At 62.8% G+C, this 57293-nt stretch carries 53 protein-coding genes (2 of these 53 cut by a window edge); 35 read left to right on the top strand and 18 right to left on the bottom strand.

The annotated features are described in order from the left end of the window. From DK391_RS07600 to DK391_RS07650, 11 genes are all read left to right on the top strand, one after another. Positions 1-455, top strand: partial view of an SDR family oxidoreductase gene (locus tag DK391_RS07600; protein ID WP_109477381.1) — the 3' portion only. 310 nt of this gene lie to the left of the window's left edge; 455 of the gene's 765 nt are visible here — the last part of the coding sequence; the start codon falls outside the window, past its left edge; the stop codon is at positions 453-455. A gap of 19 nt (positions 456-474) precedes the next feature. Next, positions 475-1482 carry a galactitol-1-phosphate 5-dehydrogenase gene (locus tag DK391_RS07605; protein WP_109477382.1) on the top strand — a complete coding sequence of 336 codons (1008 nt, stop codon included), beginning with the start codon at positions 475-477 and terminating at the stop codon, positions 1480-1482. Positions 1483-1666: 184 nt separating this feature from the next. After that, positions 1667-4618, top strand: coding sequence for a molybdopterin oxidoreductase family protein (locus tag DK391_RS07610; protein WP_109477383.1), 2952 nt, complete (start codon positions 1667-1669; stop codon positions 4616-4618). A gap of 38 nt (positions 4619-4656) precedes the next feature. Continuing rightward, complete coding sequence (locus DK391_RS07615) at positions 4657-5409, top strand: 4Fe-4S dicluster domain-containing protein (RefSeq protein ID WP_109477384.1); 753 nt, start codon at positions 4657-4659, stop codon at positions 5407-5409. A gap of 39 nt (positions 5410-5448) precedes the next feature. Further along, a complete protein-coding gene (locus DK391_RS07620) occupies positions 5449-6411 on the top strand; it encodes a DmsC/YnfH family molybdoenzyme membrane anchor subunit (RefSeq protein ID WP_109477385.1) in 963 nt (320 codons plus the stop codon). Positions 6412-6551: 140 nt separating this feature from the next. Further along, positions 6552-7280, top strand: coding sequence for a succinate dehydrogenase/fumarate reductase iron-sulfur subunit (locus DK391_RS07625; RefSeq protein ID WP_109477496.1), 729 nt, complete (start codon positions 6552-6554; stop codon positions 7278-7280). Continuing rightward, the gene (locus DK391_RS07630) at positions 7277-7609 is read left to right on the top strand and encodes a succinate dehydrogenase (protein ID WP_109477386.1); all 333 of its coding nucleotides are present in this window, start codon (positions 7277-7279) and stop codon (positions 7607-7609) included. Before DK391_RS07625 ends, DK391_RS07630 begins: the two co-directional genes overlap by 4 nt. Further along, complete coding sequence (gene sdhC / locus DK391_RS07635; protein ID WP_109477387.1) at positions 7606-7986, top strand: succinate dehydrogenase, cytochrome b556 subunit; 381 nt, start codon at positions 7606-7608, stop codon at positions 7984-7986. The genes DK391_RS07630 and sdhC overlap by 4 nt, the downstream gene beginning before the upstream one ends. Before the next feature lie 36 nt (positions 7987-8022). Next, on the top strand, positions 8023-8892 hold the full coding sequence (locus DK391_RS07640; protein WP_109477388.1) for a fumarate hydratase: 870 nt from the start codon (positions 8023-8025) through the stop codon (positions 8890-8892). A 26-nt stretch (positions 8893-8918) separates the two neighbouring features. After that, on the top strand, positions 8919-9542 hold the full coding sequence (locus DK391_RS07645) for a fumarate hydratase C-terminal domain-containing protein (RefSeq protein WP_109477389.1): 624 nt from the start codon (positions 8919-8921) through the stop codon (positions 9540-9542). 19 nt (positions 9543-9561) lie between these two features. Next, positions 9562-11319 carry an FAD-binding protein gene (locus tag DK391_RS07650; protein WP_109477390.1) on the top strand — a complete coding sequence of 586 codons (1758 nt, stop codon included), beginning with the start codon at positions 9562-9564 and terminating at the stop codon, positions 11317-11319. Here DK391_RS07650 and DK391_RS07655 read toward each other — a convergent pair. The 6 genes from DK391_RS07655 to DK391_RS07680 form a co-directional block, all read right to left on the bottom strand. Further along, the gene (locus DK391_RS07655) at positions 11253-12167 is read right to left on the bottom strand and encodes a LysR substrate-binding domain-containing protein (protein ID WP_109477391.1); all 915 of its coding nucleotides are present in this window, start codon (positions 12165-12167) and stop codon (positions 11253-11255) included. The genes DK391_RS07650 and DK391_RS07655 overlap by 67 nt on opposite strands. A 15-nt stretch (positions 12168-12182) precedes the next feature. Further along, entirely contained in the window at positions 12183-12941 is a 759-nt protein-coding gene (locus tag DK391_RS07660; protein ID WP_109477392.1) for a sulfite exporter TauE/SafE family protein, read from the bottom strand. Between the two features lie 31 nt (positions 12942-12972). After that, a complete protein-coding gene (locus tag DK391_RS07665; protein WP_239482750.1) occupies positions 12973-13827 on the bottom strand; it encodes an ABC transporter permease in 855 nt (284 codons plus the stop codon). A 25-nt stretch (positions 13828-13852) separates the two neighbouring features. Beyond that, positions 13853-14662, bottom strand: a complete 810-nt coding sequence (locus DK391_RS07670) for an ABC transporter ATP-binding protein (protein WP_109477394.1) — start codon at positions 14660-14662, stop codon at positions 13853-13855. 2 nt (positions 14663-14664) lie between these two features. Next, on the bottom strand, positions 14665-15684 hold the full coding sequence (locus DK391_RS07675) for an ABC transporter substrate-binding protein (RefSeq protein ID WP_109477395.1): 1020 nt from the start codon (positions 15682-15684) through the stop codon (positions 14665-14667). A 480-nt stretch (positions 15685-16164) separates the two neighbouring features. Continuing rightward, positions 16165-16950, bottom strand: a complete 786-nt coding sequence (locus DK391_RS07680; RefSeq protein ID WP_109477396.1) for a GntR family transcriptional regulator — start codon at positions 16948-16950, stop codon at positions 16165-16167. A gap of 299 nt (positions 16951-17249) precedes the next feature. Here DK391_RS07680 and DK391_RS07685 point away from each other — a divergent pair, with 299 nt between their 5' ends. The 5 genes from DK391_RS07685 (at position 17250) to DK391_RS07705 (ending at position 22281) form a co-directional block, all read left to right on the top strand. After that, positions 17250-17516, top strand: coding sequence for a UxaA family hydrolase (locus DK391_RS07685; protein ID WP_109477497.1), 267 nt, complete (start codon positions 17250-17252; stop codon positions 17514-17516). A 70-nt stretch (positions 17517-17586) separates the two neighbouring features. Beyond that, positions 17587-18762: a UxaA family hydrolase gene (locus tag DK391_RS07690; RefSeq protein ID WP_109477397.1), complete on the top strand. Its 1176-nt coding sequence runs from the start codon at positions 17587-17589 to the stop codon at positions 18760-18762. Between the two features lie 209 nt (positions 18763-18971). Continuing rightward, a complete protein-coding gene (gene dctA / locus DK391_RS07695; protein ID WP_239482751.1) occupies positions 18972-20306 on the top strand; it encodes a C4-dicarboxylate transporter DctA in 1335 nt (444 codons plus the stop codon). Then, positions 20303-21283: a hydroxyacid dehydrogenase gene (locus tag DK391_RS07700; protein ID WP_109477399.1), complete on the top strand. Its 981-nt coding sequence runs from the start codon at positions 20303-20305 to the stop codon at positions 21281-21283. The genes dctA and DK391_RS07700 overlap by 4 nt, the downstream gene beginning before the upstream one ends. Next, on the top strand, positions 21280-22281 hold the full coding sequence (locus DK391_RS07705; protein ID WP_109477400.1) for an Ldh family oxidoreductase: 1002 nt from the start codon (positions 21280-21282) through the stop codon (positions 22279-22281). The genes DK391_RS07700 and DK391_RS07705 overlap by 4 nt, the downstream gene beginning before the upstream one ends. Before the next feature lie 8 nt (positions 22282-22289). Here DK391_RS07705 and DK391_RS07710 read toward each other — a convergent pair whose 3' ends face one another. Continuing rightward, positions 22290-23411 carry a substrate-binding domain-containing protein gene (locus DK391_RS07710; RefSeq protein WP_239482745.1) on the bottom strand — a complete coding sequence of 374 codons (1122 nt, stop codon included), beginning with the start codon at positions 23409-23411 and terminating at the stop codon, positions 22290-22292. Between the two features lie 192 nt (positions 23412-23603). Here DK391_RS07710 and DK391_RS07715 point away from each other — a divergent pair, with 192 nt between their 5' ends. From DK391_RS07715 to DK391_RS07730, 4 genes are read left to right on the top strand one after another with little or no spacing between them, the layout of a single operon-like run. Further along, positions 23604-24386 (top strand): ABC transporter permease, encoded by a 783-nt coding sequence (locus DK391_RS07715; RefSeq protein WP_109477401.1) that lies wholly within the window; start codon positions 23604-23606, stop codon positions 24384-24386. Continuing rightward, entirely contained in the window at positions 24383-25288 is a 906-nt protein-coding gene (locus DK391_RS07720) for an ABC transporter permease (protein WP_109477499.1), read from the top strand. Before DK391_RS07715 ends, DK391_RS07720 begins: the two co-directional genes overlap by 4 nt. A 43-nt stretch (positions 25289-25331) precedes the next feature. Then, positions 25332-26138, top strand: coding sequence for an ABC transporter ATP-binding protein (locus tag DK391_RS07725; RefSeq protein WP_109477402.1), 807 nt, complete (start codon positions 25332-25334; stop codon positions 26136-26138). Positions 26139-26181: 43 nt separating this feature from the next. After that, positions 26182-27240: an ABC transporter substrate-binding protein gene (locus tag DK391_RS07730; RefSeq protein WP_109477403.1), complete on the top strand. Its 1059-nt coding sequence runs from the start codon at positions 26182-26184 to the stop codon at positions 27238-27240. 183 nt (positions 27241-27423) lie between these two features. On the opposite strand, the gene DK391_RS07735 is transcribed toward DK391_RS07730, so the two are convergent. The 7 genes from DK391_RS07735 to DK391_RS07765 all read right to left on the bottom strand — a co-directional run bounded on the left by DK391_RS07735 (position 27424) and on the right by DK391_RS07765 (position 34914). Then, complete coding sequence (locus DK391_RS07735) at positions 27424-28977, bottom strand: serine hydrolase (RefSeq protein ID WP_109477404.1); 1554 nt, start codon at positions 28975-28977, stop codon at positions 27424-27426. Between the two features lie 182 nt (positions 28978-29159). Then, a complete protein-coding gene (locus DK391_RS07740; RefSeq protein WP_109477500.1) occupies positions 29160-29552 on the bottom strand; it encodes a hypothetical protein in 393 nt (130 codons plus the stop codon). A gap of 109 nt (positions 29553-29661) precedes the next feature. Further along, on the bottom strand, positions 29662-30330 hold the full coding sequence (locus DK391_RS07745) for an RraA family protein (RefSeq protein WP_109477405.1): 669 nt from the start codon (positions 30328-30330) through the stop codon (positions 29662-29664). Next, positions 30327-31367, bottom strand: coding sequence for an amidohydrolase family protein (locus tag DK391_RS07750; RefSeq protein WP_109477406.1), 1041 nt, complete (start codon positions 31365-31367; stop codon positions 30327-30329). Before DK391_RS07750 ends, DK391_RS07745 begins: the two co-directional genes overlap by 4 nt. A gap of 57 nt (positions 31368-31424) precedes the next feature. Continuing rightward, entirely contained in the window at positions 31425-32750 is a 1326-nt protein-coding gene (locus DK391_RS07755; protein ID WP_109477407.1) for an MFS transporter, read from the bottom strand. A gap of 181 nt (positions 32751-32931) precedes the next feature. Then, positions 32932-33834, bottom strand: a complete 903-nt coding sequence (locus DK391_RS07760; RefSeq protein WP_109477408.1) for a LysR family transcriptional regulator — start codon at positions 33832-33834, stop codon at positions 32932-32934. A 75-nt stretch (positions 33835-33909) separates the two neighbouring features. Further along, entirely contained in the window at positions 33910-34914 is a 1005-nt protein-coding gene (locus DK391_RS07765; protein ID WP_109477409.1) for a LacI family DNA-binding transcriptional regulator, read from the bottom strand. A 217-nt stretch (positions 34915-35131) separates the two neighbouring features. Between DK391_RS07765 and ugpC the strand changes: the two genes are divergently transcribed. The 6 genes from ugpC (at position 35132) to DK391_RS07795 (ending at position 44047) form a co-directional block, all read left to right on the top strand. Continuing rightward, positions 35132-36283, top strand: a complete 1152-nt coding sequence (ugpC, locus tag DK391_RS07770; RefSeq protein WP_109477410.1) for a sn-glycerol-3-phosphate ABC transporter ATP-binding protein UgpC — start codon at positions 35132-35134, stop codon at positions 36281-36283. A gap of 130 nt (positions 36284-36413) precedes the next feature. Beyond that, positions 36414-37697, top strand: coding sequence for an extracellular solute-binding protein (locus DK391_RS07775; protein ID WP_109477411.1), 1284 nt, complete (start codon positions 36414-36416; stop codon positions 37695-37697). A 123-nt stretch (positions 37698-37820) separates the two neighbouring features. Next, complete coding sequence (locus tag DK391_RS07780) at positions 37821-38723, top strand: sugar ABC transporter permease (protein ID WP_109477412.1); 903 nt, start codon at positions 37821-37823, stop codon at positions 38721-38723. Between the two features lie 27 nt (positions 38724-38750). Next, positions 38751-39602, top strand: coding sequence for a carbohydrate ABC transporter permease (locus DK391_RS07785; protein ID WP_109477413.1), 852 nt, complete (start codon positions 38751-38753; stop codon positions 39600-39602). Positions 39603-39653: 51 nt separating this feature from the next. Beyond that, positions 39654-41627, top strand: a complete 1974-nt coding sequence (locus DK391_RS07790) for a beta-galactosidase (RefSeq protein ID WP_109477414.1) — start codon at positions 39654-39656, stop codon at positions 41625-41627. After that, positions 41624-44047, top strand: coding sequence for a beta-galactosidase (locus DK391_RS07795; RefSeq protein ID WP_109477415.1), 2424 nt, complete (start codon positions 41624-41626; stop codon positions 44045-44047). The genes DK391_RS07790 and DK391_RS07795 overlap by 4 nt, the downstream gene beginning before the upstream one ends. A 34-nt stretch (positions 44048-44081) precedes the next feature. Here the strand turns inward: DK391_RS07795 and DK391_RS07800 are convergent, their stop codons facing one another. Then, a complete protein-coding gene (locus tag DK391_RS07800) occupies positions 44082-45038 on the bottom strand; it encodes a LysR substrate-binding domain-containing protein (protein ID WP_109477416.1) in 957 nt (318 codons plus the stop codon). Between the two features lie 140 nt (positions 45039-45178). Between DK391_RS07800 and DK391_RS07805 the strand changes: the two genes are divergently transcribed. The 6 genes from DK391_RS07805 (at position 45179) to DK391_RS07830 (ending at position 51095) form a co-directional block, all read left to right on the top strand. Then, on the top strand, positions 45179-46519 hold the full coding sequence (locus DK391_RS07805; RefSeq protein ID WP_109477417.1) for an FAD-binding oxidoreductase: 1341 nt from the start codon (positions 45179-45181) through the stop codon (positions 46517-46519). A gap of 33 nt (positions 46520-46552) precedes the next feature. Next, a complete protein-coding gene (locus DK391_RS07810) occupies positions 46553-47278 on the top strand; it encodes an amino acid ABC transporter ATP-binding protein (protein WP_109477418.1) in 726 nt (241 codons plus the stop codon). A gap of 64 nt (positions 47279-47342) precedes the next feature. Beyond that, on the top strand, positions 47343-48152 hold the full coding sequence (locus DK391_RS07815) for a transporter substrate-binding domain-containing protein (protein ID WP_109477419.1): 810 nt from the start codon (positions 47343-47345) through the stop codon (positions 48150-48152). A 46-nt stretch (positions 48153-48198) separates the two neighbouring features. Then, positions 48199-49005: an amino acid ABC transporter permease gene (locus DK391_RS07820; RefSeq protein ID WP_109477420.1), complete on the top strand. Its 807-nt coding sequence runs from the start codon at positions 48199-48201 to the stop codon at positions 49003-49005. A gap of 27 nt (positions 49006-49032) precedes the next feature. Next, entirely contained in the window at positions 49033-50370 is a 1338-nt protein-coding gene (locus tag DK391_RS07825; protein WP_109477421.1) for an FAD-binding oxidoreductase, read from the top strand. Positions 50371-50411: 41 nt separating this feature from the next. Further along, positions 50412-51095, top strand: coding sequence for an SDR family NAD(P)-dependent oxidoreductase (locus DK391_RS07830; RefSeq protein ID WP_109477422.1), 684 nt, complete (start codon positions 50412-50414; stop codon positions 51093-51095). A gap of 16 nt (positions 51096-51111) precedes the next feature. Here DK391_RS07830 and DK391_RS07835 read toward each other — a convergent pair whose 3' ends face one another. Further along, entirely contained in the window at positions 51112-52086 is a 975-nt protein-coding gene (locus DK391_RS07835; RefSeq protein ID WP_109477423.1) for a LysR family transcriptional regulator, read from the bottom strand. A gap of 322 nt (positions 52087-52408) precedes the next feature. Here DK391_RS07835 and DK391_RS07840 point away from each other — a divergent pair, with 322 nt between their 5' ends. After that, entirely contained in the window at positions 52409-53749 is a 1341-nt protein-coding gene (locus DK391_RS07840; RefSeq protein WP_109477424.1) for an LLM class flavin-dependent oxidoreductase, read from the top strand. A 3-nt stretch (positions 53750-53752) separates the two neighbouring features. Here DK391_RS07840 and DK391_RS07845 read toward each other — a convergent pair whose 3' ends face one another. Then, complete coding sequence (locus DK391_RS07845; RefSeq protein ID WP_109477425.1) at positions 53753-54601, bottom strand: LysR substrate-binding domain-containing protein; 849 nt, start codon at positions 54599-54601, stop codon at positions 53753-53755. 125 nt (positions 54602-54726) lie between these two features. On the opposite strand from DK391_RS07845, the gene DK391_RS07850 reads away from it, so the two are divergent. Then, complete coding sequence (locus DK391_RS07850; protein WP_109477426.1) at positions 54727-55431, top strand: haloacid dehalogenase type II; 705 nt, start codon at positions 54727-54729, stop codon at positions 55429-55431. A gap of 30 nt (positions 55432-55461) precedes the next feature. Next, entirely contained in the window at positions 55462-56247 is a 786-nt protein-coding gene (locus DK391_RS07855; RefSeq protein WP_109477427.1) for an aldolase, read from the top strand. A gap of 13 nt (positions 56248-56260) precedes the next feature. Here the strand turns inward: DK391_RS07855 and DK391_RS07860 are convergent, their stop codons facing one another. Continuing rightward, positions 56261-57293 carry the 3' portion of a transporter substrate-binding domain-containing protein gene (locus tag DK391_RS07860; RefSeq protein WP_109477428.1) on the bottom strand. Its footprint extends 2933 nt past the window's final position, so 1033 of the gene's 3966 nt are visible here — the last part of the coding sequence; the start codon falls outside the window, past its right edge — the gene reads right to left on this strand; the stop codon is at positions 56261-56263.

The raw sequence follows: 57293 nt of genomic DNA on the forward strand, positions 1-57293 counted from the left end.
ACGAGGTGACGCCGCAAGCCTGGCAGACGCAACTTGCCTTGCATCTGGGCGCGCCGTTCTTTCTGACGCAGACGCTCGCTCCGCAGATGAAAGCGCGCGGCTGGGGAAGAATCATCAACATCGCTTCGTTGCAGTCGTATCGCGCCTTCGCGGACAGCGCGCCCTACGGCGCGGCAAAAGGCGGCGTTGTCCAGCTGACGCGTGCCATTGCGCAGGCGTGGGGCAGACATGGCATTACCTGCAATGCAATCGGCCCCGGCTTCTTCCCGACGGCGTTGACGGCGCCCGTGTTCGCCGACGAAGCGCTCGCGGACCGGCACGCCGCGCAAACCTGCGTAGGCCGCAACGGCAGACTCGACGATCTCGACGGACTCACCGTGTTTCTCGCCAGCGATGCCTCCGCCTACATCACTGGCCAGACCATCATGATCGATGGCGGCTACACCGCGCGTTGACCAGCCAGGACGCCCAACCATGAAAGCACTCGTCTACACCCAGCCCAACGAAGTGCAGTTGCTAGATCGCGATTTCCCCGCCATTGAAGCCGGTGAAGTGATCCTGAAGATCGATGCCGTCGGCATTTGCGGCTCGGACATGCACGCATTCCACGGACATGATCCGCGCCGCAAGCCGGGACTCGTGCTCGGCCACGAATTCGCCGGCACGATCGCAGAGAGCCGCGACCCCAACTGGAAGGAAGGCGAGCGCGTGACGGGCAATCCGCTGATCACCTGCGGCATCTGTGCATACTGCGTTCAAGGTCGCGACAACCTGTGCGCAAACCGTACGATGGTCGGCATGACACGGCCCGGCGCCTTTGCCGAATACATGTCGATTCCTGCAAAAAGCCTCGTCGCAATTCCGCAGGACATGCCTGCCCGTATCGCCGCCGTCACCGAACCGGCAGCGACCGCATTGCATGCCATCAATCTGTCGATGCGCGCACTGATGCGTCCGCTACCGGAATGCAGCGTGTTCGTAATCGGCGGCGGTGCGATCGGCCTGTTGTCCGCGCTGCTGCTGCGCGCGTATGGTTGCCGCGCCGTCACCGTGGCGGAAACCAACGAGGCGCGGCGCCGCTCGGCCGCGCAACACGCAAGCTGTCACACGCTGGATCCGCTGCAAGACCCGCCTCCCGCCGATCACTACGATCTCGTCATCGACGCCGTCGGCGCGCGGGCGACACGCGTGGCGGCGCTGGCGTCGGTGAAGCCGGGCGGCGTGATGATGCACATTGGCTTACAGGACTGGGCGAGCGAAATCGATATGCGCAAGCTGACGCTGGCGGAAATCACGCTGCTCGGCACCTACACGTACACGATGGCCGATCTCCGCGCGACAGTCGCCGCCTTGCACGAAGGCGCTTTCGGCACGCTGGCGTGGCTGGATGAAAGGCCGCTCGCCGATGGCGCACAGGCGTTTGCCGATCTGCATACGGGCAAGGCTGCGTCCGCAAAAGTGCTGCTTATTCCCGTCGCATGATTTCAATCAGAAAGGTGGCGCGCGCGATCGAATGCGATTGAAAGTATCAGTCGCCACGATATTTCCAATCGGTATTCGCGACTTTTTTAATGTCGCGGCTCTGTCTACGATGGAGGCACGAAGACAGCGGCGCTGAAAAAACCGCGACGTCGCCACATGACAAGTCAGCCATCGGGAGGGCTCGATGCAGCACGACCCACGCACGCAGAACGAAAAGCTCGAAGTCAAGACGACAACCTGCTACATGTGCGCCTGCCGGTGCGGAATCCGCGTGCATCTGCGTGACGGCGAAGTGCGGTATATCGACGGCAATCCTGAGCATCCGCTGAATCATGGCGTGATCTGCGCGAAAGGATCGTCGGGCATCATGAAGCAGTACTCGCCCGCGCGCCTCACCCAGCCGCTGATGCGCAAGCCCGATGCGCCGCGCGGGCGCGCGCAGTTCGAACCCGTGTCGTGGGAAACGGCATTCGACGTACTCGAAAAACGTCTCGCCCATCTGCGCGCCACCGATCCGAAGAAGTTCGCACTCTTCACCGGACGCGATCAGATGCAGGCGCTGACGGGCCTGTTCGCGAAGCAGTTCGGTACGCCCAACTACGCGGCGCACGGCGGCTTCTGCTCTGCGAACATGGCGGCGGGCATGATCTACACGATCGGCGGGTCGTTCTGGGAATTCGGCGGGCCCGACCTTGACCGCGCGAAGCTGTTCTTCATGATCGGCACCGCGGAAGATCACCATTCGAATCCGCTCAAGATCGCGATCTCGAAGTTCAAGCGCTCGGGCGGACGCTTTATCGCGATCAACCCGGTGCGCACCGGTTATGCCGCCATTGCGGACGAATGGGTGCCCATCCGGCCCGGCACGGATGGCGCGCTGTTCATGGCGCTCACGCGCGAACTGATCGAGAACGACGCCTACGACCGCGAATTCGTGGAGCGTTATACGAATGCGGGCGAACTGCTCGACATGCGCACCGAAAGCGATACGTATGGTCTGTTCGTACGTGACGAAGCGGCCGAAGTCGGCAATCCGCTCTTTCCGCGCAATCACATGTGGTGGGATCCCGTCAGCCAGCGTGCGGTGCTGCATCATGCGCCCGGCGTGCGTCCCGCGCTGGAAGGCCGTTACACGCTGGCGGATGGCACGCCCGTGGCGCCGTCGTTCGTGCTGCTGCGCGAACGCGTCGCGTCATGCACACCCGAATGGGCTGCGGACATCACCGGCATTCCCGCCGATACGATTCGCCGCCTCGCGCGCGAAATGGCCGAGGTCGCGCGCGATCACGCCATCACGCTGCCGATTCCATGGACGGACGCGTGGGGCGTCGAACATGACAACGTGAAGGGCGCGCCCGTCGCTTTTCATGCGATGCGCGGACTCGCCGCGCATTCGAATGGCTTTCAGTCCATTCGCGCGCTGGCCGTGCTGATGTCGCTGCTGGGCACGATCGACCGGCCCGGCGGCTTTCGTCACAAGTCGCCGTATCCGCGCGCGGTGCCGCCGGCGGCGAAACCGCCCAACAGTCCCGACGACGTGAAGCCCAACACGCCGCTGGCCAACGGGCCGCTCGGCTGGCCGGGCGCACCCGAGGATCTCTTCATCCACGACGACGGCGCGCCCGTACGCATCGACAAGGCGTTCTCATGGGACTATCCGCTCGCCGTGCACGGCCTGATGCACAGCGTCATCACCAACGCATGGCGCGGCGATCCGTATCCCATCGACACGTTGCTGATCTTCATGGCCAACATGGCATGGAACTCGTCGATGAATACCGTCGAAGTGCGCAAGATGCTGGCGGACCGGCACGAGAACGGCGAGTACAGGATTCCGTTTATCGTGGTGTGCGACGCGTTCCAGTCGGAGATGACGGCGTTTGCCGATCTGATTCTGCCCGACACGACCTATCTCGAACGGCACGACGCGATGTCGATGCTCGATCGGCCCATTTCCGAATTCGACGGACCCGTCGATTCCGTGCGTGTGCCCGTCGTGCCGCCCACGGGCGAATGCAAGCCGTTCCAGGAGGTGCTGGTCGAACTCGCGAGCCGCCTGAAATTCCCGGCGTTCACCACGCCCGATGGCCAGCGCAAATATCGCGGCTACGAGGAGTTCATCATCGGCCATCAGACGGCGCCGGGTTCGGGCGTCGGCTTCCTGATGGGCTGGCGCGGCAAGGACGGCGATGCCGCACTGGTCGGCGAGCCGAACCCGAACCAGTGGGAAAAATACGCGCAGAACAACTGCGTGTATCACTACACGTTGCCTGAAACGATGCAGTACATGCGCAACTGCAATGGCCCGTATCTGAAGTTCTCGGTGGAGAAAGGTTTTCGCAAGTTCAGCGAGCCGATCATCATCGCACTGTACTCGGACGTGATGCAGAAATTCCGTCTCGCGGCGCAAGGCAAGACTCAGGGACGACAGCCGCCGGACCGGCTGCGTGCTCGCATCGACAGGTACTTCGATCCGCTGCCGTTCTGGTACGCGCCGCTCGAACACGCCACCACCGATCACACGCGTTATCCGCTCGCCGCAATCACGCAGCGGCCGATGGCGATGTATCACTCGTGGGATTCACAGAACGCCTGGTTGCGGCAGATCCACGGCGAGAACTATCTGTACGTGAATCCGCGCACGGCAGCGGAGCAGGGCATCGACGACGGCGGCTGGATCTACGTCGAATCGCAATGGGGCAAGGTGCGCTGCCTCGCGCGTTACAGCGAAGCCGTCGAGCCAGGCACGGTATGGACGTGGAACGCGATCGGCAAATCGGCGGGCGCATGGAATCTCGGACCCGATGCCAACGAATCGCAACGCGGCTTCCTGCTGAATCATCTGATCACCGACGAGATTCCCGTGACCGATGCCGGCACGTCGCCACGCGAAGCGCGCACCTCGAACTCCGATCCCATCACAGGTCAGGCTGCATGGTACGACGTGCGCGTACGCATCTATCCCGCCGAAGCCGATGCCGATCACACGCTGCCGCAATTCGCGCCGATGCCTGCCGTGCCGGGCGTCGTCGGTGCCACGTCGGGCGGCGTCGTGCAGCGCATCGTGCAGACGTATTTCGCGGGGCGTGGCGAGTTCGCGGCGCGGCTGCGCTCGCGCGGCACGACGCGCAAATGAACTGCCATTGAAACGCAAATGAAGCGGGGAGACAGGCGATGACCCAGATGGCGCTCGTGATCGATCTGAACGTGTGCGTGGGCTGCCACGCATGTGTGACGAGTTGCAAGGAATGGAACACATCGGGCGAGGCGGGCAGTCTGTCGGACTTTCGTCCCTACGACGCCGATCCTTCCGGCACGTTCTTCAACCGCGTGCAGACCTTCGAAGCCGGTGTGTTTCCGCTGGCGGAGACGATCCATTTTCCGAAGTCGTGTCTGCACTGCGAAGACCCGCCGTGCGTGCCCGTCTGTCCGACGGGCGCGAGCTACAAGCGCAAGGAAGACGGCCTTGTGCTGGTCGATTACGACCGATGTATTGGCTGCAAGTACTGTGCGTGGGCTTGCCCTTACGGCGCGCGCGAACTCGACGAAGGCCGCAAGGAGATGACCAAATGCACGCTATGCAGCGACCGCATCCATAACGAAGCGCTGCCCGAGCGCGATCGCAAGCCGGCCTGCGTGCTCGCGTGTCCGACATCGGCGCGTATCTTCGGCGACATTCACGATCCCGATTCGGACGTATCGAAGGCGATACGCGAGCGCGACGGCTACCAGTTGATGCCCGAATGGGGCACGCGTCCGTCGAATCACTATCTGCCGCGCAGGAAAGTCACCTCATGCGGCGGGGCGCAGGGCGATGCGGGCGGCGCATGTGGGTGCAGCTCGGCCACACGGAATGATGACGTCTCCGTCGAAGCGCAGCTGGAGCATGGCACGCTGCATCTCGCGTCCATCGCGACGCGGGTGTGACGCACGCCAATCGCATTGACTGAAAAAAGGAGCGGACTAATGAATCCGGCATTTTCGGTGGTGTTTCTGACGACCTTGAGCGGCGCCGGACAAGGCTTGCTGATCGCGCTGGTCGGTGTCGAGGCGGCGGCGCGCCTCGGCCTGGTGGGTATGGGCGGCATCGACAGCGTGCCGCCGATGTTCTTCGTGGTTGGCACCGCGTTCGCTTGCGTGCTCGGCGTGCTGGGTCTGATCGCGTCGTTCTTCCATCTCGGGCACCCCGAACGCGCATGGCGCGCCATTGCGATGTGGCGGACGTCGTGGCTATCGCGCGAATGTCTGTGCCTGCCCGCGTTTCTTGCCTGCACGTTTGCCTACGGCCTCGCGCATCTGTATGCGTCGCCCTATACGCTTGCGATCGGCGCCGTGGCGGTGCTGGCGAGTGCATTGTTGTTCGTCTGCACGGGCATGATCTACGCGTGTCTGCGCTTCCTGCAGGAATGGGCGACGCCGCTCACGCTCGTTAACTTTGCGCTGCTCGGCTGTGCGTCGGGCTTTACGCTGGCGGCGACGTGCGCGACCTGGCTCGCGCCTGCGCTGATCGTGCCGCTCGCAGCCAGCGCATGCGTGCTGACGCTGGCCGGCTGCGTGTCGCGCGGGGCATCGTTGCGGCGTAACGCGCGGCTGCGGCCGAAATCGACCGTGCAGAGCGCGACGGGTATCCGCGCCGAGCGTGTCGAACAGAAGTCGCGCGGTTTTACGGCAGGCGCGTTCAATCTGCGCGAGTTCTTTCATGGCAAGACGCCGCAGACGTTGAAGCACATCAAATGGACCTTCCTCATAGCAGCGTTTGCGGTGCCGTTCGTGTTGATCGCGTGTGGCGGCAGTGTGCGTCCGCTTGGTCTGTCATGCGCGCTGCTGTGCGTGGCTTCCGTGGTCCAGTATGCGGGTCTGGTTGCAGAGCGCTGGTTCTTCTTTGCGGAAGCGCGGCATCCACAAAATCTCTATTACCGGCAGGCGTAATCTCTGAGCTTGCTGCGCGCGCGAGCACAAGCGTTCCTTGTGCTCGCCGCAAGAATCTTTGGCTTTTCCCTGCTTCTGCCGGACCTTAGACTGGCTTCAGCGTTCCACCCGGATTGGGCGCGATCCATAACAAGGTCAGCATGCGAGTCCCCACTACACTCAAGGTCGACGTCTGGCGCGGTGCCGACGAAGGCAGTTTCCAGCGCTTCGACGTGCCGCGCATGGAAAGCCAGACCGTGCTCGATGTCGTGATCCATATCCAGCGTCACATCGACGCGACACTTTCCTATCGCTTTGCTTGCCGGGTCGGCATGTGCGGCTCATGCGCGATGACGGTCAATGGCCGCGCGCGCTGGACGTGCCGCACGCACGTCACCAAAGTGCTGCCCAATCCCGACGACGTGCTCGAAATCGCGCCGCTCAATCATCTGCCCGTCGTCAAGGATCTGGCCACCGACATGACGGACTTCTTCGACAAATGGCGCGACGCGAAAGGCTATTTCAAGGGCGAGCGCACGCGCGCACAATCGGTCGCGCAGGTCGATCCTGCTTCTGTCGAGCGGCGCGCAGCCGATGCGGGCATCGAATGCATCGGTTGCGGCGTCTGCTATGCAAGCTGCGACGTGGTGGCATGGAATCGCGAGTATCTCGGCCCGGCTGCGCTCAACCGCGCATGGACGCTCGTCAATGATGTGCGCGACACCCAGCAGCACGCGCGCATGCAGGCGGTATCGAACGATGCGGGCTGTCATTCGTGTCATACGCTCGGCTCGTGCACCGAGCGCTGCCCAAAGGCCTTGCAGCCGACCGCGAGCATCGCAGGACTCAAGCGCATGGGCGGCCGCGCGCCGCGGCGAGGTGGGCAATGATGGACGCATGGCGCGTGCAACGCATCTCCGCGATGATCCTGACGCTGTGCGTCGCGGTACACCTCGGAACGATGATCTACGCCGTGCATGGCGGCTTGAATTCCGCGACGATTCTCGCGCGGCTGCACGGCAACCTCGCGTGGACCGTGTTCTACGCGGTCTTCGTGCTCGCAGCGGCGGCGCATGTGCCCGTCGGGCTGCGGCGCATTGCGCAGGAATGGTTGCAATGGCGTGGACGCAGCGTGCATGTGGCGAGCGTCGTGATCGGTATTGCGCTGGCGCTGGCCGGTCTGCGCGCAGTTCATGCGCTGACGGGAGGCCCGCTATGAGCGTTGCACCGCTGCACACGCGCGGCCGCCGCGCCGATTTCCGTGCGCGCAATCATCCTGCGTGGTGGGCTTTCCTCGTGCACCGGCTGTCGGGTCTCGCGCTCGCGTTCTTTCTGCCCGCGCATTTCTGGGCGCTCGGCACGGCGTTGCAAGGTGCCGCATCGTTCGATTCGTTTCTCGCTGTCACGCGGCAGCCCGTTTTCATGTTTGCCGAATGGGGACTCGTCACGTTGCTGGCCGCGCATCTGATCGGCGGCGTGCGCATTCTGCTGATCGAATACCGGCCGTGGAGCGGTCTGCGCAAGAACCTGATCGCGGCGACAGCGGGCGGCGCGCTGGTGGTCGGGCTGGCGTTCGCGTTATCGCTCAGCCTGTAACCGTGTCGCGCCGACCGGCCATAAGGAGACACACAGATGGACATGCAGCAGGTCGAAGAAGTCGCCAAGCAGCTTTACATCCGCGCGCTGAAGCAGTTGCCGCCCGACATCAAGGAAGGCATCGCGCGACTCGAACAGAACGAGTCGGACGCGACCGCGCGCCAGGTGCTCGGCACCATGCGCACCAACATCATGGTCGCCGAAGATAACGACAATCTGCTCTGTCAGGACACGGGCCTGCCGATCTACAACGTGACGATCGGACGCGGCGTGTCGCTCGACGGCGTGGCGCTGAAGGAAGCGATCCGGCGTGGCTGCGAACGCGCGACGCGTGAACACCCGCTGCGCTCGTCGGTCGTGCATCCCCTCACGCGGCGCAACGAACACACATCGTGCGGGCCGCTGATGCCCGCCATTCACATCGACTTCGACGCAACCGCCGACACGCTCGCCATCGAAATGATCCCGAAGGGCAGCGGCTCCGAACACAAATCGTTTCTCAAGATGGCGATTCCCGCCGAAGGCATCGACGCGATCCGGCGCTTCGTTGTCGATTGCGTGGTGGAAGCGGGCGGCAAGACCTGCCCGCCGACCATCGTGGGCGTGGGCATCGGCGGCACGTCGGATCTGTGCGTGTGGCTGGCGAAGCGTGCCGCTACGCGGCCACTCGGTACGCATTCGGACGATCCCGCTGCGGCCGAACTCGAAGCGCAACTGTCGGCGGCTGTCAACCAGCTGGGCGTCGGACCGCAAGGGCTGGGCGGCGACGCCACGGCGTTCGCTGTCCATATCGAACTGGCCGCGACGCACATCACGATGAACCCGGTGGCCGTCAACATGCAATGCCATTCGGCGCGCCGCGCACGCGCGACGCTGACGGCATCAGGCGTTGAATACGGCTACTGATCACGCCTGATGGCGCGAGGAAGACCATGACACATACCACGCTCTCCATGCCCGTCGATGAAGAACAGATTCGCGCGCTGCGCATCGGCGATACCGTCACGCTGATGCAGACGCTGTTCGGGATTCGCGACGCCACGCAGATTCACATGTTCGATCGCGGCCGCACGACGCGCTTCGATCTGCGCGGTCACGCGGTCATTCACACTGCGCCGAACGTGCGCAAGGTGCCGGTATCGGACGATTATCCCGCGGGCTATGCACCCGTCTGCATCGGCACGACCACGTCCGCGCGCATGGAGCGCTTCACCGCGCCTTTGATGGAGCAATACGGCGTGCGCATCGTGATCGGCAAGGGCGGATTGGGCGCGATGTCGCGCGATGCGTTCATGCGGTTTGGCGGTGTGTATCTGGCGATTGTCGGTGGCACGGCGGCGCTGGAGACGACGTGGATCAACCGTATCGAAGACGTCGATCTCGACGATCTGAACCCTGAATCGCTATGGCGTTTCAGCATCGGCGAGTTCGGTCCGTTGCTGGTCGCGATGGACAGTCACGGCGGCAGCGTCTACGCGAAAGTGCAGCAGGAAACGCGCGAACGTCGCAATGCCGTGCTTGCATCGCTGGGTATCGGCGATACGGCGCAATCTTGATTGACGCAAAGGCACGCACATGAAGCAGATCGATACCGACATCCTGATTCTCGGCAGCGGCGGCGCGGGTCTGTTCGCCGCGCTGCACGCGCAGGCCGCCGCGCCGCAGTTGCGTATCACGATTGCCGTGAAAGGACTGCTCGGCAAATGCGGCTGTACGCGCATGGTGCAAGGCGGCTATAACGTCGCGCTGGCGCAGGGCGATTCGATCGAGCGGCACTTCATGGATACGATCGAAGGCGGCAAATGGCTGTCGAACCAGGATCTCGCATGGACGCTCGTGACGCGTGCCGTCGAGCGCATTCGTGAACTCGAAAACGAACTCGGCTGCTTCTTCGACCGCAATCCCGACGGCACGCTGAAACAGAAAGCGTTCGCCGGACAGACGTTTGATCGCACGGTGCACAAGGGCGATCAGACGGGCATCGAAATCATCAACCGGCTGGCCGAACAGGTATGGGCGCGCGGCATCGCGCGGCTGGAAGAACACCGCGCCGTCGAGTTCATCGAAACGCAGGAGGGCGGCCGGCTCGCGGGCGTACTGATGATCGACATGCGTAGCGGCGAATTCGTGTTCGTGCGCGCGCAGGCCGTGCTGCTCGCGACGGGCGGCGGCCCGACCATGTACAAGTACCACACGCCGAGCGGCGACAAGAGCTGCGACGGCATGGCGATGGCGATGCGCGCGGGTCTCACGCTGCGCGACATGGAGATGGTGCAGTTTCATCCGACGGGCCTGCTCGCGGGCACGCACTCGCGCATGACGGGGACGGTGCTCGAAGATGGCTTGCGCGGCGCAGGCGGCTATCTGCTGACAGGCGACGGCGAACGCTTCATGCATCGCTACGACGATCGCGGCGAGCGCGCGACGCGCGACATCGTCTCGCGCAGCATCTTCCGCGAACTGCGCGCGGGCAACGCAACGCCCAATGGCGGCGTCTGGCTGCGCATGGATCACCTCGGACCGGACAGCGTGCGCCAGCGCTTCAAGGGCATGGTCGAGCGCTGCGCGGATTGCGGCTTCGATCTGGCCGGCGGGCAGGTCGAAGTCGTGCCGACCGCGCATTACATGATGGGCGGCGTGATGTTCGACGGCGACTGTTCGACCACGCTGCCGGGCCTGTTCGTCGCCGGCGAGGATGCGGGCGGCGTGCACGGCGCCAACCGGTTGGGCGGCAATGGCGTGGCGAATTCGACCGTGTTCGGCGGCATTGCCGGCGATGTGCTGGCCGACTGGGTGCCGCGCTTCGGCCGGTTCGATACGCCCGACGCAGCGCAGATCGAACGCGCTATGGAGCGATGCACGAAGCCGTTCGGTTTGCCCACGGGCAATCTTGAAGCGATCCGCGAAGCGCTCTATGAACTGATGTGGAACGACGTCGGCATTCTGCGCGACGCGGCGGGCCTTCAGCGCGCGCGCGATGCGCTGATCGACATCGGCGAGCAACTGGATCGCACGGGCATCGATGGACGCGATCTGCGCTTCAATCTGTCGTGGCACGACTGGCTCAATCTGCAGAACCTGACGCTCGTGAGCCGGGCCATCACCGAGTCGGCGCTGATGCGCGAGAATTCGCGCGGCGCGCATTATCGTGAGGATTTTCCGGAAGCGGGCGATCTCGATACGTCGGAATACATGTGTCTGCGTTTGCGTGACGGTGAACTCGAAACGCGCCGTGAGCGCGTGCGGTTCACGCGCGTGCGTCCGGGTCAGTCGCTGCTCGATGCGGTGTCCGTCGATGCGCCCGCTGAAGTGTCGGCGGCGCCGATGAAATGACGCTTGACGGCATCCGTGAAGGCTTCGCGTGCATGCTCGCGCCGTTCGAGCAGGCCGACGCGGCGCGGCGCGATGCGTTCGGGCAGCGCCGTCACGCGCAAGCCCGATTCGCGGTTCCAGTTCGCGTTCGCAAGGCGCGGCACGACGGACACGCCGAAGCCGCGCTTCACCATCTCGCAGATCGATTCGAGCGAGTTCAATTCCATGATGTCGCGCACGGAGGCGTCGAGCCCGCGCAATGCGTCGTCGATCAGCGCGCCGGTCCACGTCTGCCGGTCGAAGCGGATAAACGGCTCGCGCAGCAGCGCAGCGATCTCCGTGCGCGGGTCTTCGGCGGGCGAGATGAGCACCATCGGTTCGCTGTATAGCACGGTCCATTTCAGCGTGGCAGGGAAGCCGGCGGGCGATTGCGTGACGATAGCGGCATCGAGTTCGCCGTTTTCGACGCGTGTCGTGAAGTCACTCGACAAACCTGTGAAGAGTTTCAGTTCGAGCTTCGGATAGCGCCGTTTCAGGTTGAGCATGGCGTCCGCGAACGCGCCCATCAACGACGACACCAGCGCGCCAATCCGCACGACGCCTGCGAGTTCATCGCGTTCGGCAGTGGCGAGAATGCGCCGGTAATCGGCGACTAGTGTCTCCGCGAGTGGGACGATCGCGCGCCCCTGTTCCGTCAGCGCAATCGAACGCGCGCTGCGTTCGAACAGCACGATGTCGAGATCGCGTTCCAGTGAGCGCATCTGCAGGCTGACGGCGGCCTGCGTCAGACACACTTCGTCGGCGGCAGCGGCGAACGAACCGTGGCGCGCGACGGACAGAAAGGTCACGAAATAGCGGATTGCACTCATCTGGCAGTCATCGTTTCAATGCGTGTGTAACGCGTGAGCGAGCGACGAACCGAGCAACGCGACACCCGACGCAAACAGCAGCATCAGCAGCACGCGCCTGAATGCGGTATCGGACAGCCGCACATACAGCCGCGAACCGAGCCATGCAAACAGCAGCGACGACGGCAACATCCACGCGAACAGCACCAGCGTCTGCCGACCGATCAGCCCCGTCAGCGCATACGTAACCAGCGTGAGCGATTGCATCGCGATGAAAAAGCTCTGGCAGATCGCGCGCTGCGTGTCCTTGCTATGGCCGCGCAACATGCACCACACGGTCGGCGCGGGACCGACCAGTCCGGCAATGCCGCCCAGCACGCCACCAATCACACCGATGCCGCCGTCGGCCCATGCACCGCCGATCGTCACGGCGGGTAGGTTCTTCGCAGCCAGCATCAGGCCGCAATACACAATCAGCAGCACGCCCACGCCGATCCGGAACCCTTCGGGATCGATGATGGGCAACAGCGCTGCACCGATCGGCACGCCGATGAAACCGCCCGCGATAAACGGACCGATCAGCTTCGGGCGAATCTGCGCGCGCACCGTATGTACCGTAAGCGCCTGTCCCACCAGCGAGCCGACCCCCAGCATCGGCCCGATGGCTTGCGGCGGTAGCGTCCACGCCCAGAACACCATCGCGACGAGGCCGAAGGCGAAGCCCGCCAGCCCCGACACGAAGCCGGCGACGGCGCTGCCGCCGATCACCAGCAGCGCGACATCGGCGCTCAGCAACCGGCCTCCGTGGCATCAGCCCTGGCGTGCGTCACGACTGCATGCCCCAGCGTTGCACCGTATGCCGTTCGAGCACGCGGAAAATAAGGTTCTCGACCGCGAGCCCGATCAGGATCACCGTAAAGAGTCCCGCGAACACGTTGGCAATATCGAGCAGATTCTTGTTCTCGTAGATAAACCAGCCGAGGCCGCCCGAACCCGAGCTGACGCCGAACACCAGTTCCGCGGCGATCAGCGTGCGCCACGCGAAAGCCCAGCCGATCTTCAGACCCGTCAGGATGCTCGGAAACGCAGCAGGCACGAGAATGCTCGCGACATAGCGTCCGCCGCGCAGGCCGTAGTTACGTCCGACCATCTTCAGCGTATTGCTCACTGACAGAAAGCCCGAATGCGTATTCAACGCAACCGACCACGTCACGGAATGCACCAGCACGAAAATCAGGCTGCCATTGCCGAGCCCGAACCAGATCAGCGCGAGCGGCAGCAACGCGATGGCAGGCAACGGGTTGAGCATCGAAGTCATCGTTTCGAGAAAGTCCGTGCCGATGCGCGACGTGATGGCGGCAGCCGTCAGCAGCGACGCGAGCACGACGCCGCTTACGTAGCCGAGCAAAAGCACATGAATCGAAGCCCACGCCTTGCCGGGCAATTCGCCGCTCGCGATGCTGCGACAAAACGCTTCGACGGTGGCCGTGAAGGTAGGAAACAGCAGCGGATTGTTCAGCCAGCGCGCGTAGCCTTCCCAGATGATGGCAAGCACGGCGAGGATCAGCGCCTTGCGCAGCCAGCCCTGGTTGTAGAGGCGCTCGAATACCGACAACGGCTTTTCGACTACGCTGAATTGTGTCGTCTGGTGGGTTTCGCGGATGATCTCTTCGCGCGGCATCGGCGCCATGCTGTGTGCGGTCGCTTCAGACATTCTCGGCCTCCTCGATCTCGTCTTCGAACAGCATGTGCTGGATGCGTTTTTCCAGCGTCGCCGCCGATTCACCCGCCGCCGCCGTATCCAGCTCCGCTTTCACCTGGCCCGGATGCGGCGACAGCAGCAGAATGCGGCTGCCGACCTTGATCGCTTCGGGGATCGAATGCGTGACGAACAGCACGGTAAAACGCGTGTCCTGCCACAGCGCGAGCAGTTCGTCCTGCATCTTGCGGCGCGTGAGCGCGTCGAGCGCGGCGAACGGTTCGTCCATCAACAGGATGTCCGGCTCCATCGCCATGCCGCGTGCAATCGCGACGCGCTGTTTCATGCCGCCCGACAAGGTATGAGGATGGCTGTCGGCGAATTTGGTCAGATTGACCTTGTCGATGTAATGCATCGCCTGCGTTTCTGCCTCGCGCGCCGACATGCGATGCGACGCAAGCAGCGGAAACATCACGTTCTGCTTGACGGTCTTCCACGGCAGCAGCTGATCGAACTCCTGAAACACCATCATGCGGTCGGGGCCGGGCTTCGTGACGGGCTTGCCCTTGAGCGTGATCGAGCCTTCCGTTGGCAACAGATAACCGCCCACGCTCTTGAGCAAGGTCGACTTGCCGCAACCCGATGGTCCGAGCAGAACGAACCGGTCGCCGGCGTAGACCCGGAAATCGACGCGATACGTGGCCATCACGAGATGTTTGGGCGTCTTGTACTGCAGCGTTACGCCGCTGACATCGAGCAGCGGCGTGTTGTCCTGCGATGAGGCGTCAGGCGTGGCTTCGGCGCGCTTGCGGTGCATCGTCAGCTCCCTTGTAGCGATTGGGCGGTCGGAAAGAACATGTCTTTCCACGAAGCGGGCTTCGCCTTGATGAGACCGGTGCGTGCCATGAAGTCCGCGTATTTCAGGGTGTTTTCCGGTGTTGTCGTGAACACCACATTCGGCGACGAGATCATCTTTTCGATGTCGGCGACATTGCTCTTGTCTTTGCTGATGCGCAGATAGGCTTCGGCGGCGGCGTGCTTGTCCTTGTTGATCTGGGCCTGCGCTTCATCGAGTGCGGCCATGAAGGCCTGCACGAGCTTCGGGTTCTGCTGGTAGAACTTTGTCGTGCACCACACGAGGTTGAAACTGGATTTGCCGCCCAGCACGTCGTACGAATTGAGCACGGTGCGCACGCCCGCATGCGTCAGTTCCTGTTCCTGAAACGGTGGCGAGCCGAAATGCGCGGTCACTTCGCTGTTGCCGGAAAGCAGCGCCTGTTGTGCTTCGGGGTGAGCGAGCGAGACCGTGTTCTTATCGAGCTGCCCCTGATTGCCGGGGCCGAATGCTTTCTCTGCCGCCATTTGCAGCGTGATCGCCTGGATCGATACCTTCGCAGCCGGCAGCGCGATCTTGTCCTTGCCGCTGAAATCCTTCAGCGTCTTCACGTTCGCGTTGTTGGTGTTGAGCAGTAGCGGCATCGAATTGATGGCCGCCAGCGCCTTCACCTCGAGCGGCGTGCCATGCGTGCGCGACCACAGCAACACGAGCGGCGCGACGCCGCCCGACGCAATCTGCAACGAGTCGGACAGCAGCGAATCGTTCATCACGTTGCCGCCCGCGAACTCGACCCACGACACCTTCAGATTCGGCACACCGAGTTGCGCCGCGTGTTTCTCGAGCAGCTTCTGGTCCTGCATGATCATCAGCGGCAGATAGCTGATGCCGTATTGGCGCGCGATCTTGATCTCGGACAGTTCGGCGCGCGCGGGCACGCTGGTCAGCAGCGCGCACAGCGCGGCCAGCATCGACAACAGGAACGCGACTTTGCGAAGGCTCATTGCAGGTCACTCCTAGCGACTGGAACGGACACAAACGGCACAGCGCGTCGATCGTCATGCTGTGCGATGAATGGAGACGGCGCGATGCAACACGCGCGGCATCCGCAAGCGGGATCAGGCGCCTGTCAGGCAGGACGCAACGCAGGGCAGGTCGGACAGCACGGTGGATGACACCGGAGGCGAGCGGGCAGGTACGCGGGACGACGATGGAGCGGGGTACGCATCGTGAGTGTCTCCTTGTGTCCGGTTCGAATGCAGTGCGGCGTCATGGGGCGCCGCGACCGGAATCAGCTTCGCAGATGGCCTGTTTATTGGGCGCCCGGTTCAGGCTCGCGATCATCTGCAAGCCGGATAGTTAAGCGCCCTGTGATTTAACTCATCTGTATGAGTGTCGAGTGTAGGTGATCGCTTTTGGGATTGCAAATGCGGGAAAACGTGACATAACGGACACGCGTTGCGCGTGTCCGTCAACGGCTTGAATCAGAGCGGCTGTTCGTGCGAAGCGGAAGGTCCGACGTATTCGTAGCGCTCGGTGTTGACGTGCGAAATGCGCACCTCGACAGGCGCCTGATGATACGAATACGCAATACGTCGCACTTCGAGCAGCGGCGCGCCGGGCACGACTTCTAGCAGCTTCGCTTCGCCTTCGTCGGCTACGGCAACGCGCAGGCGTTCTTCCGTGCCGACCACGTTGATGTGGAACGCGTCCTGATAGAAGTTGTAGAGCGTGCTGGGCCGCTCGCGCAACGCCGCTTCCGTAAGACCTGGAAAGCGCGCCTCGGCGACCGTGATGTTGTCGATCATCACCGTTTCGCCATGTAACGCAAGCCGGTTGATGAACGTGAACACGCGCGCACCCGTATCGACGCCGAGCATCTCCGCGATCTCGCGCGTCGCTTTGCCCTTCCTGAACGAGACGAGCGTGACGGTGGGATAGGTCTTGTCGCCGTCCTGCCGCACGATGCGGAAGAAGCGAAAGAAATGCCGGTCGCGCTGATGCTGCGCGACAAAGGTGCCGAGCCCCTGATGCCGCACGAGGATGTTGTCGGCGACCAGTTCGTCGATAGCCTTGCGCAGCGTGCCGATCGACACGCCGAAACGCTCCGACAGCTTCCGTTCAGACGGAATGGCTTCGCCGCCTTTCCACTCCTGCGAAGCGAGTGCGGCGAGCATGGCGTTCTTCACTTCCTTGTAGCGCGTGCCGCCGATGCTCGGCGTGCTGATCGTGCCGTTGGCGTTGTTCGCGCCGACCGTCAACGTGTTCATGAGCCAGTCCTCTCGTCTTTCGACATGACATGTTCTGTATGCCTGTTTATAGCAGCCCATCGCGATGCATGGAAAGCCTTCGGGAAATTCTACTTCATCTTGCTCATCAAACACATATAGATGATATGGTTGACATATCGAAACCCGCTGCCTAAGATGGTTCGCAAGGAGGCAACACCCGCACCCATACCCCACGCCTGACAAACCGACAGGAGACATCCATGAGCCACACCGCAGCAGGTGAGTCGCAACAGTCCGCCAGCACGCCGTCGCCGGATCGCAAGACCATCCACATCGTGATGCACGAAGCGAAAGACACCGTCGGCGTGGCCGTCGTCGAAGGAATCAGGGCAGGCACGCAACTGAACGCGTGGATCATGGACGACGACGAGGTGATCACCGTGTCGGCGATGCAGGAAATCCCCATTGGCCACAAGGTGGCGCTCAAGGACATGGCCGTCGGCGATACCGTCTACAAGAACGGCGTCGATATCGGCAAGGTGGTCGCGCCCATTCGCGCGGGCGAGCATGCCCACGTGCACAACATCAAGACGAAGCGCTGGTAATTGCCGCGCCGCCGCATAAGCGCGGCGAGACCATCATCTGTCGAATCACGTCCAATCAGAGAGAGACACCATGAGCGTCGTTGACAACAGCACCACCTTTCGCGGTTATCGTCGTCAGAACGGGCGCGTAGGCGTGCGCAATCATGTGATCATCCTGCCCGTCGACGATCTGTCGAACGCAGCCGCGCAGGCCGTCGAGAACAACATCAAAGGCACCATGGCGCTGCCGCATCCGTATGGCCGCCTGCAGTTCGGCGCCGACCTCGACCTGCATTTCCGCACGCTGATCGGCGCGGGCTGCAATCCGAATGTCGCGGCCGTGGTCGTGATCGGTATCGAAGAAGGGTGGACCAAGCGGGTGGTCGACGGCATCGCGAAGTCGGGCAAGCCGGTGATGGGCTTCGGCATCGCACTGCACGGCGATCACGACACGATCATGCGGGCGTCGAAGGCGGCGAAGGAAATGGTGCAGTACGCGACCACGCTCGAACGCGAGGAATGCCCGATTGCCGACCTGTGGGTGTCGACCAAATGCGGCGAGTCGGATACCACGTCTGGCTGCGGCGCGAATCCGACTGTCGGCAATGCGTTCGACAAACTCTATGGTCTCGGCACCACGCTCGTGTTCGGCGAAACGTCGGAACTGACGGGCGGCGAGCAGATCGTGGCCGCGCGCTGCGCGAATCCGCAGGTGCGCGAACGCTTCCAGTTCATGTTCGACCGCTATCAGGACATGATCAACCGCTGGAAAACCGACGACCTCTCCGAATCGCAGCCGACCAAAGGCAACATCGCGGGCGGCCTGACGACCATCGAAGAAAAAGCGCTCGGCAACATCCAGAAGATCGGCAAGAAATGCATGGTCGACGGCGTGCTCGACAAGGCGGAAGAACCGTCGGGTTCGGGCTTGTGGTTCATGGAGTCGTCGTCGGCGGCGGCGGAAATGGTGACGCTGTGCGCGGCATCCGGCTTCGCGGTGCATTTTTTCCCGACGGGGCAGGGCAACGTGATCGGCAATCCGATCGTGCCCGTCATCAAGATCTGCGCGAACCCGCGTACGGTGCGCACGATGGGCGAGCATATCGACGTCGATGTCTCGGGACTGTTGCAGCGCGAACAGAATCTCGATCAGGCCGGTGACAAACTGCTGGAGTCGATGCTGGCGACGGCTAATGGCCGCTGGACGTCGGCGGAAGCGCTGGGGCATCGCGAGTTCGTGCTGACGCGCCTGTTCGAAAGCGCCTGAGCGCGCGGTTATTTCGTCCCCACGAGCCCGCAGCCTGAGTTGACAGGCTAGTCGCGGGCTTCGCGAACGCAGTTTCGCTACAGCGCACGCACCGTTGCGGATAGACGGTCATCGGCGATGGCCGCATGATCCGGGCCGCAGAAGCCCCGCCACGGTGCGCGACGCTGTCTCATCAAGCAGCAGCGAGTGGAGGAGACACCACCTTGCGCGTGCTCAGACATCTCTATGTGCAGGTCCTGATCGGACTGGCCGCCGGCATTCTCGTCGGCTATTTCGCGCCGCATCTCGGCGTGCAGATGAAACCCCTCGGCGACACCTTTATCCGCCTCATCAAGATGCTCATTACGCTGGTGATTTTCTGCACCGTGTCGGTGGGTATCGCGCGGATGGAAGATCTCAAGCACGTCGGGCGCGTGGGGCTGAAGACCATCGTCTATTTCGAGGCTGTCACGACGCTTGCGCTCGTGATCGGACTCGTGGTCGCCAACGCGCTGCATCCGGGCGAAGGGCTGAACATCGACCCGGCCACGCTCGACCCGCACGCGATTGGCCACTATGTTGCCGAAGTGCATACGGAAGCCTCGCAAAGCTTCCTCGACCAGATCGTGCCGAACTCGGTGGTCGGCGCGTTCGCGCGCGGCGATCTGTTGCAGGTGCTGCTGTTCTCGGTGCTGTTCGGTATTGCACTGTCGATCATGTCGCGCCGCAGCCGCTTTCTGTCGCGCGTGATCGAACAGAGCGGCGAAGCGCTGATGCGGATCGTCGAGATGATCATGCGTCTCGCGCCGCTCGGTGCATTCGGCGCGATGGCGTTCACGGTCGGCAAATATGGCATTGGCACGCTGCAACAACTTGGCTTGCTGATCGTGTGCTTCTATCTGACCAGCATCCTGTTCATCGTGCTGGTGCTCGGCACGATCTGCCGCTGGGCGGGCGTCGGTCTCTGGCCGCTCTTGAAGTACCTGCGCGAAGAACTGCTGATCGTGCTCGGCACGTCGACGACGGAATCGGTGCTGCCGCGTCTGATGGACAAGCTCGAACGGCTAGGCTGCCCGAAGCCTGTAGTCGGTCTGGTGCTGCCCACGGGGTATTCATTCAACCTCGACGGCGCGGCCATTTATCTGACGATGACGTCGCTTTTCATCGCGCAGGCTACCAACACGCATCTGACGCTGCTTCAGCACCTCGGGTTGCTCGCGATCCTGATGCTGACGTCGAAGGGTGGCGCGGGCGTGGCGGGCGCGGCACTGGTGGCGCTCACGGCAACGCTGTCGACCCACAACATCATCCCCGTCGCGGGTATCACGCTGATCATCGGCATCGATCGTGTGCTCAATGAAATCCGCGCGATCGTCAACATGATCGGCAATGCGGTGGCGACCATCGTCGTTGCGCGCTGGGAAGGCGCATTCGATGCCGAAGCGGCACGCCGGTTCCTCGCCGCGCCGCACGCTGACCAGACGGCGCACGACGATCAACCCGAAGCGGCCGATGGCGTGCACGAAAGAACGCCGCCCGCCTACGCACAGGAACGCCCGAATTGAAAACCGCTCGCAAGACCGTCGTCATCAGCGAATTCATCGATGCGTCCGCTGTCGAGTCGCTGAAGTCCCATTTCGATGTGCACGCGGACCCGGCACTCGTCGATCAACCCGAGCGGCTGCGCGAACTGCTTCGCGATGCCGACGCGCTGATCGTACGCAACCGGACGCAGGTCACGGCGAGCCTGCTGGATGGTGCGCCGAAACTGGTGGCCGTGGGCCGGCTCGGCGTCGGTCTCGACAACATCGATCTGGATGCGTGCCGTGCTCGCGACGTGCAGGTGTTTCCGGCGACGGGCGCGAACGCGCGCGCGGTTGCCGAGTATGTGATCGCCACCTCGCTGATGCTGTTGCGCGGTGCGTATCTGTCGAGTGCGGCTGTCGCGAACGGGCAATGGCCGCGTACGGCGCTATCGAACGGACGCGAGGTGGCGGGCAGCACGCTGGCCGTGATCGGTTTTGGCGGTATCGGGCAACTGGTGGCACAACTGGCGCGCGGGCTGGGCATGCGGGTGGTGGCATTCGATCCGCAGCTTCCCGCCGATGCCGCCTGCTGGCACGAGACAGGCGCGCAGCGCATGAGCTTCGACGATGCGTTGCGTGCCGCCGATGCCGTGACCTTGCACGTGCCGCTTATCGACAGCACGCGCAATCTGCTTGGCGCTGCGCAACTGTCGCTGCTGAAGACACACGCCGTCGTGATCAACACGTCGCGCGGCGGCGTAGTCGATGAAAGCGCGCTCGCCGACGCATTGAAGCAGGGACGCATTGGCGGCGCAGCGCTCGACGTATTCGCCGACGAACCGTTGAAGGCGGCATCGCCACTGGCCGATGCGCCGCATCTCATTCTCACGCCGCACATCGCCGGGCTTACCATGCAGGCGAACGAACGCGTCAGCACACTGGTCGCTGCACGCGTGACGCAAGCCCTGCTAGAGGGCGAGCGTGATCCAGCGATTGCACAGGGAGCTTCTACATGACACGGGTTTCATCTGCCGAACTGCACGATCTGGCCTCGCGCGCGATGCTGGCCGCCGGTGCGACACCGCAAACGGCATCGGCCACGGCGCGCGCGCTCGTCTATGCAGACGCGCGCGGGCTGTCGTCGCATGGCGTCGCGCGGCTGCCGATGTATGTCGCGCAGTTGCGCAATGGGCGCGTCGATCCGCAGGCACAGGCATTTATCGCCAGTGCGCGCAACGCTGCCGTGCTGATCGATGCCGCCGACGGCATGGCGTTTCCCGCCTGCGAACTGGCCATCGAAACGCTGATCGGCCGTGCGCGCGAGCACGGCAGCGCCGTGGCGAGCGTGCGTCACAGTCATCACTTCGGCGTTGGCGCATACCATCTCGAAGCGCTCGGCGCGGCGGGACTCGTTGGACTCGCGTTCAGCAACGCGCCGGCTGCGATGCCTGCATGGGGCGGACGTCATGCGCTGTTCGGCACCAATCCTATCGCGGCGGCTTTTCCGCGCCGCGATGCGCCGCCGTTGCTGATCGACCTGTCGCTGTCGAACGTGGCGCGCGGCAAGATCATGGTTGCCGCACGCGAAGGCAAACCGATCCCCGAAGGCTGGGCGACGACGCGCGACGGTCTGCCGACCACCGACGCCAAGGCCGCGCTCGACGGCATGATGCTGCCGTTCGGCGGCACGAAGGGCGCGATGCTCGCGCTAATGGTGGAACTGCTCGCGGCGGCGCTGGCCGGCGCGAACTTCGGTTACGAGGCGGGCTCGTTCCTGACGGAAGAGGGCGAGAAATCGCAGATCGGCCATCTGTTCTGGGCGATCGATCCCGGCGCGCTGGCAGGCAACGACATCTATCTGTCGCGGATCGAGGCGCTGGTGACGGCAATGCTGCAGGACACCGACGTGCGGCTGCCAGGTCAGCGCAGGCAGACACTCGCGGAGACGGCGCAGCGCGACGGCATCGAGATTCCCGACGCGCTCTTTGCACAACTCGAAGCGCTCGCGCGCTGAAGGCGATGCTATTGCGGCGCCGGGCCGCTGGAGCCACGCACGATCAGTTCGATCGGCAGCGATTCGGAGATTGGCGCCACGCCCTCGGAGAGCCAGCGCAGCAACACGCGCGCGACGCGTTCGCCGAGTTCGTAAGTAGGCAGCAGGACGGTGGTAAGGCCGGGCGCAATCTGCGAAGCGATGGGAAGATTGTCGCAACCGACAATCGACAGCGCCTCCGGCACGGCAACGCCCACAGCCTGCGCTTCGAGCAGACAGCCGAGTGCGAGCACGTCGTTGCCGCAGAAGATGCCCGTGGGCGCCGGGCGCAACTGGCTCAGCAGCTTGAAGCCCGCGCGGCCGCCTTCGAAGCCGAACGGTTGCTCGATCACACAGGCATCGGGCAAGCGGATGTCGTACTGCGCGAGTGTCTCGCGGAAACCTTCAATACGCTGGCGGGCGCGATCGTTGTGACGGATCGAGCCGGAAATCACCCCGAAGCGCCGGTGCCCAAGCTCCAGCAGATGCGTGGCGGCAAGGCGGCCGATCAGCCGGTTGTCGAAACCGATTGTGGCGGGCGTCAGCGTGCCGGGGCTGTCGTCGGCGGGTTGCGCGGGATACGACCACATCAGCAGCATCTCGGCCTGGCTTGCGCGGATCAACTGGTACGTCTGCGGCGAGTGATCAGTGCCGACCAGCACGATGGCATCGACGGCACGTTCGAGCAGCGCACGCACCACCTCGATTTCCGCCGACAGGTTGTATTCGTGCGCCGAAATCAGCAGCTGATAACCCGAGTTCGACAAGGTGGTCTGCAGGCCTTGCACGGCGCGCGCGAAGATGGCGTTGTCGAGCGTCGGCACGATCGCGCCGATCATCCGTGCGCGCCCGAGCGCCAGCGCGCGGGCCGCGCCATCGGGCACATAGCCGAGCGTCGCGATGGCGTCGCGGATACGCGCGCGCGTGTCCGGCTTGACGACATCGGGATTCGACAGCGCGCGGGATACCGTCGCCGTGGAAACACCGGCGAGCGAGGCGACATCGCTGAGACGCGCACGGGGCAGGTCGTTCATTGGCGTGAATTCGATTGGATTGAGTTCGCTTGCATCCGACTGATCGCGCGACGCGCGCTCATGCCGTTCCGCATTCATTGTAGTGTGCTTTTGCAACGGGATGAAAACCCGCTTGCACGATGCCTGGGAGAAGTCCCGATGTGACCGCTCTGCATTGAGGCTATATTGAAATGCAAGCGGTTACATTTTGGCGTTTCTTATTGCATCGCTTCCCCTCGCAAAGATAGCGGCTGATTGTCATCGGCATTCCCGGACTGGCAGGAGACCTTTGTGTTCCGTGCACTTCGTTCACCGCGTCTGATCTGCAGCATCGGCACGCTCGGTTGCACGCTCGCGTTGTGGTACGCGCTGACCGCGCTGACGGGTGCGATCTCGCCCGCCAAGCTGCCGTCGCCGGTCGAAACCTGGCAGGCGCTGGTGCAGGTCGCAACCGACGGCTACGCGGACGGGCGACTCGACCAGCACATCGTCCAGAGCGTGAAGCTTGTCCTGTATGGCTTCGTGGTCGCGGCGCTGACGGGCGTGCCGCTCGGCCTGTGGATGGGCGGTTCGCGCCGTGCGCAGGCGTTTTTCAATCCCGTGTTCGTGCTGCTTCGGCCCATTCCGCCGCTGGCGTGGATACCGCTCGCCATCGTGTGGCTCGGTCTCGGCGACGCGGCGAAAGTCATGGTGATCTGGTTCGCGGCGTTCGTGCCGTGCGTGATCAACAGCTTCGCAGGCGTGCGCAATCTCGACGTTCCCATGCTCGAAGCCGCCGATATGCTGGGCCTGCGCGGCGCGCGCCGCGTCTTCGAGGTCACGGTGCCGGGTGCGTTGCCGATGATCTTCACCGGCTTGCGCCTGTCGCTGCAGGCGTCGTGGACCACGCTCGTCGCGGGTGAACTGATCGGCGCGGTCACGGGGCTGGGCCATCTGTTGACGCAAGGGTCGCTCGACATCAACCCGGCGATGATCGTCGTCGCGATGCTGACGGTCGCGTTGTGCGGCTGGCTGATGACGTCGCTGCTCGGTGTGATCGAACGGAAGCTGATGCCATGGAGATCGAATCGATGAAACCCGCCGATCTGCGCGGCGTTGCGCACGCGGACCTCGATACGGTCGAATCCGTCGGCTCTGCACGCAAGTCACGCCTCTTCGGCCGCAACGATGGCGTGCAAGACGAGCAACGCGTCGCAACGCACCGCATCTTGCCGCTGTGGATGCTGAGCGCGGCGGGGCTGCTGACATTCTTCGGCATATGGTGGCTCGCCGCTGCGGCAAGCGTGGTGCCCGCTGCTTTCCTGCCGACACCGTTTGCCGTCGCGCAGCGTTTCGGCGAACTGCTGATGCATCCGTTCGTCGGTTATACGTTGCAGGTGCATCTGTGGTCGAGCCTGCAACGCTATCTGATGGGTTTCCTGCTCGCCGTCGCGGTCGGTGTGCCGCTCGGCCTGATGATGGGCTGGTTCCGCTGGCTCGACTACTGCGTGACGCCGCTCTTCGAGGCGGTGCGTTTCATCGCGCCGATTGCCTGGGTGCCGTTTGCGGCGCTCTGGTTCGGTACGGGCATCGGCGGGCCGGTGCTGATCATTTTCGCGGGCGCGTTTCCGCCGTGTGTCGTGAATGCGTATCGCGGCGCGATGCAGGTCGATGAACGTCTGCTGGAAGCGGCGCGCATGCTCGGCATGTCGAGCCGCATGGTGGTGTGCGAAGTGCTGCTGCCGGGCGCCTTGCCTTCGGTGATTGCCGGTGTGCGGGTGGCGGCGGGGCTGGGCTGGATGTCGCTGGTCGGCGCGGAGCTGATCGTCGCGTCGAGCGGCATCGGTTACATGATGGTCAAAGGGCAGGCCGCGATCGATACGGCCACCGTGATGAGCGCAATGATCGCGATCGGTGCGGTGGGCGCGGCCATCGACGTGCTGCTGGCGCGCATCGAAGCGTTTGCCATGCGTCATCGCCGTACGCCGCGGCGTTGATGCGGGTTGTGTTGACGTTACTCCAATCTGGATGAGGTTCGCGATGAGCATGATCCGCTTCGACGACGTATCGCGCACATTCGAGCGCGACCGCTCCAGCATCGTGGCGCTCGAACGCGTGAATCTCGAGATCGCCGACAAGGAGTTCGTGGCGATCGTCGGTCCGGCGGGTTGCGGCAAGACCACGTGTCTGCGCATGGTCGCCGGCCTCGAATTTCCGAGTGCGGGCAGCGTGACAGTGGCAGGGCGCAAGGTGACGCGGCCTGGTCCGGATCGCGCCGTGGTGTTCCAGCAGTTCGCGCTGTTTCCGTGGAAGACCGTGTGGGACAACATCGACATCGGACTGCGCGCGAAAGGCATGGCCGCCGACGCGCGCCGTACCACCATCGAACGCTATCTGAAGCTGATGAACCTGAGTGGCTACGAACGCGCGTATCCGCATCAGCTGTCGGGCGGCATGCAGCAGCGCGTGGCGATCGCCCGCGCGTACGCACTCGATCCCGGCGTGCTGCTGATGGATGAACCATTCGGCGCGCTCGATGCACAAACGCGCGTCGTGATGCAGGAAGAACTCATCAAGCTCACGCGCGTCAATCCGCGCACGGTGCTGTTTATCACGCATGCCGTCGAGGAATCGGTCTTTCTCGCCGATCGTGTGGTGGTGATGACGGGGCGGCCTGGGCGCGTCAAGGAAGTGATCGATGTGAAGGCCGTGCGTGACGAGCATCAATGGGATCAGTGCGAGCGCATCGAGGACGTGATGGATCTGGAGTCGTTCGTGCGCCTGCGGACGCACATCTGGAAGTCGCTGCGCGACGAACACGGCGCGCCGCATCGAGCCGCGGCGTAAGACATACGCGGGGCTGCATCATCGACAACAATCGGAGACCATCATGAACCGTCTGTTTGCCTGGCCGCTGGCCGCCTTGCTGTGTGCGGGCAGTGCGTGTCTGCCCGTTACTTCACGCGCCGCCGATCTCACGCCGATCAAGGTCAGTTATCAGCCTGCCTTGTACTGGGCGCTGCCGTTTTATGTCGCGACGGAGAAGGGCTGGTGGGCGCAGGTGGGGCTGAAGCCGGAGTTCTCGGTATTTCCAGCGGGCGTGCCGCAGATCGCGGCGGCGGCGTCGAAATCGTGGGACGTGGGCGGCACGGGTTCGGTGCCCGCCGTGCTTGGTTATCAGCGCTTCGGCATCAAGGTAATCGGGCTGACCAACGACGAATCGCAAGGCAATGTGCTGATGGCGAGCAAGGCGCGTTATGACGCGATACGCAGCAACCCCGCCGCGCTCAAAGGACAGACGATCGTACTCACGTCGAACTCGACGGGTGACTATGCGGTGCAGGCATGCCTGAAAAAATATGGTTTGAAGAAGGCAGATGTCACGCTGAAAAACATGGGACAGGCTGAGATCATTTCGGCTGTATCGTCGGGTAACGCCGATTTTGCGGGCGTCTGGGCGCCGTACGATTACACGCTCGAAGAGAAAGCCGGAGCGCGGGTCTTATGCTCGGGCAAGGACGGCGGCGCGATCGTGCCCGGTGCGATTGTCGCGCGCGGCGACTACGCGCAGGAGCATCCGGAAGAAGTCGCGAAGTTCGTCGCCGTCTATCTGCATGCGTGGGCGTGGATGCGCGCTCATCCCGACGACGCCATCGCATTGATGAAGCAGTTCTATCAGCAAGGCGGCGTCAACATCAGCGACGAATCCATGCGCAAGGAGTTCGCGACACGGCCGACTTTCGATCTCAAGCAGCAACTGGCGGAAATGGACCGGTCGAAGAACGCATCGCCCGCAGATGAGTCGTTCAACGCGATTGCGCAATTCATGCATGCGTCGGGCGCGCTTGCGACGGTGCCCGATGCGAAACAGTACATCGATGATGGCCCGATGAAGCGTGTGATGAGCGATCCGAAGCTGGCGGCGTTTGCCAATGATGGGACGAAATAGCGCGCGAGTTGGCGTGAGGATTCCGGGTCTGGGTCATCGCATCGCATCGAATGGATGACCTTGGACCTGGCTGAAAACCCGACATTTCAAAATAGCCGGCACATCAAAAACGTCGCTAATTTATGTTATGTCAAATTATGAATGCGATCACAAACCACCCATTCATATCCACACCCCCAACCCTCACCGTACAAACGTCCCCAACCCCTCGGCGTTGTAATACTCCAGCGTGACCTGATTGCTCAGAAACGACGCTTTAGAAATTGTCCCCGGCGCCGCATTTTCGTTGACGAGCGTAAAGGTGATCGTATCGCCATCCCAATGAGAAAGCGGCAAGCACAACGGCGTCGCACCGATCGTCATAAGCAGCGATCCACCTGCGTCGCTGATCTGCACCGGCCCGTAGTAATCGTTCCTGTAACTGCCTCGATATGTTTTGAGCGCACGCGCCGGAAACGGCGACACAGGCTGCGCCACACCAACCAGCGATCCCGTTGGCTTGATGACGCCGGCAAGCGCGTCGCTGAAAATCGACAACCAGTCGCGCTTGATCGTCCCGAACTGCACCAGATCGAAAAACTGCGCTGTCAGCGTTTCAGGCACGCCGATCGGGTAACCATTGGTGAGCGCCACAATGGCACAGCCTGTCGACGGCACCGCGACGAAGTTCGTCGCCGCGCCAGAGCCGAAGCCGCCGGAATGGCTGTACGACGCGCGGCCCGACTCGGTCGTGCCGACATTGAAACCGAAGCCGTAGTAGCTCGCGGGCCGTCCGTTGCCCGCCGCATGCGCCTGCGCCTGTGGACTGATCGCAGCATCGAGCGCGTCGGCGTCGATCACGCGAGTGCCGTTGAACATGCCCGTACCCAGCATCATCGTCAGGTACTTTGCCATGTCATTGGCCGATGAACTGACGCCGCCCGCTGGCGTTTGCGCATCGGGCATCCTGTCGAGGCCCACTACCCACTGCCCATTGCGCCTCACGTGCCCGGTCGCGCGATTCCCGCGTGCGATAAAGTCGGCATAACGCGAACTCGTGCTAGCCATGCCAAGCGGCTGATAGAGCGCCCGCTCCGACAACGTGGCCCAATCGACGCCCGCAGCCGATGCCACCGAAACCGCCGCCGCCGTCAAACCAAAATTCGTGTAAGCATACGACCGGCGAAACGGCGCGAGCGGCAGATAACGCAGGCGCTGCAGCACAGCCGTCTGGTCATAGCCCATGTCCTCCAGCAGATCGCCTGCATGATCCGGTAAGCCCGAGCGATGCGCATACAGATCGCCGATCGTCACCTGCTCGCTCACCTCCTGATCCGCGAGCGCAAACCACGGCAGGTGCGCGCGCACGGGTGTGTCCCACGACACGCTGCCCGTCCCCACCTGATGGGCGACAACCATCGCGCCGACGGGCTTCGACACCGATGCAAGCTGGAACACCGTATCGGCATCGACGGGTAATCCCGAGCCGACACGTCGCGTGCCGAAGCCTTTCACGTAGACGGGGTGAAGATCGCGCACCACGGCGACGGACATGCCCGGCACGCCCGTGGTGGTCATCAGCTGGTTGACTAGCGTGTCGAGTTGCGCGATGGCGGCATCGATCTGCGCGCGAGGCACGGGCGCTTCCTCGTCGCCGGATGCGCGCCCGTTGCCGGAATCGCCCAGGCTGCGGCATGCCACCACGCTTCCACATAGTGCAGCGCCAAGAAAACGTCGCCGTCCTTGCCATGAGGTCATGTCACGTCTCCGGATGACTGCTGCCGCGCTGAAGTCAAAGCCTCACACCGTCGACGCAATCACGCACGCTGCGCCCGGCATTCAGTTATAGAACATCGCGCAACAGAGTGAAAAGCCCGGCATGCATGCCGCTGCCAGTCCTTCACACCGTTTGCAGTCACCGACGAAAACGCCCCACGCCATCACAATCCGGCGTCGACTACCCGCTCCGACTTCAACGCGCGAATGCGCCGGTCGACAAAGTATCCGCCGCCTTCCGTATAACGCAGATACAGGCGTCCGCAGGTCGAGCATTCCCAGACGCCGCAGCGGTTGTACGGAAAGTAGCGCGGCGCAATGGGCGCCTCGGGCGACCAGTACTGCACGTTATCCGGTCGATACTCGGCGAAGGTCGGCTCGGGATCGTCCTCGCGCATCAGCGTGGCGATCTCGACAAGCTGGCTTTCATCGAGCGACAGCGGCTGCGACTGCCAGCCATCCAGCGGCGTCTTCGTGCAGGAGCACGCTGCCGTCGCGTTCAATTCCGCCTGCTGCGCGAGCGCAATCAGCGCGGCGGCGTCCACATAACGTGTCATGTCGTAAAGCCTGTTTCCGGATTGATTCGATGCCGACGGCGCGAACATCGCGTGAGAGCGTCGTTTATACCGCAACTTGTACGGCGACGCCGCGCCGTCCGCACCGAGGTCAGCCGTTCATCATCCGGTCGAGGTGTGGTCTCACCCATGAGCGGTCGAAGCGCCCTTCGACAATCGATTGCAACGCCGCCGCCTCTTTCGCGCCCTGCTTGCGCGCGGCCTGAATGACGCCGTCCACGTCCTCGGGCGAAATCGCCAGCAGCCCGTCTTCATCGCCGACGATGATATCGCCCGGATTGACTACCATCCGTCCCACCGTCACCGGGACGTTGATCTCGCCCGGCCCGTTCTTGTACGGCCCGCGATGCGTAACGCCCCGTGCATACACGGGGAAATCGCGCTGACGTATCGCACCGACATCGCGGATCGCGCCGTCGATCACCAGCCCCTGCACGCCGATGCTCTCCGCGTAGCTCGACATGATGTCGCCCATCAGCGCCTGGGTCAGCTCGCCGCCGCCGTCTATCACGAGCACATCGCCGGGGCGGCAGAAATCGAACGCACGATGGATCGCGAGATTGTCGCCGCCGCGCGTGCGCACCGTGACGGCTGTGCCGGCCATCGCTCTGGGCTGGTGATACGGCTGCAAGCCCACAATGCCGCTCGCCCGCGCCATGTTGTCGCTGAGCAGCGACACGGCCAGTTCACGCAATGCCGCCAGCGTCGCCGTGCTCGCTTGCGGTGCCGATTCGAATTCGCGCCAGCCAATGGGATTCATATCGTCGCCCCTTCCGTTGCCAGTTGTTTGTCGAGTTGCGCCGTGAGCCGTCCGTAGACGGCCCGCGCGTTGTCTTCGTAGATATGCTGCCGGTCGCTGTCGCTCAACCATTCGATGGCGTCGATATAGCGGCGCGTGTCGTCGTAGTAGTGACCGGTTTCGGGATCGATGCCCTGCACGGCGCCAATGGTTTCGGACGCAAACAGGATGTTCTCGACGGGAATCACTTTTGCCAGCAGTTCGGCGCCGGGCTGGTGATACACGCAGGTATCGAAGAACACGTTTTTCAGCAGATAGTCGCGCAGCAACGGGCGCTTCATGTCCTGCGCGAGGCCGCGATAGCGTCCCCAGTGATACGGCACAGCGCCGCCGCCATGCGGAATGATGAAACGCAAGGTCGGAAAATCCGCAAACAGATCACCGCTGAGCAACTGCATGAACACCGACGTATCGCCGTTGAGATAGTGCGCGCCTGTCGCATGAAAATTCGGGTTGCACGACGACGACACATGAATCATGGCGGGCACATCGAGTTCGACCATCGCTTCGTACAGCGGATACCATGAACGGTCCGTCATCGGCGGCCCGGACCAGTGCCCACCCGACGGGTCCGGATTCAGATTGCAGCCGATAAAGCCCAGTTCCTCCACGCAGCGCCGCAATTCGGCGATGCACGTATCGGGCGCCACGCCCGGTGCCTGCGGCAACTGGCACACGCCGACGAAATGACGCGGAAACAGCGAGCACACGCGATGCACGAGATCGTTGCATTCGCCCGACCAGACGGCATTCGCTTGCGCTCCGGCAAGATGATGACCCATGCCCGCCGCGCGCGGCGAGAAGATGGTGAGATCGGTGCCGCGCTCGCGCTGAATGCGGCGCTGTCCCGCTTCGATACTCTCGCGGATCTCGTCGTCGGTAATGACGGCACGCGGCGGCACAGGCGTGCCGTCCTTCAGTGCGGCAATCTGCGCGGCGCGCCACGCTTCGTGCTGTCGCGGCGACGTCGTGTAGTGACCGTGGCAATCGATGATCATGTAGCGAACCCTTTCAGTCTTTGCGATAAACGAGTGATGAACCTGCGATAAAACGGGTTAATGGCCGGCCGCTGCATCGCCGCCCGCGAGTGAAGTGTCGGCGCCCTCCTCCGGCGGCGTGACGCGCATCACCAGCGCGATGATCGTGGCGATCACGAGAAATGCCGCGATGGTCAGCAAGGCGAGCGAGAAGTTGCCCGTCGCGCGCCGTACGAGGCCGATGCTCCACGGCCCGACCAGCCCGCCGAACTGCGCGATCGTGTTGATCAGCGCGATGGTGGCGGCACCCGCTGCGCCCGTGCGAAACGATGACGCAAGACTCCAGAACAGCGGATTGCCCGCATAGATGAACAACCCCGTGACGCACAGCAGCGCATACGCGAGCAGCGGATTCGGCGCATACGCGCTGCCCGCAATCGCAATGGCACTTGCGCCATACACGAACGCCAGGTGCTTCTTGCGATCGCCGGAACGGTCGGAACTGCGGCTGATCAGGAATGTGCCGAGCACGCCGAACAGCGGCGGCGCAGCGGAAAGAAAGCCGACTTCGATATTGTTCAGATGCCCAAGGCTCTTGACGATCTGCGGCAGCCACAGAAACAGGCCGTAGATACCAACCAGCGCACAGCCGAACAGACACGCAAGGCTCCACACGCGGATATCGCTGGCCACGCGCAGAAACGACACATGCGTGTGGCCACCGAGCGCTTCGCGTTCCGCCGCGAGCGTCGATTCGAGCCAATGTTTTTCATCGGCGTCGAGCCACGTTGCGTCGGCGGGACGCTCGGTCATGATGCGCAGCGTCAAAAGGCCGAGCAGCATCGCGGGAACGCCTTCAAGGATGAACATCCACTGCCACCCGTGCAGGCCGAGCACGCCGTTCGCGTAGGTCATCAGCGCGGTCGAGATCGGGCCGCCGAGCACCGCTGAAAACGAACCCGCAATGATGTATCCACCGACAGCACGCGCCCGGTAGCGCTCGGGAAACCACTTGGTCAGATACACGGCGACACCGGGCAGAAAGCCCGCTTCCATCACGCCGAGCAGAAAGCGCAGCACGTAGAAACTGGTGTCGTTGAATACGAACGCGGTGGCCGCGGCGACAGCGCCCCACGTCAGCAGAATGCGCGCGATCCAGCGGCGCGCGCCGACGCGATGCAACAATAAATTGCTCGGTACTTCCAGCAGCATGTAGCCGAAGAAGAAAATACTGCCGGCGAAGCCAAATACGGCGGGGCTGAAGCCCATATCGCCGTTCATCTCGAGCGCCGCGAAACCGATGTTGATGCGGTCGAGATAGTTGAAGAACATCATTGCAAAGAGCAAGGGCATGAGCCGCCCATACACCTTTCGCATGGTTGCGGCTTCATCGATGCGGGTCATGCTGTCTCCTTCCTGTGCGCGCGACACTGCGGTCGCTTCGAACCAGTGGACTGAACCCTGCGTTTGCCGTCGATGTGCCGCTAATGGGCACGGGAAACGCAGCGTCAGCTACCTGTTCGATGGTATGAATGCGCGGACAGGAAGTCCAAGACGAGATGCTTATGCTTGTATAAGGATCGTCTTATAGTGTGTCGCCGTCGGCGAGCGGCGGCGGCAGGCAGCGCAGGAATGCCAGCAGATGCGGCGAGGTATCGTCCGTGCGCCAGGTGGCGGCGAGCGTCGAGCGGTGCGCCGAACCTGGCCCTGTGAGGGGACGGCACACGACATCGGTGCGCCCATGCCGCGCCACCGATTCTCCGACCAGCGTCACGCCCAGCCCCGCAGCCACGAGCGCGATCGCCGTCTGTATTTCGTAAGCCTGATGCGCGATGAACGGCGTCAAGCCTGCATCGCGATACAGCGACAACACCGAGCGCTTGTACTGCGCATTCTGATGCTTCGGATACAGGATCAACGGCGTGTCGGCCAGTTCGGCGAGTTGTACTTTCTTGCGCTTCGCAAGGGGATGATCGAGCGCCATCACGACCACCAGCTGCTCGCGCAACAGCACACGCGACGTGTACCCCGCCATCTCCTGCGGTTGCCGCCCGATGCCGACGTGAATGCGCATGTCGCGCAACGCATCGCTTTGCTCATCGGTGAGCATTTCGTAGAGCTTCAGTTCGACCTGTGGAAACTCGCGATGAAAGGCCTTCAGCGCAGGCGGCAAAATGCTGTACATCGCCGAGCGCGTGAAGCCGACGCTCAGCCAGCCGCGCCGGCCCATGCCGATTTCGAGCGCGCCGAGCGTCGCCTGTTCGAGCGAGCCGAGTATCTGTTTTGCTTCCGTGCTCAGGTATTGCCCGGCTTCCGTCAGGCGTAACGGCCTGCGCGTGCGATCGATCAGCTGTGTGCCGAGCCGCTCTTCCAGCGCGCGGATCTGCTGGCTGAGCGCGGGTTGTGCAATGTGCAGGCGTTCTGCTGCACGGCTGAAGTTCAACTCTTCAGCGAGCGTGACGAAACATTGGAGCGCTCTGAGGTTCATCAGGTATCAGTCGATGCGTGGGTGAGCGGAACATCGACATGATGACATGCTGTGCGTGTGGCAAGTGCTCAGCGCTTACGTGGACTGCCGCCTCACCAGCGTAGGCAACGGCGCAATCACGGCGGGCGGCGGCGCATCGCCACGCGGCTCATGAATCAGGCGGATCAGCAATTCAATCGATGCCTGCGCAATCGCTGCCGTGTTGATCGCCACCGTCGTCAGAGAAGGCCGCACTTGATGCGCAAGCTGAATGTCCGTAATGCCGATCACGGAGACATCGTCGGGCACCTTGCGCCCCAACGTCGCCAGTGCCTGCAACGCGCCGATGGCAAGCAGGTCGTTGGTCGCGAACAGCGCACTCAGATGCGGCTCGCGTTCCATCAACTCCATGCATGCCGTAAAGCCCGCATCGATAGTGTCGGGGATTTGGAGCACGGCTGCATCGTCCGGCTCCAGCCCGGCTTCGCGCATCACTTCGCGAAAACCCGTTGCACGTGCATCCTGCAAGCCGCCGCAGCCATCGCCGACCAGCATGCCGATATCGCGATGCCCGAGTTCGAGCAGATGCCGCGCAGCGATGGCACCCGCATGCGCAAAATCCACGGCCACGCACGGCAGCGCCGGCAACTGCTCCGGATGCTCCCACAAGCTCAACACGATCGGCGCCCCGACAGCAGCCGATTCGCACAACTCGTTGATCGCGATGTCCGTATTGAGCACGAGCACGCCCTCGGCCAGCGTGCCCGCGATCTGCGTCAGATACGCGCGACCGATTTCCGCATCGTCGTCGGTGTTGCACACCATCAGGAAATAACCGGAGCGCCGCGCTGCCCGTTCGGCGGCCAGCACGAACTCGGGGTAAAACGGATTCGCGATGCTCGACAGCATCAGCGCGAGCGTCGGCGAGCGCCCTTCCGCCAGCGCGCGTGCGTTCAGGTTCGGCCGGTAGCCGAGTTCACGGATCGCGCGCATCACGCGCTCGGCCGTTTCCGGGCGGACCTTGTCGGGCGCGCGCAGCACGTTCGAAACCGTGGCCGCCGTGACCTGCGCGCGTCGCGCGACGTCGTTTAATGTCGCCATACCGGAAAGATTAAGAAAGATCCCATATTTAGAGACTGCGAATCAGATGTTGCACACTCGACGCAGGCTTTGATAACTTTGAGCGCAAAGACACAGGAGACAGACATGACCGCTGTATCGAGCACACCTCAATTTAAGCGCTTAAATCCACGCTGCGCAAGCCTTTGCGCGATTTTTTTCAACGCGAATTTAAGCGTTTAAATCCAGGGAAAACACCATGTCTGCGATCTCCCTGGCGAATATCCAGAAGTCCTTCGGTGCCAATGCGCCCGTCATCCGGAATCTGAACCTCGACATCGGCGCGCATGAGTTCTGCGTGTTTCTCGGCCCGTCGGGTTGCGGAAAATCCACGCTGCTGCGCATCGTCGCCGGTCTCGAAGACCAGACGGACGGCGACGTGACCATCGGCGGCCAGTCGATGAACGGTGTGCCTGCCGCCGAGCGCGGCGTGGCGATGGTGTTCCAGAGCTATGCCCTCTTCCCGCACATGTCGGTCTTCGAAAACATGGCGTTCGGGCTGAAGCTCGCCAAAACCCCGAAGGCAGAGATCGACCGCAAGGTGCGCGAAGCGGCGCGCGTGCTGCAACTCGACACGCTGCTCGAACGCAAGCCGCGCGAATTGTCGGGCGGTCAGCGTCAGCGCGTTGCGATTGGCCGCGCGATCGTGCGCGAGCCTGGCGTGTTTCTGTTCGACGAGCCGCTGTCCAATCTCGATGCCGCGCTGCGTGGCCAGACGCGCATCGAGATCGCGCGGTTGCATCAGCGTTTCGCGCAAGCCAGCGTCGTCTATGTGACGCACGATCAGATCGAAGCGATGACGCTCGCCGACAAGATCGTGCTGCTGCATGCAGGCGCGGACACGCAGCGCTTTGGCAGCATCGCGCAGGTGGGTGCGCCGCTCGAGCTGTATCACCGGCCGCGCTCTAAATTCGTAGCGGGCTTTATCGGCTCGCCACGCATGAACTTCATCGAGGCCGAGGCCGAGGCGATTGCCGCCGACAGCGTGCAAGTCCGTCTCAAACGAAGCGCGACGATGCTGCGCGCCCAGGTCGACGGTGCACGCCTGATACGCGGTCAATCCGTCACGCTGGGTATACGTCCCGAACACATCCGCCTTGACGGCGATGCGCAAACGCTCGCCGTGAAAACGCTGCTCACCGAACAACTCGGCGAACACAGCTATGTGCATGTCGAAAGTGCGGACGGCACGTTGATCGCCAAAGCATCGGGCGATGTCGCGCTGCGCAATGGCGAGCCGCTCGCGCTGCGTGTACCAGCCGATGCCTGCCATCTGTTCGATGACGAAGGTATGGCGTTGCCGCGCACGGTCGCCATCGAGTCGCAGGCGGTGACACTGCAAACAGCGTAAGAACCCACGCGAACCGCGCCTGCCGGGTTCGCCGATGTCGACAGCCGGCCACAGAGCCGGCGCGGTGGGCACACAGACTGCTGTCCGCAGCACGCGGCCAGCCAACAACGCAGTTCAAGGAGACAGCACGATGATCAATCTGCACCTGAGCCGCATCACCAGGCTCGCTTCTTTCAACACGCGCTCCGTCACGGCTGCGCTCGCCGTTTCGACGGCACTGCTGTCCGGCTTCGTCACGAATGCCGACGCGGGTCAGTTGAACATCAACGTATCGGCGCGCGGCAACCAGCGCGCGACGTGGCAGGATGCCTTCGACAAGTTCAAGAAGGCCAACCCCGATGTCGACCTGAAGATCACCTACATCACCGAAGAAGCGTACAAGGTGCAGATGGGCGGCTGGCTCGCCACCGATCCGCCCGATGTCGTGTCGTGGCACGACGGCGAGCGTATGGCGTACTACGCGAAGCGCGGTCTGCTCGAAGACCTGTCGGGCGACTGGTCGAAGAACGGCTGGAGCCAGCAGTATGCGTCGGTGAAAGAAGCCTCGACGTATAACGGCAAGCAGTATGCGGCGCCGCTCGGCTACGACGCGTATGGCTTTTTCTATCGCAAGGATCTGTTCGAAAAGGCCGGCATCAAGAGCGAGCCGAAAACGTGGGAAGAATTTCTCGATGCGTGCAAGAAGCTGAAGGCAAGCGGTGTTGCGCCCATCGCCGTGGCCGCGCGCGATAGCTGGACGCTGGCCGCCTGGTTCGATTATCTCGACCTGCGCATCAACGGCAACGCATTCCACCAGAAGCTGATGGCAGGCGAGATTCCGTACACCGATCCGCGCGTGAAGAAGGTCTACACGACGTGGAAGACCTTGATGGACGATCACTACTACATCGACAACGCGCTGTCCTACGATCTCGATTCGATCGGACCGTTCCTCTCGAACGGCAAGGCCGCGATGATGCTGATGGGCACGTTCTACTCGGCAGGCATTCCGTCGAGCGTCAAGGATCAGATCGGCTTCATGCGCTTCCCTGTGATCGATCCGAAAGTGCCGATGGCGGAAGACGGTCCCGTCAACGTGCTGCTGATCCCCGCCAAGGCGAAGAACAAGGTTGACGCACGTCGCCTGCTCGCCTTCATGGAAACACCTGAAATCAACGCGGATCTCGCACGCGGCTGGGGCCAGTTGCCGTCGAACAGCAAGGCGACCGAGCCGGACGATCCCATTTCGAAGGTCGGCTTCCAGACGCTCGCCAGCACGACGGGCGGCATCGCGCAGTTCTACGATCGCGACATGACGAAGGAAATGGCCGACGAAGGCATGAAGGCAATGCAGCAGTTCTACAACGATCCGTCGCAGATCGACTCGCTGCTTGCGCGTCTCGAAGCGACACGCAAACGCATCTATCACAAGTGATGCACTGAAGGCGGCTGCCTCAACAAGCAGCCGCCTGCCGGGCGTAGCGCACGTACTGCGTGGCGCCCACGACTCATCTGCCGCCCGCATTTGCACACGGGCGGCATCGAACGAGGTTTCATCATGTCCACGTCCATCGCTCGCCTGCCTTCGGCGCGCAGCCGCCGCACGTCCGCTTCCGGGCGCGCGCGCAACCGTGCAGCGTTTTTCTTTCTGCTGCCGGGCTGCACGCTGTTCGCGCTGTGCGTGATCTATCCGATCTTCAGCAGCATCGTGCTCAGCTTCTACAACTGGGATGGCATGACGGCGAAGACCTTCATCGGTCTCGCGAACTACGTCGAGCTTTTTCAGGCCGACACCTTCTATGTCGCGCTGAAGAACAACCTGATCTGGCTGGTGTTCTTCCTGCTCGCGCCGCCGTTGGGCTTGATGTTCGCGCTGTATCTGAACCAGCAGGTCAAAGGCATGCGCGTGGTGAAGTCGCTGTTCTTCGCGCCGTTCGTGTTGTCGGGCGTTGTCGTCGGTCTGGTGTTCAGCTGGTTCTACGATCCGACTTTCGGTTTGCTCAAGGTGATCGTCGGTCACGGCATTCCTGTGCTCGGCGATGCGCATACCGTCACCTTCGGCATCGTGTTCGCCGCGCTCTGGCCGCAAACGCCGTATTGCATGGTGCTCTATCTGACGGGCCTTACGTCGATCAACCCGGAGGTGGTGGAAGCCGCGCGCATGGAAGGCGCGAAAGGCTGGCGCCTGCTGTGGCACGTGATCCTGCCGCAACTGCGCCCCGCCACCTTCATGGCCGTCGTGTTGACTGTGATCGGCGCGTTGCGCAGCTTCGACCTGATCGCCGTGATGAGCGGCGGAGGCCCATTCGATAGCTCCACCGTGCTCGCCTATTACATGTACGACCAGGCGATCAAGTACTACCGCGAAGGCTATTCCGCCGCGATTGCCGTGGTGCTGTTCGCGATCATGCTCGTCTACATCGTGTTCCATCTGCGCCGGATGCTGCGCGAAGAACGCTGATTCACGTCTCGCGCAAGGAGAACTGACATGTATCCACTTCCCGTCGAACGCTGGAAACCCTGGAACCGCGCGATCTACAAGGCATCGCTGCCCATCGCGCTATTGATCTGGCTGCTGCCGATGCTCGCCGTGCTCGTCACGTCGATCCGCTCGACCGATGAGCTTTCGCAAGGCGACTACTGGACCTGGCCGAAGCACTTCGCGCTGCTCGACAACTACGGCACCGCGCTTACGCAGACGCCGATGCTGCATTACTTCGCCAACAGTGTGCTGATCACGGTGCCTTCCGTGCTCGGCGCGATTCTGCTGGCTTCGATGGCGGGCTTTGCGCTGGCAACGTATCGCTTTCGCGGCAACATCATCGTGCTGTTCACGTTCGTGGCAGGCAACTTCGTGCCCGTGCAGAACCTGATGATTCCCGTACGCGACATGGCCTTGAAGGTCGGACTCTTCAATACCGTGTGGGCGCTGATCATCTTTCACATCGCGTTTCAGACGGGTTTCTGCACGCTCTTTCTGCGCAACTTCATCAAGCAGTTGCCGTTCGAGCTGATCGAAGCGGCGCGTGTCGAAGGCGCGAGCGAATGGACCATTTACGCGCGCATCGTGTTGCCGCTGATTCGCCCTGCCCTCGCCGCGCTCGGCATTCTCGTCTTCACGTTCGTGTGGAACGACTACTTCTGGGCGCTGTGTCTCACGCAAGGTGACGACGCCGCGCCCATCACGGTTGGCGTGGCCGCGCTCAAGGGTCAATGGACCACCGCGTGGAATCTCGTCGCGGCAGGTTCGGTGCTGGCCGCACTGCCGTCCGTGCTGATGTTCTTCGTAATGCAAAAACACTTCGTGGCTGGGCTGACGTTCGGCGCAAGCAAGGGCTGACGCCGACGCACAAGCGCCGACCACCACTACCGATACCTGGAGAACCCGACAATGCAACTGGGTGTGTGCTACTACCCCGAACAATGGCCCGACACGATGTGGGCCGACGACGCGCGCCGGATGGTCGAACTCGGCATCACACATGTGCGGATCGCCGAATTTGCGTGGAGCCGCATGGAGCCGCGCGCCGGCGTCTACGAATGGACGTGGCTGGACCGCGCCGTGAAGACACTCGCCGACGCGGGTCTGAAAATTGTGCTCGGCACCCCCACGGCGTCGCCGCCGAAGTGGCTGGTCGATTCGATGCCCGACATGCTGCCCGTGCGCGCCGATGGCACGACGTGGAATTCAGGCTCACGACGTCACTACGATATTTGCAGCGAGCCGTATCGTCGGGAATGTCTGCGTATCGTCGACGCGATGGCGCAGCGTTACGGTTCGCATCCATCCGTGGTCGCGTGGCAGACGGATAACGAACTCGGTTGTCATGAAACGGTGCCGAGCTATTCGAAGGCGGCGCGCGCACGCTTTCAGGCATGGCTCGCGCGACGCTATGAAACGGTCGATAACCTGAACCAGCGCTGGGGCACGGTGTTCTGGAGCATGGAGTATCTGTCGTTCGAAGCAATCGAATTGCCCAACCTCACGCCCACCGACGCGAACCCGATTCACCTGCTCGACTTCCGCCGTTTCATGTCCGATGAAGTGGCGAGCTTTCATCGCGAGCAGGTCGATGTACTGCGCCGCTACGCGCCGAATGCGGACATGCTGCACAACTTCATGGGATTTTTCACGACCTTCGATCACTATCGCTTCGCTGCGAACAACAGCATCGACGTCGCGACGTGGGACAGCTATCCGATTGCGCGTACGGAAGTGATCGCGCTGAGCGAAGAGGACAAGGCGCGTTATGCGCGCACAGGTCACCCCGATGTATCCGCATTCGATCACGACCGTTATCGTGCGATCGGCCAGGGACGCTTCTGGGTGATGGAACAGGAAGCGGGCCCTGTGAACTGGGCGCCGTGGAACCCCGTGCCTGCGCCCGGCATGGTGCGGCTGTGGGCCTATGAGGCCTTTGCGCATGGAGCGGAACTTGTTTCGTACTTCCGCTGGCGTCAGGCGCCGTTCGCGCAGGAGCAGATGCATTCGGGTCTGAATCTGCCCGATAACACGTTGTCGCCAGGCGGTCGCGAAGTGGCACGCGCTGCGCAGGAGATCGCGCAATCAGCTGCGCTGACGAAGCTCGCGCAAAGCGGCCCCGCACCGCGTGCTCAAGTGGCGCTCGTGTTCGACTACGAGACGCAATGGATGTTCGAAATCCAGCGGCATGCAAAGGGCTGCGATTATCAGACGCTTGCATTCGAGTATTACCGCACGCTGCGCGAGATGGCGCTCGATGTCGATATCGTCTCGGCGCATGCGGATCTTTCCGGATACAAGCTCGTGGTAGTGCCGGGTCTCGCCGTGTTGCCTGCCGGTTTTGCGAAGACGATCGAACAGTCGTCCGCACAATGGGTGATCGGGCCGCGTACCGGTTCGAAGACAATGGACTTTGCGATTCCCACGCAATTGCCGCCTGGCGCGCTGCAATCGGTGCTGCCGTTCAAGGTGCTCGAAGTCGATTCGCTGCGGCCTACATTGCAGCCGTCCACGACACTCGATGGCGTCACAGGTATCGCGTTGCACTGGCGCGAGCATCTGGAAACGCGCGACGGTCTCGACGTGCTTGCTCGCTTCGACGATAACTGGCCCGCTATCGTCGCGCGCGGGAACGTGCGCTATGCGAGCGCATGGTTCGATGCGGCGTTGCATCGCGCGTTGCTAGAGGGCGCGGCGCGTGATGCAGGGCTCGATGTGACGCATCTGCCGCAAGGCTTGCGCGTGCGTCGTCGAGGTGACATCACGTTTGCGTTCAACTTCGGCGCAACCAAAGCCGATGCGCCCGCGCCTGCAAACGCACAGTTCGTGCTCGGCGAACGCACGCTCGGCACCGCCGATGTCTGCGCATGGATCGACGCATGACGGACCGCTTGCCGCCATTGCAAACGACACTGGCTGTCGATGCAAGCTGCCCTGCCGCTACGCCGCTTACCGATACGCTGCGCATGGGCAGCAACACGGCGCCTGATGGCAGCACGATCGGCATCAACAGCCGCTATCTGACGCGCGACGGCAAGCCGTGGCTGCCCGTCATGGGCGAACTGCATTACGCACGCGTGCCGGAGACGCAATGGAATGATGCGCTCGCGAAGGTGAAGGCCGCGGGCGTCGATATTGTGTCGTCGTATGTAATCTGGCGTTATCACGAGCGGCATCCAGGGCATTTCGACTGGCGCGCGCGACTCGATCTGCGCGGCTTCATCGAGAACTGTGCGCGACGCGGCTTGCTCGCATTCGTGCGGATTGGGCCGTGGGTGCATGCGGAAGTGCGCTATGGCGGCATCCCAGCGTGGGTCGTCGATCAGGTGCCGCCGCGCAGCGACGATCCGCTTTATCTGCAGTACGTGCAGCGATTTTTCGGGCAGATTGCCGCGCAACTTAAGGGGCTGTTGTGGAAAGATGGCGGCCCCGTCATCGGCATTCAGATCGAGAATGAGTACAACCTGACGGGTTTGCAGCAAGGGCCGGCACATATCGCGACACTCAAGCGCCTCGCATGCGAAGCCGGACTCGATGTGCCGTTGTACACGGTGACAGGCTGGGACAATGCCGTATTTCCGCGCCGCGAAGTCACGCCTGTATTTGGCGGGTACGCGGATTTGCCGTGGGGGACATCGACGGCCATGTCCACACCGAATGAGGTCTACGGCTTCCGGTTCACGAGCCGCGTGGGCGGCGATCTCGGCGCTCAGACACACAACAGCGAACCCGGCGATGCCGATGCCGTCGCGCATGAAACGCCCTTTCTGGGGGCGGAATTCGGTGGCGGCGTGCCGACCATGTACAGGCGACGCCCCGTGCTCGATCCCGACGATATTGCCGCGATGCTGCCCGTGCAACTCGGCTCCGGGGTGAACCTGTACGGCTACTACATGCTGTACGGCGGCCGCAATCCACCGGGCGATCTCGACGGACAGGAATCGACGGCGACGGGCGGCTTTAACGACCTGCCCATCTTCAACTACGATTTTCAGGCGCCGTTCGGTGCAAATGGCGAAGCGCATGCCGTGCTTGGCAAACTGCGGCCGTTGCATCTGTTTCTCCAGCAATGGGGCAGTTCGCTTGCGACTTGCGATGTCTATGCGCCTGAAGTGTTGCCCGTCGGCCCGGATGATTTGCAAACACCGCGCTATTCCGTACGTGCCGACGGCGACCGTGGCTTCGTGTTCTTCAACAATCACGTGCGGCAGCATCGATTGCCTGCGCGGCAAGGCGTGCAATTCGCCGTGAAAATCGCTACGTGTACGGTCACGTTGCCTTCAACGCCTGTCGATATCGCACCGGGCGTCTCATTCGTGTGGCCCGTGGGTTTGCCGTTGGGCAGCGCGCTACTACGTTACGCGAGTGCTCAGCCCGTCACGCAACTGAAAACGCCCGAGGGCGCCGTGTTCGTATTTACTGCAACGGACGGCATTGCACCTGAGTTCGCTTTCGAAGCCGCTTCTGTGAAGCATGTTGCGTCCGTCGATTCGAATACCCTGCTCACAGCGCTGGAAGAAAGCGAAACGCTGATCGTACGCCCGGCACCCGGCGATGTGTTCGTTGCGACATGTCACGACGAAACACGCATCACGATCATCACGCTTGCACACGAAGATGCCAGGCGACTCAGCGTGCTGCCATTCGATGGACAGCGCCGCTTGATTCTCACCGACGCGCTGATCTTCGAACGCGATGGTGATCTCGTGCTGCGCTCGACAGATCGTGCATCGTTCGAACTCGCTGTTTATCCGCCTTTGCAGCACGCACCGCGCGCGACCTCTGCCCTGACAGAACTACCCCGCCGTGGCGTGCTTCAGTGCTACGAACTGAAGGTTGCACCCGTCGCGTTGAACGTCCACGTCACGCCGCTACGCGAAGCACGCACCGTACCGCCAATTACGACAGGCGGCACGGCAAACGCCGCCGTCGAACCCACGCCGGAAACCTTCGGCAAGGCAGCGGCATGGCGCGTCGAGTTGCCAGAAGCAGCACTGAACACGCCGGGACTTTCGAATGCATATCTGTCGGTCCGCTACGCAGGCGATATCGGTCGACTGTTCTCCGGCGCAAACCTGATCGACGATCACTTCTATAACGGCTTGCCGTGGCAGATCGGCGTGCGTAACGTAGCCGTCGATCCACAACAACCGTTGATCCTGACCATCCTTCCGCTGCGCGCCGATGCCCCGATCTATCTCGACGCGCGTTACGACCCAAGGCCTACGATCGAAGGTCAGATCGCCGCGTTGCACGACGCGAAGTGGCGTCCCGAGTACGAAGTGATCGTTTCGAGAAGGTGACGGTCGGCGACCGTCTTGATGGCGTTCGTGAACGTCACGCCACGCGCTTTTTCTCGCGCCGCGCGGCCTCGCGAACGCCAGTTTTTTCCACACCGACACACGCGTCGATCTGCTCTGCCATCATCGTCCGTACGATATCCAGAAACGTCTGCACCACCGGATTCGGCTGCTGCAACTGCGGGCATAACGTAAAGCCACGAAACATGATTTGCGGCACGAATGGACGAAACACGATGCGCTTCGGATTCGTGTCGATGGCGGCAAGTGGATTGACGATGCCGATACCCAGCCCACGCGACACCAGCGCGCAAATGGTCGCACCATACGGTGTTTCGATAGCCGGCAACTGGCTCGCACCGGCAGGCCGCAACACGCGGTCGAGCGGACTGCGGGTATCGTCGGCATAGGAAGGCAGAATCAGCCTCTCTCCGCGCAGATCGCCGGCCTCGATGCGTTCGTGTGCCGTCAACGGATGCTTCGCCGGTAGCGCACACAACGCGGGCAAGCGGTACAGGTCCGCGCTCGTTACGCCGAACGCATCGGGCGATGCTGTTGCGAAGCCCACGTCGCAATACGCCGACGATACCCAACGCTGGATCGTTCCCTCGCTTCTCATCTCCAGCGATACGATCACGCGCGGATAAGCCTTCAGAAAGCGTTCAATCACGGCAGGCAGGAACGACAGCGCCATCACCGGCGCCGCGACGATGCGCAGCCGTCCGCTGCCCAGTTGCCGGATCTCACGCGCTGAAATCTCCAGCTTTTCCAGCCCGACGAAGCTGCGCTCAACCTCGCGATAGAACGCGCTGCCCGCATCCGTCGCGCGTATGCGGCCACCGTTGCGCACGAACAGCGTGAGTCCTGTGGCCGCTTCCAGTTCCGCGATCAAGCGGCTGATGCTCGGCTGCGACGTGCCGAGTTCTTCGGCCGCGGCCGTCATCGAACCGCGCAGCATCACCAGCCGGAATGCCTCGATTTGCCTCTGATTCATCGCCTCTCCCATGCGTTTTCCGCGTCCGCAGACGCCAGCTTGCCATATCAGAAATGAATAGAAGCCGTTTTTGTCGCTATTTGACCGGATAAGCCGCACGAACCTAGACTGGTCCTCAACAGGCAAAACCACTCAGGCTCATGCGTCCCGATTCCCTGCTCTTCCATGAAGATTTTCGCAGCGCCCCTTACTGGTGGGACGCCGCGCCGCCCGAAACGGCACGCGCGCCGCTGCCAGACAGTGTCGATGTAGCGATCATCGGCAGTGGGTATTGCGGGCTGTCGGCAGCAACCGAAGCGGCGGCTCACGGTGCGCGTGTGGCGGTGCTGGATGCAGGCGAGATCGGCGGTGGCGGCAGCACGCGCAGCGGCGGGATGATTTCGAGCGGTCAAAAGCTGGCGTTGACGAACGCGATTCAAGGCGTATCGCCCGACCGTCTCGTGCGCCTGATGCATGAATCCATGGCGAGCTTCGAGTATCTGAAGCGCATCGTTGCCGATGAGTCGCTCGATGCCGATCTGCAGATTACGGGCCGCTTTTTTGGCGCCTACACGCCGTCGCATTTCGAACAACTGCGCCGTCAGGGGCAATTGCTGCGCGACAAGACGGGTGTCACCGTGCATGTGATCGAGCGTGATGCCCAGCGCGCGATGATCGGCTCGGACTATTACTACGGCGGCATTCTCGTCGATGAATACGGCGGACTGCATACGGCAAAGTATCACCGCGCATTGCGCGAACTGGCGACGCGGCGCGGCGCGACACTGCACTCGCATGCGGCGGCGGAACATGTCGAACGGATCGCGGGCAACGCAGCCGATAGCACGCGCTTTCGCGTCCACACGGCACGCGGCGCGCTCGACGCACAGCATGTGCTGGTCGCAACCAATGGCTACACCGGCCCCTTGATGCCCTTCTTTGCGCGCCGCGTGCTCCCTGTTGCGAGCTATCAGATCGCAACTGAACCGCTGCCCGAAGGGCTGATGCATGCGCTCAACCCTGGTCGCCGGATGATCAGCGATTCGAAGCGCAATCTGTTTTACACGCGTCCGTCCCCGGACGGCACGCGCATGATTTTCGGCTCGCGGCCTGCCATCCGCGAACTCAGCGAGCGCGATGCCGCGCGTCTGCTGTACGGCAAGATGCTGCAACTGTGGCCCGCGCTGCGCGACGTGCGCATCACGCACGCATGGAAAGGCTATGTCGCGATGACAGGCGACAAGCTCGCGCATATCGGCGCGCACGACGGTATCCACTATGCGCTCGGCTGCAACGGCAACGGCGTCGCGCTGATGAGCTATCTCGGCCATCGCGTCGCGCGCAAGATGCTCGGCGTCGATCGCGATGCGGGCGCGTTCAGTGAAGGCGCATTTCCGCTGAGCGGCGCGGGCATCGCAAGCCAGCTTGCCGTGCCGCTCGGCTCGGCGCTGTATCAGCTCGACGATCTGTGGCGCGGACGCGTGCGCGCCGCGCTGTCCTGATCCTTATCGCGTCAACCGACACCAGGAGCACCGATGATCCAGCTGCACAACGTTTCCAAGTGGTACGGCGAGCAACGCGTGCTGGACAGCTGCTCCGCGACGATCGAACGCGGCGAGGTCGTCGTGATCTGCGGACCATCCGGCTCGGGCAAATCGACGCTGATCAAATCCGTCAATGGTCTCGAAGCCGTGCAGGATGGCCGCATCGTGGTGGATGGCGTCGATGTGACGGCCAAAAGCGCCAATCTCGCGCGGCTGCGCGCGAAGGTCGGCATGGTGTTTCAGCATTTCGAACTGTTTCCGCATCTGAGCGTGCGGCGCAATCTGATGCTCGCGCAGATGAACGTGCTTGGACGCAGCCGCGACGAAGCCGCAGAGAAAGCCCGCACGCTGTTGCGTCGCGTCGGCCTGCGCGATCACGAAGACAAATATCCGACGCAATTGTCGGGTGGTCAGCAGCAGCGCGTGGCGATTGCCCGTGCGCTGTCGATGGACCCGGTTGCGATGCTGTTCGACGAGCCCACGTCCGCGCTCGATCCCGAGATGGTCAACGAAGTGCTCGACGTGATGACCTCGCTCGCGCAGGAAGGCATGACGATGCTCTGCGTGACGCATGAAATGGGCTTCGCAAAGCGCGTCGCCGATCGCATCCTGTTCATGGATCGCGGCGCCATCGTCGAGGACGACAGGAAGGAACAGTTCTTTGCAACGCCCCGTTCCGAGCGGGCGCGCGAATTTCTGTCACGCATTCTGCATTGAGCGGCGCCTTCGCACCGCTTTACCGATTCCGTTCACCGCCGTTCCTTTCGACAGGAGCTTCACGATGCGTTTTCTTCAGTTTGCACGCAGTTTCGCGCTGGCTGCTTCGCTGTGCGTCGCCGCCGTTTCCGCCGCTCATGCAGAAGATGTCGGCACGCTCACGCCTGGCAAGATCGTCGCAGGCGTCGCTGCCAACAACAAGCCTTACTCGTATATCGACAACGGCAAGATGACGGGCTTCGATGTCGAACTGATCCGCGCGATTGCCACGAAGCTCGGCTTGTCCGCCGACTTCCGCGCGCAAGACTTCGCTGGCCTGTTGCCGAGTGTCGCGAACCAGCAGATCGATCTCGCCGCCGGTTCCATTTCGATCACGAAAGAACGGCTCAAGATGGTCGACTTCTCCGAAGGCTATCTGACTGGCTTGTTGAGTGTCGCGACGCTGCCGGGCAGCACGATTTCGAGCGATGTTGGCTCCGTGAAGGGCAAGCGTATCGGCGTCGTGCAAGGCACCATCGAAGATACGTATTCGGCCAGCTATCTGCCTGATGCGCAGATCGTGCGCTTTCCGAATCTGAACGCCGGCTTCCTCGCGCTGCGCAACAAGTACATCGACGGATATTTCGTCGACAAGACCCTGGTGGAAGGTCTGCAAGGCAAATACCCGCAGATGAACATTGCCGACAAGCTCGACATCTCGGCTGTCAATCTGCCCGCCGGCTTTCCTGTGCACAAGGGCAACGCGAAGCTCGAAGCCGCGCTCAACAAGACGCTCGGCGAACTGGTCGCGGACGGCACGTGGATGAAGCTCTATCTGCAGTTCCATCCGGGCTATCCGCAACCGACCAGCCTGCCGCCGTACGCAATGAAGTAAGCCCAACGGGTTCGCACCGATCGACCACGCTTCCTGGAGAGCGCACATGGACGCCTTTTTGCAGAACTTCCTTGACTGGCCGCTTCTGGTCGAATCGTTGCCGTCGCTGCTGGGCACGGGCCTCGTCAACACGCTTGTCCTCTCGCTGTTCTCGACGGTGCTTGGCATCGTCGCGGGCATGGTGCTCGCGCTGATGGCGGTGTCGAACACGCGCTGGCTCACCTGGCCCGCGCAGATGTTCATCGACGTGTTTCGCGGCCTGCCCGCCGCACTCGTGATTCTTGTGGTCGGCCAGGGTCTCGCGCCCATTGGTCTGTCGATCTTCGGGCCGAATCCGTATCCGCTTGCTATCGTCGCACTTGCGCTGATTTCGTCGGCCTATATCGCGGAGATTTTCCGTTCGGGCATTCAAAGCGTAGGGCGCGGCCAGATGTACGCATGCCAGGCGCTCGGCATGACCTACTGGAGCGGCATGCGCCATGTGATCGTGCCGCAAGGCGTGCGCCGCATCCTGCCTGCGCTCGCCAACCAGTTCATCTCCATCGTCAAGGATTCGAGCCTGGTGTATTTTCTCGGCCTGCTCACGTCGCACCGCGATCTGTTTACCATCGGGCAGAACACGGCCGTGAACACGGCGAACCTGTCGCCGCTCGTTGCGGCGGGTGTCGTGTATCTGCTGATCACCGTGCCGCTCACGCACGCAATCAATCATATCGACCGCTGGACCAACCGCTTTTCGAATCCCGGTCAGCGCGGCGGCAAGAAGACCGTGCGCAGCCTGCGCGCTGCGCGCCGCGAAGAAGCACTGCAGGCGCAGGCGGCTTCGGCCAGCATCGCCGAACCCCGTCATTGAACCCATTCAACATGGCATAAAACGTACATGGGACCAAAAGTCGATACAGTTGCCGACGATATCCAGTTGCCCGAGCGCGTCGATGTGGTCGTGATCGGCGGCGGGATCATCGGCGTTTCCACTGCGTTGTATCTGAGCGAAAAAGGCTTGCAGGTCGCGCTGTGCGAGAAAGGACACATCGCCGGTGAGCAGTCGAGCCGCAACTGGGGCTGGGTGCGTGTGACGCGCCGCGATCCTCGCGAGCTGCTGTTGAGCATCGAAAGCCTGAAGCTGTGGCGCACGCTCGACCGCACGCTTGGCATCGAGACCGGCTTCAACGAGTGCGGCATCCTCTACGTATCGAACGACGATGCCACGCTTGCGCGTCATCGCGACTGGCTCTCACGCGCCCGGCAGATTGCAGGCGATGCCTTCGACACACGCGAAATCGATACGCGCGGCATTGCGCAACTGCTGCCCGGCTCGACGCGCAGTTTCAAAGGCGGCATCTACACACCCGGCGATGCACGCGCCGAACCGCAAAAGGCCGCGCCAGCGATTGCCAATGCGCTGCGCAAGCGCGGCGTGAAGATCCTCACGCCTTGCGCGGTACGCGGCATCGAAACCAGTGGCGGGCGCGTGAGCGCCGTCGTCACCGAGCATGGCACGATCCGCTGCGACGCTGCAGTAGTCGCGGGCGGCGCATGGACGCGCTATTTCTGCGGCAACCTCGGCATCGAGTTGCCACAACTGCTCACGCGTGCTTCCGTGCTGCGCACGGAGCCGCTGGAAGGCGGCCCGACCTGCAGCGCGAACAACGAGGAGTTTGCTTTCCGCAAGCGCGCCGACGGGGGCTACACGGTCGCTTACGGACTGCGCACGCACGCCGATCTCACGCCCGATGCGTTCCGCCTTTTCTTCAAGTACATCGAGGCGCTGAAAAGCCAGATGGGCGCGCTGCAGATACGCGTCGGCAAGCGCTTTCTCGACGAGATGAAGCGGCCACGCCGCTGGGCGCTTGATCGTCCCACGGTGTTCGAAGCCGTCCGCACGCTCGACCCCGATCCCGTTGTGCCATACGTCGACAACGGCTTGCGCGAATTCGTGAAGGCCTTTCCGCAGCTTGCCAACGCGAAGATCGCACAGCGCTGGGCGGGTTATATCGACGTGACGCCGGATGCGATTCCCGTCATTTCGAAAGCGGCAAGCGTGCCTGGGCTTTTCATCGGCACGGGCTTCTCGGGGCATGGCTTCGGCATCGGCCCGGCAGCGGGCAAGCTGATGGCCGACCTCGTCAACAACGATGCGCCGCTTGTCGATCCGCACGCGTTCCGTCTGGAACGCTTCAGCGACGGCTCGAAAATTACCATCGACGCGGGCTTCTGAAGAACCCATGACGTCATGTCATCAACAGCGGATAAGGCAACATGAACAAGGTCGCAATGGTGTCGGGCGCGAATCGCGGCATAGGCCGTGAGATCGCGCTTGAATTGCATCGGCGTGGGTATCGGCTGTCGCTTGGCATGCGCGATCCGTCATCGTTCGATAACGATCTCGACGCATTGCTGTGTACGTACGAAGCGCGTGACGAGCATGCAGCCCGCCATTGGGTCGATGCGACCATCGGGCATTTCGGCCGCCTCGATGTGCTGGTGAGCAACGCCGGTATCTGCAAGATGATCGGCTTCGAAGAAGGCTCGGCCGATCTGCTCGACGAAACGCTCGACATCAACGTGAAGGCGCCCTTTCGGCTCGCGCAGGCCGCGCTGCCGCATCTGCGGCGCGCGGGCAACGGTCGCTTCGTGCAACTTGCATCGTTATCGGGCAAGCGCGTGAAAAACCTGAACGTCGGCTATCAGATGTCGAAACACGCCGTGATCGCGCTGACGCATGCCGTACGCCGCGCGGGTTGGGACGACGGCGTGCGCGCCACCGCCGTCTGCCCTGGCTTCGTCAATACCGACATGGCCGCCGCTATCGCCGACCTGCCGCCCGACGCGATGACGCAACCGGGCGATATCGCCGCGATCGTCGTCAACACGCTTGAATTGCCGAACACGGCGAGCATGGCGGAATTGCTGATCAATTGCCGCCACGAAGACATGCTCTGACCAACGCACATCGACGCTACGCCGCAATCGGCCCGTGGTCCGCCTGCGCTTCGCGTTTGGGCGCGACATGGCGGCGTGTGTCGCCGTCCGCGAGCGCGGGTGTCGATTCAAACAGTTCGGCAATCCAGTCCGCAAACACACGCACCTTCGCGGACAGATGCCGGTTGTTCGGATACACGATCGACACCGGCTTGGGCTTCGGCTTGAATTCCGGCAGCACTTCGACGAGCGTCCCATCGCGCAGCGATTGCGCGACCATGAACAGCATCGGCTGGATCAGGCCGAAGCCTTCCAGACCACAGCGCACGTACGCCTCGGAATCGTTCACCGTGACGACGCCGTTCATGCGCACTTCCGTCGGCTTGCCATCGACGATCACGATCCACGGCATCGGCCGCGAATTGTGCACGACGCGGAAGTTCACGGCCTGATGCCTGCCGAGATCGTCGATGCTCTCCGGCGCGCCGAAGCGCTGCAGATAATCGGGCGACGCGCACGTCACACGCTTGAGCGTGCCGACACGCCGCGCGACCATCGACGAATCTTCGAGCGGGCCTGCCCGCACCATGCAGTCGATGCCTTCCTCGACGGGATCGACAGGCCGGTCCGACAGGCCGAGATCGAGCGCGATGTCCGGGTAGCGCTCATGAAAGTCGCGCAACGCGGGTATCACCAGATGACGCCCCAGCGAATTCGGCATATGCACGCGCAATGCTCCGCTCGGCTTGCGATTGCCTGCCTGAAAACTCGCGTCCGTTTCCGCGATGTCGGTGATGATGCGAATGCTGTGCTCGTAATACGCCGCGCCTTCCGGCGTAAGCGACAGGCGCCGCGTGGTGCGGTTCATCAGACGCACGCCCAGCACGGCCTCCAGATTCTGGATGGTGGTCGTCACCGTCGCGCGCGGCATGCCGAGCTGCTCGGCGGCGCGCGTGAAGCTGTTCGCATCGACCACACGAGTGAACACTTCCATTGCCTGAATGCGGTCCACGCTATCCCCTTTCGTCCTTCAAACAAGACAGGATAAAACGCGCGGACCGGCAAAAACAAGCAAACCCACTCATTAGCCGGATTTGACGAACAGTTGCGCGCATCTTGCGCGGAATAGCGCGAGGAAGGTGCTTATCGAAAGCGCATTGCGTCGCAAACCTGACGGTGGCCTCACGTACGGTGCGCATCGGATCCCGCGAGACAACACACGGCAACTGCTTCCCGTTACACGGCATCAGCCGGAATTTCGCGCGTGTCGTATCGTATGCAGCACGCGGTTTCCACAGCTTTCATTGATCAACGCTTGGACGAGGGCTTTCATCATGACCCGATCCCGTCAGTTGCATCTCGGCGCTTTCATGCGCCCCGTCAGCCTGCATACGGGCGCCTGGCGCTATCCCGGCGCCTGGCCCGATGCGAACTTCAACATCGCGCATCTGAAGCGCTTCGTGCAGACGCTCGAACGGGCGTGCTTCGACGCCTTCTTCATGGCCGATCATCTCGCCGTGCTCAACATGCCGCCCGAAGCGCTCAAGCGCAGCCACACGGTGACGTCGTTCGAGCCGTTGACGCTGCTGTCCGCGCTGTCGTCCGTGACGGAGCGCATCGGGCTGATCGCCACCTCGTCGACGACCTTCGACGAGCCTTATCACGTCGCGCGCCGCTTCGCCTCGCTCGATCATCTGAGCGGCGGGCGCGCGGGCTGGAATCTCGTCACCACGTCCAACCCCGATGCCGCGCTCAATTTCGGCCTCGACGCGCATGTCGAACACGGCGAGCGCTATCACCGTGCGCGCGAGTTCTACGACGTCGTCACGGGCCTGTGGGATAGCTGGGCCGACGATGCATTCGTGCGCGATGTCGAAAGCGGCCTGTATGTCGATATTGAACGCATGCACGTGCTCGGCCACAAGGGCGAGCATCTGTCGGTGCGCGGGCCGCTGAACATCGCGCGGCCGGTGCAGGGTTGGCCCGTCGTCGTGCAGGCGGGTTCGTCGGAAGCCGGACGCCAGATCGCCGCCGAAACCGCCGATGCCGTGTTCGCCGCGCCGCCTTCGCTTGCCGCCGGCCAGGCGTTTTACGCCGATGTGAAAAGCCGCGTCGAACGCGCGGGCCGCGACCCGGAGCACCTGAAGATCCTGCCTGGCGTGTTTGTCGTGGTGGGCGAAAGTATGGATGAGGCGCGCGAGAAGCGCGCGTTGCTCGATACGTTCGTGCATTACGAGAGCGGCATCGCGTCGCTGACCATCGCGCTCGGCCACGACGTGTCGCAATTCGATCCCGACATGCTGCTGCCGGAGATTCCCGAAAGCAACGCGAGCAAGACATCGCGACAACGCGTGATCGACTGGGCGCGTTCGGAACAGTTGACCATCCGTCAGCTGGCGCAGCGGATTGGCGGTTATTCAGGGCTGGAGATGGTCGGCACGCCCGCGACCATCGCCGATCAGATGGAGCAATGGCTGACCGAACGCGGCTCCGACGGATTCAATGTGATGTTCCCGTATCTGCCCGGCGGGCTCGACGATTTCGCCGACAAGGTCGTGCCTGAACTGCAGCGGCGCGGCATTTTCCGGCGCGCGTATGAAGGCACGACGCTGCGGGATCATCTCGGCTTGCCACGTCCGGAGAACCGCTTTTTCCCGCGGCGCACCGAGTCTTGATACTCAAACGGATACGGCTTCGCGCAGAAACTCCACCAGCGCCGACTGCATCGCGTTCATCGTGCCGCCCGCACTGACGAGCGCAAGCTCAGTGGGCGGCAGACGCGGCAGATCGAAGCACACGCTGTGCTCGGGCAGCACAGCGGTGGTCGGCAGAACCGTGATGCCGAGTCCGGAAGCGACAGCCGCCTGAATGCCCGTCAGGCTGTGGCTGCCGAATGCGACGCGCCAGCCGCGCTGCGCATGATCAAGGCTGCGGATCGCGCGCTTGCGATACACGCAGCCTTGCGGGAACAGTGCGAGCGGGACCGGTTCGCCGCCTTCGGGCGGCACTTCGACCAGCCGGCCACGCACCCACACGAGGTTTTCCCGCCACGACGCCAGCGCAGGCCCACTGCCCGGCTCGCGTTTGACGAGTGCAATCTCGATCTCACCGCCCGACAGCTTGCGATGCAGATCCGCGCTCATGCCCGCGACGGTTTCGAGCCGCGCTTCAGGCCGCGCCTTCACGAAGCCCGACAGGATCGACGCCATGCGCTTCGCGTCGAAATCTTCCGGCACGCCGATGCGTATCGGCGTGCGCCATATGTCGCTGGCAAGCGCGTTCTGGGCTTCCTGCGAGAGCGAGATCAGGCGCCGTGCGTATTGCGTCAATAGCTCGCCGTGTTCGGTCGCCGTCACCTGATTGCCCGTACGGTCGCGCATCAGCAGCGTGCGTCCGACCAGTTCTTCGAGCCGGCGCACCTGCTGGCTGACAGTCGATTGCGTACGGTGCACGCGGTCGCCTGCACGCGTGAAGCTGCCTTCATCGACGACACACACCAGCGTCTTCAGAAGTTCGAGATCGAGCATGGCGGACGCCTCATATTTACGATTCTACTGAGGAACGTATTTTAATTTAATTTCCAAATATGTTGTGCGCGGTCTAGCCTGTATCCGCCGGTATCCGTTACGCACGCTTCAAGAAAGGATTCTCCATGTCACTCGATAACACACCTCGCCCATCCTGGCTGACCTTCGACTGCTACGGCACGCTGATCCAATGGGACGAAGGACTGAAGGACGCGGTTGCAGCCATCCTCGCCCGCAAGCACGCCGCGCCGCCGGACCTGCATGCGTTCATCGCGGTCTATGACAGGCACGAGCACGCGCTCGAACAGACGCCGCCACACCGGGCGTTTCGGGAGGTCGCGGGCGAAGCGCTGCGCATCGCGCTCGCCGAATTCGGGCTGCAAGCCGACAGCAACGACATCCTCACGCTGACCGAGCGCATCTCCGCGATGCCGCCCTTCCCCGAAGTGGTCGGCACTTTGGGCGCGCTGAAAGCGGCGGGCTACCGGCTGTGCATCGTCTCCAATACCGACGACGACGTGATCGCAGGCAACGTCGCGCAACTCGGCGGCCATATCGACCGCGTGATCACCGCGCAGCAGGCGGGCGCGTACAAACCCAACCGGCGCCTTTTCGACTATGCTCACGAACAGCTAGGCGTATCGCGCGACGACGTGGTGCATATCTGCGCAAGCCCGCATCTGGATCACGCAGCAGCACGCGATATCGGCTTTCGCTGCGTGTGGATCGATCGCGGCACGGGCCGCCAGCGCCTGCCCGACTATGCACCCGACGCTACGCTCGCAACACTCGATCAGGTGCCGCCGCTGTTCGCGTCGACTGGCTGGTGACACAACTATGTAAGGCACAAAGGATCTGCAATGGCTCATACGCTAGACGTGAAGACCGCGGCTGCGTCGCGGCGCGCAGCGCTCGATTCCGACGCAGTGCATGCCGCGCGTGTCGAACTGGCCGCGTGCTTTCAGCTTGCTGCACAGCATGGCTTCGAAGAAGGCGTCTGCAATCAGTTTTCGGCGGTCGTGCCGGGCCATGACGATCTGTTCTTCGTCAATCCGTATGGCTATGCGTTTTCGGAAGTGACGGCATCGCGGCTGCTGATCTGCGATTTCGACGGGCATGTGATCGAAGGCGACGGCGCGCCTGAAGCGACGGCGTTTTATATTCACGCGCGGCTGCATCGGGCGATGCCGCGCGTGAAGGCCGCTTTTCACACGCATATGCCGAACGCCACCGCGCTGTGCCTGATCGAAGGGCCACCGCTGTTGTGGCTCGGACAGACGGCCTTGAAGTTCTACGGCCGCACGGCTGTCGATGAACACTACAACGGTCTCGCACTCGACAATTCCGAAGGCGACCGCATCGCGCACGCGATAGGCGACGCCGACATTCTGTTCCTGAAGAATCACGGCGTGATGGTGGCGGGCGCGAGCATCGCCGAGGCATGGGACGATCTGTATTACCTGGAACGCGCCGCCGAAGTGCAACTCAAGGCGATGCAGAGCAACCGTCCGCTCAAGCCCGTGCCGCACGAGATCGCGCAACGCGCCTATGAACAGATGCGCCTCGGCGACAAGGAAAGCGCGCGGGCGCACCTCGATAGCGCCATGCGCCGTCTGCGCGATGCGGGCAACCGCTTCGAGGCGTAGTTTGAACGCGTAGCTACACCTGCCGCGCCACGTGATCGGTAATCTGCCGCAGCTTGCGCAGCATCTGTTCGCCCGCTACGACGTATAGCGCGGGGTCACCCGTCAACACGCTCGCGCGAAAAGCCTGCAACGCGCGCTTGAGCGGCTCGTAGCGCAACACCGACGCCGCGCCATCCACGCGATGAATCCATTGCCGCAGCACGGCAGGCTCGGCTTCGCCCAGCATGCTTTCGAGTTCCTCGCCATCGGTGGTCATGGTCTGGACGATCACCTCGATCAGCTTTTCGTCGCGGCCTGTGCTGCCGAAATTCTGATTGATCGCATCCCAGTCGAGATCGGGAAGATCGGTATCGTCGGCGATCATGGGTGACTCGCGCGTGGCAGTGGGCGGCTGCGACGCACCATCGGGCATGCCTTCGCGCGGCACAGACTGGTCGGGATTCGCGGGCGTGCCGGGCATCTGCAGGCATTGCGGCGCGAACTGGCTGATGCAGGCGCGCAGATCGCTGAGTTTGGCGGGCTTGTACAGGCACTCGTCCATCCCGGCGGCAAGGCATTCGCCACGCTCCTCGCGGCCCACGCTCGCCGTCAGGCCGACAATTGGCATGCGGCTCGCCTCGTCCGTGCGTTCGCGCACGCGCGTCGCCAGCGTGTAGCCGTCCACCTCGGGCATGTGGCAGTCGGTGATCAGCAGCGCGTAGTTCGCCGTCGCCAGGGCCTTCAACGCCTGCGCACCGTCTTCGACGGTATCGCACGTACATCCGAGCAGTTCCACCTGCTGCCGGATCAGATGCCGGTTGATCGCGTTGTCTTCGGCGATCAGGATCAGCGCGTGATCGCGCAGTGCTTCGTCGCGGCTGCGCGGCGCCGTCAACGTGAGCGCCGATGCTGCCGCTTGCTGGCCCAGTTCGGGATTGCCGTGCAAGACGGCGTTGCAGACGGCAGCCACCCCCTCCAGCGTCACGGGATAGGCACATAGATAGCAGACGTCGCCGGCACGCACGTAGCCGCCCGATTCGAAGATCGTCGTGGTGGGAACGACGGGC

The organism is Paraburkholderia sp. C35, assembly GCF_003121405.1.
Taxonomy (GTDB): Bacteria; Pseudomonadota; Gammaproteobacteria; order Burkholderiales; family Burkholderiaceae; genus Paraburkholderia.

What these genes read in the sequence shown, in the direction of transcription:
- DK391_RS07850 (WP_109477426.1), top strand. Translation starts at nt 54,727, where the DNA reads ATGTCACTCGATAACACACCTCGCCCATCCTGGCTGACCTTCGACTGC.
- DK391_RS07775 (WP_109477411.1), top strand. Translation starts at nt 36,414, where the DNA reads ATGATCAATCTGCACCTGAGCCGCATCACCAGGCTCGCTTCTTTCAAC.
- DK391_RS07610 (WP_109477383.1), top strand. Translation starts at nt 1,667, where the DNA reads ATGCAGCACGACCCACGCACGCAGAACGAAAAGCTCGAAGTCAAGACG.
- DK391_RS07685 (WP_109477497.1), top strand. Translation starts at nt 17,250, where the DNA reads ATGCACGAAGCGAAAGACACCGTCGGCGTGGCCGTCGTCGAAGGAATC.
- DK391_RS07780 (WP_109477412.1), top strand. Translation starts at nt 37,821, where the DNA reads ATGTCCACGTCCATCGCTCGCCTGCCTTCGGCGCGCAGCCGCCGCACG.
- DK391_RS07745 (WP_109477405.1), bottom strand. Translation starts at nt 30,330, where the DNA reads ATGAATCCCATTGGCTGGCGCGAATTCGAATCGGCACCGCAAGCGAGC.
- DK391_RS07650 (WP_109477390.1), top strand. Translation starts at nt 9,562, where the DNA reads ATGAAGCAGATCGATACCGACATCCTGATTCTCGGCAGCGGCGGCGCG.
- DK391_RS07680 (WP_109477396.1), bottom strand. Translation starts at nt 16,950, where the DNA reads ATGAACACGTTGACGGTCGGCGCGAACAACGCCAACGGCACGATCAGC.
- DK391_RS07630 (WP_109477386.1), top strand. Translation starts at nt 7,277, where the DNA reads ATGATGGACGCATGGCGCGTGCAACGCATCTCCGCGATGATCCTGACG.
- DK391_RS07735 (WP_109477404.1), bottom strand. Translation starts at nt 28,977, where the DNA reads ATGACCTCATGGCAAGGACGGCGACGTTTTCTTGGCGCTGCACTATGT.
- DK391_RS07740 (WP_109477500.1), bottom strand. Translation starts at nt 29,552, where the DNA reads ATGACACGTTATGTGGACGCCGCCGCGCTGATTGCGCTCGCGCAGCAG.
- DK391_RS07665 (WP_239482750.1), bottom strand. Translation starts at nt 13,827, where the DNA reads ATGCCGCGCGAAGAGATCATCCGCGAAACCCACCAGACGACACAATTC.
- DK391_RS07815 (WP_109477419.1), top strand. Translation starts at nt 47,343, where the DNA reads ATGCGTTTTCTTCAGTTTGCACGCAGTTTCGCGCTGGCTGCTTCGCTG.
- DK391_RS07620 (WP_109477385.1), top strand. Translation starts at nt 5,449, where the DNA reads ATGAATCCGGCATTTTCGGTGGTGTTTCTGACGACCTTGAGCGGCGCC.
- DK391_RS07800 (WP_109477416.1), bottom strand. Translation starts at nt 45,038, where the DNA reads ATGAATCAGAGGCAAATCGAGGCATTCCGGCTGGTGATGCTGCGCGGT.
- DK391_RS07810 (WP_109477418.1), top strand. Translation starts at nt 46,553, where the DNA reads ATGATCCAGCTGCACAACGTTTCCAAGTGGTACGGCGAGCAACGCGTG.
- DK391_RS07855 (WP_109477427.1), top strand. Translation starts at nt 55,462, where the DNA reads ATGGCTCATACGCTAGACGTGAAGACCGCGGCTGCGTCGCGGCGCGCA.
- DK391_RS07690 (WP_109477397.1), top strand. Translation starts at nt 17,587, where the DNA reads ATGAGCGTCGTTGACAACAGCACCACCTTTCGCGGTTATCGTCGTCAG.
- DK391_RS07720 (WP_109477499.1), top strand. Translation starts at nt 24,383, where the DNA reads ATGAAACCCGCCGATCTGCGCGGCGTTGCGCACGCGGACCTCGATACG.
- DK391_RS07705 (WP_109477400.1), top strand. Translation starts at nt 21,280, where the DNA reads ATGACACGGGTTTCATCTGCCGAACTGCACGATCTGGCCTCGCGCGCG.
- DK391_RS07790 (WP_109477414.1), top strand. Translation starts at nt 39,654, where the DNA reads ATGCAACTGGGTGTGTGCTACTACCCCGAACAATGGCCCGACACGATG.
- DK391_RS07845 (WP_109477425.1), bottom strand. Translation starts at nt 54,601, where the DNA reads ATGCTCGATCTCGAACTTCTGAAGACGCTGGTGTGTGTCGTCGATGAA.
- DK391_RS07760 (WP_109477408.1), bottom strand. Translation starts at nt 33,834, where the DNA reads ATGAACCTCAGAGCGCTCCAATGTTTCGTCACGCTCGCTGAAGAGTTG.
- DK391_RS07785 (WP_109477413.1), top strand. Translation starts at nt 38,751, where the DNA reads ATGTATCCACTTCCCGTCGAACGCTGGAAACCCTGGAACCGCGCGATC.
- DK391_RS07645 (WP_109477389.1), top strand. Translation starts at nt 8,919, where the DNA reads ATGACACATACCACGCTCTCCATGCCCGTCGATGAAGAACAGATTCGC.
- DK391_RS07670 (WP_109477394.1), bottom strand. Translation starts at nt 14,662, where the DNA reads ATGCACCGCAAGCGCGCCGAAGCCACGCCTGACGCCTCATCGCAGGAC.
- DK391_RS07730 (WP_109477403.1), top strand. Translation starts at nt 26,182, where the DNA reads ATGAACCGTCTGTTTGCCTGGCCGCTGGCCGCCTTGCTGTGTGCGGGC.
- sdhC (WP_109477387.1), top strand. Translation starts at nt 7,606, where the DNA reads ATGAGCGTTGCACCGCTGCACACGCGCGGCCGCCGCGCCGATTTCCGT.
- DK391_RS07750 (WP_109477406.1), bottom strand. Translation starts at nt 31,367, where the DNA reads ATGATCATCGATTGCCACGGTCACTACACGACGTCGCCGCGACAGCAC.
- DK391_RS07605 (WP_109477382.1), top strand. Translation starts at nt 475, where the DNA reads ATGAAAGCACTCGTCTACACCCAGCCCAACGAAGTGCAGTTGCTAGAT.
- DK391_RS07840 (WP_109477424.1), top strand. Translation starts at nt 52,409, where the DNA reads ATGACCCGATCCCGTCAGTTGCATCTCGGCGCTTTCATGCGCCCCGTC.
- DK391_RS07805 (WP_109477417.1), top strand. Translation starts at nt 45,179, where the DNA reads ATGCGTCCCGATTCCCTGCTCTTCCATGAAGATTTTCGCAGCGCCCCT.
- DK391_RS07830 (WP_109477422.1), top strand. Translation starts at nt 50,412, where the DNA reads ATGAACAAGGTCGCAATGGTGTCGGGCGCGAATCGCGGCATAGGCCGT.
- DK391_RS07725 (WP_109477402.1), top strand. Translation starts at nt 25,332, where the DNA reads ATGAGCATGATCCGCTTCGACGACGTATCGCGCACATTCGAGCGCGAC.
- DK391_RS07640 (WP_109477388.1), top strand. Translation starts at nt 8,023, where the DNA reads ATGGACATGCAGCAGGTCGAAGAAGTCGCCAAGCAGCTTTACATCCGC.
- DK391_RS07795 (WP_109477415.1), top strand. Translation starts at nt 41,624, where the DNA reads ATGACGGACCGCTTGCCGCCATTGCAAACGACACTGGCTGTCGATGCA.
- DK391_RS07615 (WP_109477384.1), top strand. Translation starts at nt 4,657, where the DNA reads ATGACCCAGATGGCGCTCGTGATCGATCTGAACGTGTGCGTGGGCTGC.
- ugpC (WP_109477410.1), top strand. Translation starts at nt 35,132, where the DNA reads ATGTCTGCGATCTCCCTGGCGAATATCCAGAAGTCCTTCGGTGCCAAT.
- DK391_RS07710 (WP_239482745.1), bottom strand. Translation starts at nt 23,411, where the DNA reads ATGAATGCGGAACGGCATGAGCGCGCGTCGCGCGATCAGTCGGATGCA.
- DK391_RS07755 (WP_109477407.1), bottom strand. Translation starts at nt 32,750, where the DNA reads ATGACCCGCATCGATGAAGCCGCAACCATGCGAAAGGTGTATGGGCGG.
- DK391_RS07655 (WP_109477391.1), bottom strand. Translation starts at nt 12,167, where the DNA reads ATGAGTGCAATCCGCTATTTCGTGACCTTTCTGTCCGTCGCGCGCCAC.
- DK391_RS07825 (WP_109477421.1), top strand. Translation starts at nt 49,033, where the DNA reads ATGGGACCAAAAGTCGATACAGTTGCCGACGATATCCAGTTGCCCGAG.
- DK391_RS07675 (WP_109477395.1), bottom strand. Translation starts at nt 15,684, where the DNA reads ATGAGCCTTCGCAAAGTCGCGTTCCTGTTGTCGATGCTGGCCGCGCTG.
- DK391_RS07765 (WP_109477409.1), bottom strand. Translation starts at nt 34,914, where the DNA reads ATGGCGACATTAAACGACGTCGCGCGACGCGCGCAGGTCACGGCGGCC.
- DK391_RS07625 (WP_109477496.1), top strand. Translation starts at nt 6,552, where the DNA reads ATGCGAGTCCCCACTACACTCAAGGTCGACGTCTGGCGCGGTGCCGAC.
- DK391_RS07820 (WP_109477420.1), top strand. Translation starts at nt 48,199, where the DNA reads ATGGACGCCTTTTTGCAGAACTTCCTTGACTGGCCGCTTCTGGTCGAA.